The organism is Actinacidiphila bryophytorum, assembly GCF_016916835.1.
Taxonomy (GTDB): Bacteria; Actinomycetota; Actinomycetes; order Streptomycetales; family Streptomycetaceae; genus Actinacidiphila; species Actinacidiphila bryophytorum.
In genome coordinates this window covers 1-57671 of the sequence record NZ_JAFFIX010000028.1, presented here as the reverse complement: position 1 = coordinate 57671, position 57671 = coordinate 1, and the positions used below count along the sequence as shown (strand labels likewise).

General features: G+C 71.0%; 44 protein-coding genes and 4 pseudogenes (1 of these 48 running past the window's edge). 27 read left to right on the top strand and 21 right to left on the bottom strand.

Features of this window, described 5'->3' with window-relative positions; translation table 11 throughout:
• Window positions 1-113: the 5' end (the start) of a nuclear transport factor 2 family protein gene (locus JT723_RS29995; protein WP_205047988.1), read on the bottom strand. 307 nt of this gene lie to the left of the window's left edge; the window shows 113 of its 420 coding nt (coding positions 1-113); it begins with the start codon at window positions 111-113; its stop codon lies off the left edge, out of view.
• Between the two features lie 223 nt (window positions 114-336).
• On the opposite strand from JT723_RS29995, the gene JT723_RS29990 reads away from it, so the two are divergent.
• Window positions 337-747: a hypothetical protein gene (locus JT723_RS29990; protein ID WP_205047987.1), complete on the top strand. Its 411-nt coding sequence runs from the start codon at window positions 337-339 to the stop codon at window positions 745-747.
• Between the two features lie 9 nt (window positions 748-756).
• On the opposite strand, the gene JT723_RS29985 is transcribed toward JT723_RS29990, so the two are convergent.
• Window positions 757-1662 carry a LysR family transcriptional regulator gene (locus JT723_RS29985; protein WP_205047986.1) on the bottom strand — a complete coding sequence of 302 codons (906 nt, stop codon included), beginning with the start codon at window positions 1660-1662 and terminating at the stop codon, window positions 757-759.
• 99 nt (window positions 1663-1761) lie between these two features.
• On the opposite strand from JT723_RS29985, the gene JT723_RS29980 reads away from it, so the two are divergent.
• Window positions 1762-2589, top strand: a complete 828-nt coding sequence (locus JT723_RS29980) for an oxidoreductase (RefSeq protein WP_205047985.1) — start codon at window positions 1762-1764, stop codon at window positions 2587-2589.
• 194 nt (window positions 2590-2783) lie between these two features.
• On the opposite strand, the gene JT723_RS29975 is transcribed toward JT723_RS29980, so the two are convergent.
• On the bottom strand, window positions 2784-4136 hold the full coding sequence (locus JT723_RS29975; RefSeq protein WP_205047984.1) for a glycoside hydrolase family 18 protein: 1353 nt from the start codon (window positions 4134-4136) through the stop codon (window positions 2784-2786).
• Window positions 4137-4290: 154 nt separating this feature from the next.
• On the opposite strand from JT723_RS29975, the gene JT723_RS29970 reads away from it, so the two are divergent.
• From JT723_RS29970 to JT723_RS29945, 6 genes and pseudogenes are all read left to right on the top strand, one after another.
• Window positions 4291-5280: a DUF4190 domain-containing protein gene (locus JT723_RS29970; RefSeq protein ID WP_205047983.1), complete on the top strand. Its 990-nt coding sequence runs from the start codon at window positions 4291-4293 to the stop codon at window positions 5278-5280.
• 112 nt (window positions 5281-5392) lie between these two features.
• The gene (locus tag JT723_RS29965; protein ID WP_205047982.1) at window positions 5393-6145 is read left to right on the top strand and encodes a GntR family transcriptional regulator; all 753 of its coding nucleotides are present in this window, start codon (window positions 5393-5395) and stop codon (window positions 6143-6145) included.
• Between the two features lie 101 nt (window positions 6146-6246).
• Window positions 6247-6687, top strand: a pseudogene (locus tag JT723_RS29960) (RpiB/LacA/LacB family sugar-phosphate isomerase); the annotation flags it as partial.
• Between the two features lie 109 nt (window positions 6688-6796).
• Complete coding sequence (locus tag JT723_RS29955) at window positions 6797-7003, top strand: SPOR domain-containing protein (protein ID WP_205047980.1); 207 nt, start codon at window positions 6797-6799, stop codon at window positions 7001-7003.
• A 14-nt stretch (window positions 7004-7017) separates the two neighbouring features.
• Window positions 7018-7110: pseudogene (locus JT723_RS29950) on the top strand (DNA mismatch repair protein MutT); the annotation flags it as partial.
• A 127-nt stretch (window positions 7111-7237) separates the two neighbouring features.
• Window positions 7238-7642: an NUDIX hydrolase gene (locus JT723_RS29945; RefSeq protein WP_205047979.1), complete on the top strand. Its 405-nt coding sequence runs from the start codon at window positions 7238-7240 to the stop codon at window positions 7640-7642.
• Between the two features lie 72 nt (window positions 7643-7714).
• On the opposite strand, the gene JT723_RS29940 is transcribed toward JT723_RS29945, so the two are convergent.
• The 5 genes from JT723_RS29940 to JT723_RS29920 all read right to left on the bottom strand — a co-directional run bounded on the left by JT723_RS29940 (window position 7715) and on the right by JT723_RS29920 (window position 14046).
• A complete protein-coding gene (locus tag JT723_RS29940) occupies window positions 7715-8131 on the bottom strand; it encodes a hypothetical protein (protein ID WP_205048041.1) in 417 nt (138 codons plus the stop codon).
• Between the two features lie 113 nt (window positions 8132-8244).
• On the bottom strand, window positions 8245-8679 hold the full coding sequence (locus tag JT723_RS29935) for a hypothetical protein (protein WP_205047978.1): 435 nt from the start codon (window positions 8677-8679) through the stop codon (window positions 8245-8247).
• Window positions 8676-10754: a site-specific integrase gene (locus tag JT723_RS29930; RefSeq protein WP_251512398.1), complete on the bottom strand. Its 2079-nt coding sequence runs from the start codon at window positions 10752-10754 to the stop codon at window positions 8676-8678. The genes JT723_RS29935 and JT723_RS29930 overlap by 4 nt, the downstream gene beginning before the upstream one ends.
• 41 nt (window positions 10755-10795) lie before the next feature.
• Window positions 10796-12571 (bottom strand): hypothetical protein, encoded by a 1776-nt coding sequence (locus JT723_RS29925; protein ID WP_251512400.1) that lies wholly within the window; start codon window positions 12569-12571, stop codon window positions 10796-10798.
• A 77-nt stretch (window positions 12572-12648) separates the two neighbouring features.
• Window positions 12649-14046, bottom strand: a complete 1398-nt coding sequence (locus tag JT723_RS29920) for a site-specific integrase (RefSeq protein WP_240166395.1) — start codon at window positions 14044-14046, stop codon at window positions 12649-12651.
• Between the two features lie 260 nt (window positions 14047-14306).
• On the opposite strand from JT723_RS29920, the pseudogene JT723_RS29915 reads away from it, so the two are divergent.
• The 3 genes and pseudogenes from JT723_RS29915 to JT723_RS29905 form a co-directional block, all read left to right on the top strand.
• A pseudogene (locus tag JT723_RS29915) lies at window positions 14307-14600 on the top strand (NUDIX domain-containing protein); the annotation flags it as partial.
• Window positions 14601-14788: 188 nt separating this feature from the next.
• Window positions 14789-17350, top strand: a complete 2562-nt coding sequence (locus JT723_RS29910) for a SpoIIE family protein phosphatase (protein ID WP_205047975.1) — start codon at window positions 14789-14791, stop codon at window positions 17348-17350.
• Between the two features lie 239 nt (window positions 17351-17589).
• Window positions 17590-20145: a SpoIIE family protein phosphatase gene (locus JT723_RS29905; RefSeq protein ID WP_205048038.1), complete on the top strand. Its 2556-nt coding sequence runs from the start codon at window positions 17590-17592 to the stop codon at window positions 20143-20145.
• 114 nt (window positions 20146-20259) lie between these two features.
• On the opposite strand, the gene JT723_RS29900 is transcribed toward JT723_RS29905, so the two are convergent.
• The 6 genes from JT723_RS29900 to JT723_RS29875 all read right to left on the bottom strand — a co-directional run bounded on the left by JT723_RS29900 (window position 20260) and on the right by JT723_RS29875 (window position 28024).
• The gene (locus JT723_RS29900; RefSeq protein WP_205047974.1) at window positions 20260-20979 is read right to left on the bottom strand and encodes a PspA/IM30 family protein; all 720 of its coding nucleotides are present in this window, start codon (window positions 20977-20979) and stop codon (window positions 20260-20262) included.
• Between the two features lie 235 nt (window positions 20980-21214).
• On the bottom strand, window positions 21215-23845 hold the full coding sequence (locus JT723_RS29895; protein WP_205047973.1) for a TPM domain-containing protein: 2631 nt from the start codon (window positions 23843-23845) through the stop codon (window positions 21215-21217).
• A 227-nt stretch (window positions 23846-24072) separates the two neighbouring features.
• Window positions 24073-24840, bottom strand: coding sequence for a succinate dehydrogenase/fumarate reductase iron-sulfur subunit (locus JT723_RS29890; protein ID WP_205047972.1), 768 nt, complete (start codon window positions 24838-24840; stop codon window positions 24073-24075).
• Complete coding sequence (locus tag JT723_RS29885; RefSeq protein ID WP_205047971.1) at window positions 24837-26828, bottom strand: fumarate reductase/succinate dehydrogenase flavoprotein subunit; 1992 nt, start codon at window positions 26826-26828, stop codon at window positions 24837-24839. Before JT723_RS29885 ends, JT723_RS29890 begins: the two co-directional genes overlap by 4 nt.
• 1 nt (window position 26829) lies before the next feature.
• On the bottom strand, window positions 26830-27654 hold the full coding sequence (gene sdhC, locus JT723_RS29880) for a succinate dehydrogenase subunit SdhC (RefSeq protein ID WP_205047970.1): 825 nt from the start codon (window positions 27652-27654) through the stop codon (window positions 26830-26832).
• Window positions 27655-27736: 82 nt separating this feature from the next.
• Window positions 27737-28024 carry an Rv0250c family protein gene (locus tag JT723_RS29875; protein WP_205047969.1) on the bottom strand — a complete coding sequence of 96 codons (288 nt, stop codon included), beginning with the start codon at window positions 28022-28024 and terminating at the stop codon, window positions 27737-27739.
• Between the two features lie 347 nt (window positions 28025-28371).
• Between JT723_RS29875 and JT723_RS29870 the strand changes: the two genes are divergently transcribed.
• The gene (locus JT723_RS29870; protein WP_205047968.1) at window positions 28372-30162 is read left to right on the top strand and encodes an ABC transporter family substrate-binding protein; all 1791 of its coding nucleotides are present in this window, start codon (window positions 28372-28374) and stop codon (window positions 30160-30162) included.
• Window positions 30163-30566: 404 nt separating this feature from the next.
• On the opposite strand, the gene JT723_RS29865 is transcribed toward JT723_RS29870, so the two are convergent.
• Window positions 30567-31781 carry a hypothetical protein gene (locus tag JT723_RS29865; RefSeq protein WP_205047967.1) on the bottom strand — a complete coding sequence of 405 codons (1215 nt, stop codon included), beginning with the start codon at window positions 31779-31781 and terminating at the stop codon, window positions 30567-30569.
• 187 nt (window positions 31782-31968) lie between these two features.
• Here JT723_RS29865 and typA point away from each other — a divergent pair, with 187 nt between their 5' ends.
• From typA to JT723_RS29810, 11 genes are all read left to right on the top strand, one after another.
• A complete protein-coding gene (gene typA, locus JT723_RS29860) occupies window positions 31969-33834 on the top strand; it encodes a translational GTPase TypA (protein WP_205047966.1) in 1866 nt (621 codons plus the stop codon).
• A 384-nt stretch (window positions 33835-34218) separates the two neighbouring features.
• Window positions 34219-35874 carry a peptide ABC transporter substrate-binding protein gene (locus tag JT723_RS29855; protein ID WP_205047965.1) on the top strand — a complete coding sequence of 552 codons (1656 nt, stop codon included), beginning with the start codon at window positions 34219-34221 and terminating at the stop codon, window positions 35872-35874.
• A 151-nt stretch (window positions 35875-36025) separates the two neighbouring features.
• Window positions 36026-36949 carry an ABC transporter permease gene (locus JT723_RS29850; RefSeq protein WP_205047964.1) on the top strand — a complete coding sequence of 308 codons (924 nt, stop codon included), beginning with the start codon at window positions 36026-36028 and terminating at the stop codon, window positions 36947-36949.
• Window positions 36942-37880: an ABC transporter permease gene (locus tag JT723_RS29845; RefSeq protein ID WP_205047963.1), complete on the top strand. Its 939-nt coding sequence runs from the start codon at window positions 36942-36944 to the stop codon at window positions 37878-37880. Before JT723_RS29850 ends, JT723_RS29845 begins: the two co-directional genes overlap by 8 nt.
• Window positions 37881-37891: 11 nt before the next feature.
• On the top strand, window positions 37892-38920 hold the full coding sequence (locus JT723_RS29840) for an ABC transporter ATP-binding protein (RefSeq protein ID WP_205047962.1): 1029 nt from the start codon (window positions 37892-37894) through the stop codon (window positions 38918-38920).
• 49 nt (window positions 38921-38969) lie between these two features.
• Window positions 38970-40034 (top strand): ABC transporter ATP-binding protein, encoded by a 1065-nt coding sequence (locus JT723_RS29835; protein ID WP_307794041.1) that lies wholly within the window; start codon window positions 38970-38972, stop codon window positions 40032-40034.
• A gap of 215 nt (window positions 40035-40249) precedes the next feature.
• Window positions 40250-41902, top strand: a complete 1653-nt coding sequence (locus JT723_RS29830; protein ID WP_205047961.1) for a peptide ABC transporter substrate-binding protein — start codon at window positions 40250-40252, stop codon at window positions 41900-41902.
• Between the two features lie 94 nt (window positions 41903-41996).
• A complete protein-coding gene (locus JT723_RS29825) occupies window positions 41997-42920 on the top strand; it encodes an ABC transporter permease (RefSeq protein WP_205047960.1) in 924 nt (307 codons plus the stop codon).
• Entirely contained in the window at window positions 42913-43905 is a 993-nt protein-coding gene (locus tag JT723_RS29820; RefSeq protein WP_205047959.1) for an ABC transporter permease, read from the top strand. Before JT723_RS29825 ends, JT723_RS29820 begins: the two co-directional genes overlap by 8 nt.
• Before the next feature lie 13 nt (window positions 43906-43918).
• Window positions 43919-44968 (top strand): ABC transporter ATP-binding protein, encoded by a 1050-nt coding sequence (locus JT723_RS29815; RefSeq protein WP_205047958.1) that lies wholly within the window; start codon window positions 43919-43921, stop codon window positions 44966-44968.
• Window positions 44937-46022 (top strand): ABC transporter ATP-binding protein, encoded by a 1086-nt coding sequence (locus tag JT723_RS29810; RefSeq protein WP_205047957.1) that lies wholly within the window; start codon window positions 44937-44939, stop codon window positions 46020-46022. The genes JT723_RS29815 and JT723_RS29810 overlap by 32 nt, the downstream gene beginning before the upstream one ends.
• 65 nt (window positions 46023-46087) lie before the next feature.
• Here the strand turns inward: JT723_RS29810 and JT723_RS29805 are convergent, their stop codons facing one another.
• The 6 genes from JT723_RS29805 to JT723_RS29780 all read right to left on the bottom strand — a co-directional run bounded on the left by JT723_RS29805 (window position 46088) and on the right by JT723_RS29780 (window position 54810).
• Entirely contained in the window at window positions 46088-47218 is a 1131-nt protein-coding gene (locus JT723_RS29805) for an ABC transporter ATP-binding protein (protein WP_205047956.1), read from the bottom strand.
• A gap of 35 nt (window positions 47219-47253) precedes the next feature.
• Window positions 47254-48315: an ABC transporter ATP-binding protein gene (locus tag JT723_RS29800; RefSeq protein ID WP_205047955.1), complete on the bottom strand. Its 1062-nt coding sequence runs from the start codon at window positions 48313-48315 to the stop codon at window positions 47254-47256.
• A 10-nt stretch (window positions 48316-48325) separates the two neighbouring features.
• On the bottom strand, window positions 48326-49303 hold the full coding sequence (locus tag JT723_RS29795) for an ABC transporter permease (RefSeq protein WP_205047954.1): 978 nt from the start codon (window positions 49301-49303) through the stop codon (window positions 48326-48328).
• Between the two features lie 99 nt (window positions 49304-49402).
• Complete coding sequence (locus JT723_RS29790) at window positions 49403-51205, bottom strand: ABC transporter substrate-binding protein (protein WP_307864028.1); 1803 nt, start codon at window positions 51203-51205, stop codon at window positions 49403-49405.
• A gap of 98 nt (window positions 51206-51303) precedes the next feature.
• The gene (locus tag JT723_RS29785) at window positions 51304-52329 is read right to left on the bottom strand and encodes an ABC transporter permease (protein ID WP_205047952.1); all 1026 of its coding nucleotides are present in this window, start codon (window positions 52327-52329) and stop codon (window positions 51304-51306) included.
• A gap of 306 nt (window positions 52330-52635) precedes the next feature.
• The gene (locus JT723_RS29780) at window positions 52636-54810 is read right to left on the bottom strand and encodes a S9 family peptidase (RefSeq protein ID WP_205047951.1); all 2175 of its coding nucleotides are present in this window, start codon (window positions 54808-54810) and stop codon (window positions 52636-52638) included.
• Window positions 54811-55069: 259 nt separating this feature from the next.
• On the opposite strand from JT723_RS29780, the gene JT723_RS29775 reads away from it, so the two are divergent.
• From JT723_RS29775 to JT723_RS29760, 4 genes and pseudogenes are all read left to right on the top strand, one after another.
• Window positions 55070-55264, top strand: a complete 195-nt coding sequence (locus JT723_RS29775) for a DUF2304 family protein (protein ID WP_205047950.1) — start codon at window positions 55070-55072, stop codon at window positions 55262-55264.
• A gap of 31 nt (window positions 55265-55295) precedes the next feature.
• Window positions 55296-56243, top strand: coding sequence for an N-acetyl-1-D-myo-inositol-2-amino-2-deoxy-alpha-D-glucopyranoside deacetylase (gene mshB / locus JT723_RS29770; RefSeq protein WP_205047949.1), 948 nt, complete (start codon window positions 55296-55298; stop codon window positions 56241-56243).
• A complete protein-coding gene (locus JT723_RS29765) occupies window positions 56240-56608 on the top strand; it encodes a DUF6113 family protein (protein WP_205047948.1) in 369 nt (122 codons plus the stop codon). Before mshB ends, JT723_RS29765 begins: the two co-directional genes overlap by 4 nt.
• Before the next feature lie 152 nt (window positions 56609-56760).
• Window positions 56761-57671 (top strand): annotated as a pseudogene (locus JT723_RS29760) (hypothetical protein); the annotation flags it as partial.

The window sequence follows — 57671 nt, the reverse complement described above, 5'->3', positions numbered from 1 at the left end:
TCCCAGGTCGCGTCGGGCGCGAAACTGGCGCGGACCACGTCGAGGTCGCCGTCGCGCACGGCCTCCACGTAGCGGACGACGACGGCCTTCGGATCGAGCGGTGCGGTGCTCACTGCGGTGCTCCCCTGAACGGTGGCGGACGGCCCTGCGGCCCTTGCGACCAGCCAATACCGCGGCCCGCGGCCCGTCCAACAGCTTGTCGGGCGCCGGCGACAACCACGGGTTGTCGCCGCCCGTCGGCCCGGCCGCCCGCCCGGGAACCACACCCGGGCCTGCCCTCGTCGTCACCTGGGGGACCACCGGCGGCGCAGGCGACGGACGCAAGGGGAGGACCGGATGACCGGGGAGGCAGCGGACGGGGAGGCGCGGGTCGTGCGGTGGGGGCTGTTCGTCGAGGAGACGACGGTGATGCACAACCGCTACGAGCCGCGCGAGCTCTCGGAGTTCACCGGGACCCGGCAGGAGGCGCTGGCCCGGCTGGAGGAGCACCTGCGGGAATTCCTGGCGTACAACCCGCAGGACACCGCCAGGATCAGGATCTACCGCACTGCCGACGGCTTCTTCTCCATGCGCGACCGCGGCGGCCTGCGCGCCCGCGGCGCCCGCTTCTCCGTCGGCGAGCTGATCAGCGACACCGACGACGCGAAGAAGGCCGCCGCGGCGCGGAAGCAGGCGGCGAAGGAGGCGAAGGCCGCCGAGCGCAGGGCCAGGCGGGAGCGGCGCCGCATGCCCGTCGAGGACGACTGAGCGGGCCTGCTACGCCCGCGCGTCGCGGGCCTCCCGGCAGGCGGCCGCATAGCCGCGCACCAGCGGGTCCGCGCTGCCGCGCGGCCAGGCCAGCGCGAAACGGCTCGGGCTGATGCCGCGAACCGGCCGGGTCGTGACACCGCCCAGCATGATCAGCGGGGCGTTGCCCGCCGCGACCACGACCACCCCGAGCCCGGCGACCAGCGCCTCGTACGTCTCCTCCGTGCTCGCGACCTCCGCGCCGACCCGGGCCGGGCGGCCCGCCCTGGCGTCGGTGGCCAGCCAGTAGTCCCGCAGCGGCCCCGCGGCGGCGGGCAGTGCGAGGAAGGGCTCGTCCAGCAGTTCCGCGAAGTCGACGCTGTCGCGGGCCGCGAGCCGGTGGCCGTCGGGCATCGCTACCAGTCGCGGCTCCTCCGCGACCACCAGCAGGTCGTAGCGGTCCTGGTCGGGCAGCGGCAGCCATACGTACGCCACACCGCTCGTGCCGTCCGCGAGCCCCGCCGTCGGGTCCTCCCAGCTCACCTGCCGCAGCCGCAGCGCCGCCTCCGGGTGGGCGGCGGTGAAGCGCGAGCGGACCGCGGGCAGCAGCCCGCCGCGGCCCGGGCTGGTGCTCATTCCCACCACCAGGGTGCTGCCCTGCGCGGCCTTGGCGCTGCCGACCGCCGCCCAGGCCGCGTCCCACTCGGCCAGCACCCGCTGGGCGTGCGGCAGCAGGGCCGCGCCGACCGCGGTCAGCGCGACGCCCTGCCGGTCCCGGTCGAAGAGCGGCGCCCCCAACTGCCGCTCCAGCGCCCTGATCTGCTTGCTCAGCGCGGGCTGCGAGACGAAGAGCCGCTCGGCGGCCCGGGTGAAGTGCAGCTCCTCGGCGACCGCGGCGAAGTAGCGCAGGTCCCGGCAGTGGACGTCCATAACCATCGGCTATCACGAAGGGTCTTGGACGGGCAAGCCGCCCCGGCCGCAAGGTTGGTGATGCGGGCGGGAGACACCGCCGCAAGTGAGCATGAGGAGCGGGCAATGAACAAGGTGTGGCTGGTCACCGGTGCGAACAGCGGGTTCGGGCGGGCCATCGCCGAGGCCGCGGTGGCCGCGGGCGACGTGGTGGTCGGCGCCGCACGCCGGGTCGCGGCACTCGACGACCTCGTCGCCGCGCACCCCGACCAGGTCGAGGCGCTGGCGCTGGACGTCACCGACACCGCGGCCGTCGACGCGGCCGTCGCCGACGTGCTCGCCCGGCACGGCAGGATCGACGTCCTGGTCAACAACGCGGGCCGCAGCCACATCGGGGCCTTCGAGGAGACCGGCGACGCCGAGCTGCGCGACCTCTTCGACGTCCACGTCTTCGGGCCCGCGGCACTGGTACGCGCCGTCCTGCCGTCGATGCGGGCGCGCAGGTCGGGGGCCATCGTCCAGATGAGCAGCATGGGCGGCCAGATGTCCTTCGCGGGCTTCTCCGCCTACAGCGGCACGAAGTTCGCCCTTGAAGGCATGACGGAGGCGCTGGCGCAGGAGGTCGGCCCGCTGGGCATCAAGACGCTGATCGTCGAGCCGGGGGCCTTCCGGACGTCGTTGCTGGCCAATCTGACGGCCAGCCCGGAGATCGCCGACTACGACTCGACCGTCGGGGGGACGCGTGCCATGGCCGCGAGCAGTGAGGGCTCGGCGCCCGGTGACCCCGCCAAGGCCGCGGCCCTCATCCTTGAGGCCGTCGCCTCCCCGGACGCGCCGCTCCGCCTCCCCCTCGGCGACGACGGCGTCACCGCCGTCCTGACGCACCTCGACCAGGTCCGCGACGACGTCGCCCCTTGGGAGAAGCGAGCCCGTTCCACGGGGTTCGACGCCTGAACAGCCACCTGCGGTGAGCTGTCGACTCTCCCGCCGTCGTGGCTGGTCGCGCAGTTCCCCGCGCCCCTAAAAACGGTCACCCTCCTCCGAGAGGGCACCCCCAGGGGCGCGGGGAACTGCGCGCTCAGCCACGGCGGTGGGGAGAAGGCGACGCCACCGCAAGGGGCAATCGCCTTCTCCCCTGAGCCAGGCGGCTAGCTCAAGCCGTGGTGGAGGGTGGAGATGAGTTCGCCGTCGGGGGTGTCGCCGTCCAGGGACCAGGCCATCGCACCGCCGAGGTGCGCGGACCTGATGTACGCGGCCTTGGCGGCAAGGACCTGCGGATCGTCGTAGGTCCAGAAGTTCGTACCGTCGTACAGCCACGCGAAACCGTTCCTGGTGTCGCGGTGGACCGCGTACGTCCCGGACTCGGCGAGAGCCTTGAGCGCGTGGTAGTCCTCGTTGCCGGCCTGCCAGGTGGCGGGGGCCGGCCCGGTGGAGGGCTGGAAGAGGCCCGCCGTGCCGCCGTCGGGGACGCCGGTCCAGCCCTGGCCGTAGAAGGGCACGCCGAGGACGAGCCGGCGCGCGGGGGCGCCGCGGTGCAGCCAGTCCCCGATGGCCTGCGTGTCGCTGAAGTCGTTCGGCACCGGCGAGTTGCGCGGCGCGCGCAGCGCGGACTGCTGGTTGGTGCCGGTCTCGTAGGGGCCGTGGAAGTCGTAGCCCTGGACGGTGCCGAAGTCCAGGTACTTGAAGATCTTCTTCACCTCGAACCCGGCGTCGATCTTCGCCGGCGCGGCCGGCAGGAAGGCGGTGAGGTCGTAGTGCTTGCGGGTGTGCCGCCCGTAGGCGTCCAGCTGCTTGCGGAACTCGGCCGCCAGCGCGGTGAAGTTCTGCTTGTCCTCGGGCCGGTAGACGGTGTCGGTGTCGCCGGAGGAGCCGGGCCACTCCCAGTCGATGTCGACGCCGTCGAAGATCCCGGCGGCGGAGCCGGGGCCGCCCTTGCCGTCGAGCAGCGGGAGGTCGCCCTTGATGAAGATGTCCAGGCAGGAGGAGACAAATGCCTGGCGGGAGGCGGGGGTTCTGGCGGCGTCGGAGAAGTGCGTGGACCAGCCCCAGCCGCCGATCGAGATCAGCACCTTCAACTTGGGGTTCTTGGCCTTGAGTTCGCGCAGCTGGTTGAAGTTGCCTGCCAGCGGCTGGTCCGCGGTGTCGGCGGTGCCGTCGACGGAGGTGGCGGCGTCGACCGGGTGCTGGTAGTCGGCCCAGGCGTCGCCCTCGCCCGCGACGTTCGCCTCGAAGCACTTGCCGTCGGCGCCGATGTTGGCGAACGCGTAGTTGAGGTGGGTGAGTTTGCCTGCGGTGCCGGAGGTCTGGACGTTCTTCACCTGGTAGTTGCGGGCGTAGATGCCCCACTGGGTGAAGTAACCGACGCTCTTGTAGGAGGGTTTGGCGGGGGAGTGCCCGCCGTGGGCCTGCGCGGTGCTGCCGCCGGTGACGGCGGGCAGGACGGCGACCAGCGAGAGTGTGGCGGCCGTGGCGGCCATACGGCCGAGAATTCGTCGACGCATGGCGCAGAAAGTATTGGTCTGGACCAATAACGGTCAAGGGGAACGACGGAACGCTTTCCGCCGGTTGTGCGCCTGCGGGACCGTTGCAGGGTCGTGGCGGAACCGTCGCCGGTCCCGCCCTCCGGCTGTCACCTGCGGACCGTAAACTCCCCGGGTGGACATACCCCCGCCGCCTCCGCCGCCGCCGTCGCCCGACGGTGTGCCGCCGCCCGGCCAGCCGTCGTACCAGGACACCCCGCCGTACCAGCCGCCGCCGTATCCGCAGCCCGGGTACCAGCAGCCGGCGAACCCGTACGCGCAAGCGGAGCCGGCCCAGAACCCGTACGCGGCGCAGAACCCGTACGCGACCCCCTACCCCGGCGCGCAGCCGCAGCAGCCGGCGTACGGCTACCCGCCCGCCGGTCCCGCGATGTACCCGGGGCAGCAGGGCTGGTACGCGCAGGAGCGCTCGACCAACGGCATGTCGATCGCCGCGCTGGTCGTCGGCATCCTGCCCTGCATCCCCTTCCTCGGGCTGATCTTCGGCCTGGTCGGGCTCAAGCAGGTCAAACGGCGCGGCGAGCGCGGCAAGGGCATGGCGGTCGCCGGCATCACGCTGTCCAGCCTGTGGACTGCGGGGCTCGCCACGATCATCGTGCTGGCCGCGGTCGGCGTGATCGGCGACGGCAACACCCGGGTCGTGGACGTCAAGGCCGGCCAGTGCTTCAACACGGTCGACGCGAGCCTGTCGGACTTCGGCACCGACAACGACACCCGCTCCTCCACGGTGGACGTCGTGGACTGCACCGAGGCGCACGACGCCGAGGCCTTCGCGGTCTACGAGATCCAGTCGGGTTCCGACGACCCCTACCCCGGGGTCGACGGGGTCAGCCGGGACGCGGAGAGCAACTGCACCAAGTACGCCCGCACGTACCTGGACGGCAAGCCGACGACCGACGACCGGCTCTACCTCTACCTGCCCTCGCCCGACAACTGGGCGCACCACGAGCGCTCGGTGACCTGCTTCTTCGGCTGGCCCGACGGCAAGGTGACCGGCTCGGTGAAGGGCGGCCACAGCCCGTCGGCCGGCGACTCCGGCGGCAGCGACGGCTCGGACGACGGCTCCGACGGCGGGGACTCGGGCGGCTCGGGCGTCGGGGTCTGAGCCGGCGCCGGGGCCGGCGTGCGCGGAGTGTGACGCTCGGGGCAGGGCTTGCGGTCGAGTACTAAGGGTTGCGAAGCTGTCGCGGACAGTCAACCCCTTGGGAGGGGCGCCCGTGGCATTCGGTGAGCAGCCCGCGTACCTGCGCGTCGCCGACGATCTGCGCCGCAAGATCCTCGACGGCACGCTTCCCCCGCACGCCCGGCTCCCGTCGCAGGCGAGAATCCGCACCGAGTACGGCGTCTCGGACACCGTCGCGCTCGAAGCGCGCAAGGTGCTGATGGCCGAGGGCTTCGTCGAGGGCCGCTCGGGGTCCGGCACGTACGTGCGCGAGCGCCCGCGGCCCCGCCGTGTCGTCCGCAGCGGCTACCGGCCGGCGGGGCCGTCCACGCCCTACCGGCAGGAGCAGGCGGACGAGGGCAGCAAGGGCAGCTGGGAGTCGCGCAGCGTGCAGGACACGGCGACGCTCGACGTCGCCGAGCGGCTGCGGATCGAACCGGGCGAGCGGGTGATGCGCACCCACTACCTCTTCCGCACCGAGGGCGAGCCCGCGCTGCTGTCGACCTCGTGGGAGCCGCTGGCGCTCACCGGCCGCACCCCGGTGCTGCTGCCCGAGGAGGGGCCGGTCGGCGGGCAGGGCGTGGTGGCCAGGATGGCGGCCATCGACGTGACGGTGGACCACATGGCCGAGGAGGTCGGCGCGCGGCCGGGCCTGGCGGCCGAGACCGCGGCGCTCGGCGGGGTGCCGGGGCACCTGGTCATCGAGATCCGGCGCACGTACTACGCCTCGGGGCTGCCGGTGGAGACCGCCGACGTGATCATCCCGGCGGAGAAGTACCGGGCGGTCTACCACCTGCCCGTACGGTGAGTTGACGGGGCGTCGACTTCTGGTCGAACGGATGGCCTGATCGGTTCCTCTTCGTGTCAATGCGTACCCGCGCTGTGAACCTCGGGCGTAGGGTCGGGCATATGCGCATCGCCGTTTCCTCGGACATGGATGAGCCGATCGCCCGGCAGGCCGTCGAAGAGCTGCGCCGCCGCGGCCACGCGGTGGAGGTCTTCGGCGCGCTCCGCGACGGCGACCGGGCCGACTGGGCCTGGAGCGCCGAGGCCGCGGCGCGCGCCGTCGCGTCCGGAGCGGCCGACCAGGCGGTCGTGTGCTGCTGGACGGGCGCCGGCGCGTCGATGGCGGCCAACAAGGTGCCCGGCGTCCGCGCGGCGCTGTGCGGCGACGCCTACTCGGCGCGCGGGGCGCGCGTGTGGAGCGACGCCAACGCGCTGGCGCTCAGCCTGCGCCTGCTGTCCGGCGGACTCCTGGGCGAGATCCTCGACGCCTGGTTCGACGCGGCGGCCGACGGGGACCGCGACGCCCAGGACCGCGCGAACATCGCGCACCTCGGCGCGATCGAGTCCGCCCCCTCCGCGCCGGGCGCCCCCGATGCGCCGCCCGCCCCCACCGTGAAGAGCGCCCCCGCCGCCGGCCCGTCCGCCGGCGGCGCAAGTGAAAGGTCATGAGCCGATGACGTCCGACCTCGTGTGGGTCCTCATACGCCAGGACGACGGGGCCAACCGCTACCGCGTCGGCCGGTACGCGACCCGGGCCGAGGCCGAGCGGATCGCCGACCAGCTCGACGGCCGCACCCGGCAGCGCGGCCAGGAGCAGGGCGCCGACCGGGAGCGGCGCTACGTCATCGAGCGCATCGCCCCGCGGATGGCCCAGGCGTGAGCCAGGCCCCGCTGGTGGTGGGCGGCGCCGTGCTGTCCGCCGGGCGGCTGCTGGCCGCCCGCCGCACCGCCCCCGCGGCGCTCGCCGGGCGCTGGGAGCTGCCCGGCGTTCATTAGGCAAGTCGGTTGTCGGGATGCGTGTTGTCGCCAGGACATCCGGGTTGCTGGTCGACCTTCTGCCGCCAGATAGGGTCTCTTGCGGCGGTGCTGAGCGAGAGGGAAATGGGGCGTTCCCGTGCTGATCGACACGGTGGCCTGGGTGCGGATCGAGAACGGCCACATCTTGTGCGCCCGCCCGCGCGGGAAGGACGTCTTTTTCATCCCGGGCGGCAAGCGTGAGGGTGCCGAGACCGACCTGGAGACCTTGGTGCGAGAGATCGAGGAGGAGCTGACGGTGTTCCTCGACCCAGGGACAGCCGTCCATGTGGGCACGTACGAGGCGCAGGTGCCGGGGCTGTCAGAGGCCACGGTGGTGCGTATGGCCTGCTACACCGCCGACTACCAGGGGGAGTTGGTCCCGAGTAGCGAGATCGCAGAGGTCGCCTGGTACTCCTACGCGGCTCGGGATCTTGTGCCCCCCGTCGACCAGCTGCTCTTCGATGATCTGAGGGCCGCGGGCCACCTGGTGGCGCCTTCCTGAAGTGCCGGGCCGCGCTCCGGCGAACTCGCCTGCCACGGTGGGGTTGGGGAGCCCGACAGGGGCAGGCGGCACTTAGGAATCCGTCCTCAGGCCGAGAGCGCTGTGCTGCACGACCCCGGCGGGAACGTCCGCGTTTCCCGACCTCTTGCGAGCCAGGTCCACGAATTGCGAGCGGAGTTCTGGCGAAGGTTCTCCGAGAACGATCGTACTGAGCACCAGTTCGAGCATGAGGCAGTCGTACTCATCGTCCTGATTGCGGTAGCGCTCCGGGTCACGTTCCACCATGGCCTCGGCGATCCGCCAGCCACCGCCGTCGGCCGGGGAAAAGATCGCTTCGAAGATCCCACGGCCTGTCCAGCTCCGATGCAGGAAGACAACAGCGCCCTCGGCGAAGACGTCCCACTTCTCGTCCATGCCCCGAGAGCGGTAACCGATCTGGATGCGGCCCCAGTTCTCGTCTGACCAGATACGGCGCGGGAGGAGCGGCATCGGATGAGGGGCGACGATTGCCTGGAGGCGATCGGCAAAAGTAGCTCGGGTAACGCTTTCGTCAGCTGGCATGCCCGCGATCCTACGGAGGATGCTGCCCTCGGCGAGGCGGCTCAGGCACGCGGCCCGGGACGCCTGCGGGGCGGCAGGGCTGTGACCCGAGAGGGCCCGGGTTCTTCGCGAGCCGCGTACAGTTCCAGGTCCAGTTCGGCAACGAGACGGCGGAGGGCCGCGGTGATCTCGCGTTCCCTGGCGAGTGCGGACAGGGCTGCCGTGAGTCTCTCCTTCAGCCCGGCGTTCTCATCGGCCAACGACTGGGCGAGGGCAGGTGTGTGCTGCCGGGCTCGCGCGCGTGCCTGGAACTCCTCGACGAGGTCCTTGTGGTCGCTGTAGGCGACGTCTCGCCGCAGGCCGGATTCACGCAGTAGCTCGGTGACGGTGAGACGGCCGGACTCCGAGTGCAGTGGGGTGCCTTCCAGAAGGCGGTCGGCGGCAGCTCGGAGCGTGGAGCGTTCGGCGCTTAGGTCGCGGGGGCGGCGGGCGGTCATGCCGGAGCTCCTTCGGTGCGGTCTTGCTCGTGATGGCGGATGAGCGAGGTGATGCGTTCGGCCTGTGCCGTGGCCCGGTCACGCAGGGGCCGGGGTGTCAGCGGGTCGGATGCTGCCGCCTCCCAGTCGCGGAGATCCTGCTTGCGGTGGGCGATGTCCCGGTCGGTGAAGGCGAGATTGGTGCAGCTGGACCGGCACTCGCTCTCCTCGGGGCCTGCCGGTTCTGGCAGCCCCTGGGCCAGGCGCGAGGCGCGGCAGGCGGCCGTCTCGGGCCGCCAGACGCAGGTCATGCCCTCGCCGTGGTGCACCTGGGGATCCGTGCCTGCCAGGAGGCGCGCGGCGCTGCGAGGGCTGATGACTGTGCGGCCGGGGAATTCGGCTGCGCAGGTGACCCTGCGGCGGTACTCGTCGGCAGACGGTCCACTGACGTGCTCGCCTGCCGCAAGTCTCTGGGCGTCCTCGCTGATCTGCTCCAGGATGAGTTCGAGTTTCTCGACAGCGACATCCTGCAGCCACTCGGTGTCGGGGGCGCCCGCGTAGTTGAGCGTCACCTTGGTGTCGACGTGGCCGTATTGGAGCGCCGCCGCAATGAGGCCGCGCGGGCGGCGCACGATGAACCGAGCCAGAGTGCGGCGGAAGCGGCTGGCGTTGAGCTTTCCAGCCGGATCGTCGGGGATGGGCGCGCTTCCGTCGGCACGGCGGAAGGACTGATTCACCCAGGCGGCGAAGTCAGCGATGTCCCGATTGACTGCGCTGCAGGTGCGAGCATGCGTCGCGGAGGGGCGGAAGCTGCCCGCACGAAGCTGCGCCGGGAAGAGATAGGGCTGGTCGTGTAGCGACTCCAGCAACGCGATGGCGTCGTGCACGGCATCGACGACTACCCAGGGGCGCGCGGGTTCGACCCGATCGGGGGTGTCGGGCGCGCGGTCGTAGCCCTTGCCGCGGTGACCGTGGACGACGAGTTGCCCAGTCGCCTCGTCCGTGCCGCGGCACCCGCGGCGCAATGACAGCACCTCTCCGGGGCGCATCCCGGACAAGTAGCAGACGACGGTGAACAGCGCCCCGTTCAGCCGACGCCATAGTCCGGGCAGCTCCCCGACAGTGAGGGGAGCGTCACGCCATGGGCGTCCCTGGATCTGCCCGGTGACAGCGCCCACCGAGCTGCGCTCGGCGACGACCAGACCCTGTCGGGCCAGCCAGCGCTTTTGGGTCGGGCTGAACTGGCTTTTGTCGTCCAGGCCGATGAGCCGCAGCACGTGGCCGTAGTTGATCTGGGGTCCCTCGGGGCCGGGCGTTCCCGGCAGCGGTGTGCCGGTGCGGCGGCAGAAGTCCACGTAGGTGTGCAGGCGGGGACCCGCGGTCCCGGAGTAGATCGCTTGGGAAGGGTGTTCTCCCCGGCACAGCTGGGTGTACTCGTGCCAGGCATCGCGGACGTCCGGGCCGATCTGCTCCACCATGAGCAGCGACCAGGCGAGCAGGGCCTCCATGGTGGCGTCATGGATACGGGGACGCTTGTTCTCACCGCCTGCCGACCGCAGGCCGACGAGTTCGTTGGCGCTCCGCCCCGGCCACGGGAATTGCGCATTGAGGCGGCATGCGATGGGCAACACGTCGCGGAAGAGCCAGAGGGTCCGCACCGCGCCAAGGACGTCCGCCTTCCGTCCGAGCGACATGGTCGTCCCGAGGACGTGGCTCAGGTACGTGTCGAGGTCGTGGTCGGTGATGTTGCTGATGTGCCTGAAGCCCCGGCTGTGCATCCAGCGGGCGAACAGTTGCAGGTCGCGGAGGAGTCCTGGCATCGAGCCGATCCCGATGTATTCGGCGGACCGTTGAAGGCCAGTCGGCTCCACCGGCTGCGGATGGTCGAGCGCGGCCAGGAGGACGGTGCGGAACTGGCGGCGGAGCGGTTTCGGGAAGACGAGGAGGTTGAGGCTGCTGATGCCGGTGTGGGCGTCACGGTGAGCGGGGCGGATGTTCCATACGTCGTCGCCGAAGCGGGACAAGCCGGCGGTGTCCGTGCCGAGCCTGACGGGCCGATTGCGCAGTACGGGAACGTCGTCGTCGGGCCAGGGCACGGGAGAGTCCGCAGCCGGGACCTGGAGGTGAGCGGGGATGGTCATCGCACGTCGGTCCGTCCGTCCAGCAGGGAGGTGATCAGCGTGTGGTGCCGGTCGGTGGCCGAGCCGCGTGCGTGCTCGCGTTCGGCCGCGCTGTAGTGGCCGAGGATGTCGCTCAGCCGGGCCAGGGGAGTCGCGTAGCGCATGTCCCACAGTGCCGGGTCCATGTTGGGCCGCAGCGCCTCCAGCCGATCGTGCAATGCGACCTGGATCGGCAACTGGTGCGGCAGAGCCCGTGCGTTCGGGCAGTTCAGGCAGGAGTGCAGGAACGATGCCGGGCACGCGACGCCGGGCGGAGCATGCGGGCTGTCGCGATGATCCCTGCAGGAGACGACGGCTGTGTCCAGCTCGCCCGACAGCATGTTCTTCAAAGTGGTTGGTTCGAGCCCGGCCTCGGCTGCTGCGGTATCCAGCTCTTCGGCTGCCAGGTCGAGCAGACGGGAAGGGAGTACGACGACTTTCGCGGCCTCCCGCGCCTTGCCGACCTCCTCGTGCAGTGCCTCGGCGACCACGTGCTTGCTCTGGTCACGGACCGTCCGGCTACGTCGCAGGTAGTGGTCGCGCAGTGTCCTCGTCGCGTGCGACACGGGGCGGCGCTGGATCTCCAGGGCGGTCTGGCGGATGCGGCGCACGTCGATGCCGGGCGGACCGTCTTCGCGGGCCAGCTTGGCCGGCGGGAAGCCGCGGGTCCTGGCCCAGCGCTCTACGCGGATCTCGTCCGACCACAGAGCGTCCGACTTCGTCGGATTGGCGAGCCGGCGGTGGACGAATGCCCCAGTCAGCCCACTGATCAGGCGTGCGGGCGAGGTCAGTTCCAAGAGGAGTTCGTAGATTTGCAGTGGTGAGTGGAACAGGGGCTCGTCTTCCTGTACCCGCTCCAGCACCGTCCGCAGAGACACGGGAAGGTCCTCGACCGCTGCCACCCGCTGCTCACGATCCGGCCCGCGCCGCGGCTTCCGCTGCTCGACCAGAGCCACCGCCACGGCCCCATCGCCGCTGCCGTCGGGTCGCGCGTGTGCCGCAGGCCACTTCGCGACCGTTCCGATGTTCTCCGCCGTCAGGATGGACAGCAGCAGGGCGAAGGCGGTGGCCTCTTGCTGGGACAGCGTCAGCATGCGCACCAGCGCGGTCACGCCGCCGCATCGCTGGACTGCAGGCGTGCCTCCGCCATCACTCTGGCGGGGCAGATCGCCGGTTCGCGCGAACAGGTCCAGCAGGCGCGCTGGCTCGGCGTTAGGACTGTCCCCACCCAGGTCGCCGGCACGCAGCCGCTCAAGCAGGTGGATTCCGTTCCGGATCCGGTCCCGGCACAGCCGGACATCCCGCCGCAGCGCAGTCATGATCTGCTGCCAGTCGTCCTCGGAGTATGCCGTGACCTGCTCGGACACCTGCTTGACAGGCAGCCGGGTCTCGAACAGCTCGCGTCGCGCAGCTTCGGGGAGCTCCGTGCAGCCGCGCAACACGATCCGCAGACGGGCCACGCAGGTACGGCGGGTCTGCGGGTCCTCGTAGCGGGCCTTGAAAGCCTTGATGTGCCCGGCCGTGATGTCCGCCGGGCGCCCAGGTGACGGTTCGCAGTGAGCGAGTACACGGGCGAAGTCCCGCACGACCTGGTAGCCGGTGCGGAAGGATGTCGCTCGCTTCACGCCGCTGCGGGCACCCGCCCGCTCGGCCAGCCGCCGGACCAGCCAGTCCCGTACCGGTGGCGAGACCGGCAGGTCCGAGCAGTCGAACCGGACGGTCCGGCCCGTATTCTCCTCGCGGAACAGCACCACTGCCCCCGACACCCCGTCGGGCAGCCGTTCGGGGGGCGACCACCCGGACGGCGGGAGCGCCGCCCGGCGTCCGCCTCTCATCGGTCCGCCCCCGCTGCGACAACAGGACCCACGACCGAGCCGCCGTGCCGGGCGAAGATCCGCACGAGAGTGTCCACCCCCGACTTCTCATCGTCGTCAAGAAGCGCCATCAGGTAGCACACCTGCAAGCCGGTGAAGGGCTCCAGATAGTGGTCACGCGTGGTGTCGGGATGCTTGTGACCGAGCAGAACCGCCAACTGGAGCCAGATGTCGCCCAACTGGTCGCGGAAGTCCTCGATCTCGTCGGGGGAGAAACCCTCCAGGCGGCGTTCCTCCAGCAGCGACAGGATTGAGAACCACTTCAAGGCGAAGGAATGGCGGCACATGTGCGGCGTCGCCCACAGAGGGCACTCGCGCCGCACCTGCTCCCGCTGTTCCTCGCCCAGCCGCCCGTCAGGATCGGTCTTGCGCAGCCACGCCTCGGCCACCCGCCGGTTCGCGGCGTCGAAGGTGTCCTCCCAGCTGTGCGGCTTCTTCGGCAGCCCGTTGACCGACAGCCACACCCACAGCGGCTCCAGCCCCTGCTCGGTCCGGCGGAACAACAGGCGGCGGTCGTCAGGCGTCAGCTCGTCCAGGGCCACGATCTCCGAGCCGTCCGCGGTGATCATGTGCAGGCTCCGGGCGCGGGGGACGTGACCGGTGACGACACGCACGCCCGGCAGCCGCTCGTAGCGCCCCTGCCGCTGCGCGCGGCGGATCACCTCGGCCCGGGATCCCTCCAGCGGATCCAGGTAGCCCTCGACGGACTGCAGCACCCTCCGGGGAATCCAGTACGTGCGTCCGTCGCGGCCGCCCTTGGCGCACTTGGCCGCGAGCCACGCTGTGCCCATCCGCTCGCCGCCCGAGGCCGGAAGCTCCACATCGAGGATGCTGGCCCACTCGCGAAGCCGCAGCCCCGTCCCGTATAAGCCGTCTACGAAGGCGGTGTCCCGGTCCTCGTTGAAGCCGCCGGTCCGTCGGCCGGTTCGCCGCAGACCGTCGAAGCCGTAGCCGCGAAGCCCGATGTCCCGCCACTGCTCCAGCGCACCCCGCAGGAGCCACTTCACCTGGCGGCTCGACGATCCGGCCGGACGCAGCGGGTCACGTCGCCCGCGTCCGTACGCCTGCCGCGTAGCAGCCTCGTCGTCGGCACGCACGGTCGCCACCGGGTTCGTCGTGCCGAACCGGGAACTCGCCCAGGTGTAGAAGCTGTTGAGGCCGGCCCGATCTGTGTCGAACGAGGTGGCCCGTACCCGCTCGGAGTTTCGGGTGTCGGTGATGCGCCAGTCCTTGAACGCCTCGACGTCGTGGACCGTGGCCCGGTCCCAGGTCGTGCCGACGGCGTCCAGGAAGTCCAGCCACACCACGAGGGCGTAGGCGTAGCGCCGCCAGGTGCCGGGCTGGGAGGTGGCCATACGCCCCTCCCGGAAGAAGAGGTTGATCCGGGAATCCGGGCGGCCGGACGGCGGAAGGATCACAGGGGTGCCGTGGCGGGCACCGTTCCGGGCGGCTCGGGTGTGCAGATCCCTGAGAGCGGGAAGCTGAGGATCTGCGGTGACAGAGGGTGGGGCAGAGAAGTCGTAGAAGTCGACGGTCCAGCGTTCCAGGGTGTTCACGTGCGCAGCTCCGAGAGTGATGCGTAAGGAACCGACAGATGAGAATAGCCTAGAGAACCGGCGGCAAGCTGGAGCCCGGCGAGAGCGCACAGGGCGCGCTGGTGCGCGAGCTGCGTGAGGAGCTGGGCGTCGAGGTGGAGCCGCTGGAGCGGGTGCCGGGGCAGTGGCCGGTGGCCGGGGGTGCACTGGTCCTGCAGGTGTGGACGGCCCGGCTGCTGTCGGGCGACCCGCGGCCGCTGCAGGACCACGACGAGCTGCGCTGGCTGGGCCGGGCCGAACTCGACAGCGTCGACTGGCTGCCCCAGGACCGCCCGGCGGTCCACTGGGTGGCCTCCCGGCTGGGCGGGGCCTGAGGCGCGCTCTGCGGGCCGGGGGAGCCCCCTCCCGCCGGATCCGCGGCCGGTCAGCCGTGTGCTGCCTCCTCCTTGCGGCGGATGTGCGGACGCGTCGGGCGGGCGTATGGGGGAATATCGGGTGAGAAGGGGTAAATCCCTGGAAGAGGCCGGGTGGACCCGGCCCGACCCGGTCGGGGGTGCGACGCATGAGCGACAGCGGCGACACCCCGCCTGCCGCGCAGCCGCCCGCCGACCACCACCCCCCGCCCGGCCCGCCCGAGCCGTCCGAGCCGTCCGAGCCGCCGGAGTCGGAACCGGACATCGGCGGGACCGGCGCCGGCACCCTGATGGACACCCTGCGGGTGGCCGTGGTCATGCTCGACACCTCGGGGCGGGTGCTGCTGTGGAGCCCGCTGGCCGAGGAGGTGCTCGGCTGGGCGGGTGAGCACATCGTCGGGCGCCGCGTCGGCGGTCTGTTCGGGCCGGGCGGGCAGCCCGCCGCCGGGTCGCGGCCGGAACCGTCGCCGGGGCAGGCCGAGCAGATCCTCGGGGAACTGCTGCGCGGCGGGCGCTGGGACGGCATCCTGTCGCTGCGGCACCGCGACGGCCACACCGTGCAGGTCGAGGCGCGGGCCTCGCTGCTGGTGGACGGGGACGGCCGGCCGTTCGTGCTGGCCTCGATGGTGGAGACCAGCCGGCTGCGCACCCTCGAACACGACCTGGCCGCGCTCGACTCGCTCTTCGACGCCTCACCGCTGGGCGTGGCGATCTTCGACAAGGAGCTGCGCTACGTCCGCGTCAACGAGGCGCTGGCCCGGATGAACGGCCGGACGGTGGCCGACCACATCGGCAGGACCGTCGCCGACGTGCTCGACGTCAGGGACGCCGAGTCGCTGACCGCACTCCAGCGGGACGTCCTGGTCACCGGGCGCCCGGTGATCGACCTGGTCTCGCCCGCGCCCGGCGGGCACGGGCACAGGTCGCTGTCCTACCACCGGCTCGCCGACCGGGCGGGCCGGGTGCTGGGCATCAGCGCGACGGTGATCGACGTGACCGAGCGGGTCGAGGCCGCGTCCAAGGCCGAACGGGCAAGGCGCAGGCTCGCGCTGCTCAACGACGTCGGCGGGCGGATCGCGGGGCAGCTGGACGTGCGGCGCAATGCCGAGGAGCTGGCCGCGTCCCTGGTGCCGACCTTCTGCGACTACTCCGGCGTCGTCCTGCACTCCCAGCTGGCCGACGGCGGCGAGCTGCCCACGGCGCCGTACAGCGCCAGCACCCCGATGCGGCAGACCGGTGTCGGGGCGATCACCTGGAGCCCCGACGTCGTGCGGATGATCAGGCCGGGGCAGGCGATGTCCTTCGACCGCAAGTCGCCCTTCGGCGAGGTGCTGGCCACCGGCCGGCCCAAACTGCTCGCCTCGCGCGACGAGTTGGCCGACATGACCTTCCCCGACGACCCCAAGGTGCGTGCGACCCTCGCGGTGGGCATCCGGTCGCTGCTGGTGCTGCCGCTGCGCGCGCACGGGGTGGTGCTGGGCCTGCTGGTGGTCAGCCGGGCCGACGGCCGCGAGCCGTTCGACCACGAGGACGTGGCGCTCGGCATGGAGCTGGCCGACCGCGGCGGCGCCTCGCTGGACAACGCGCGGCTGTACGTTCGCGAGCGCGAGGGCGCCCTGATGCTCCAGCGCTCCCTGCTGCCGCGATCCACTCCCGCAGCCCCCGGTGTGGACGTCGCCTACCGCTACGTGCCCGGCAGCAGCGCGGCCGAGGTCGGCGGCGACTGGTTCGACGTGCTGCCGCTGGCCGGCGGCCGGGTCGGCTTCGTGGTCGGCGACGTCATGGGCCACGGCCTGTCCGCGGCGGCGACCATGGGCCGGCTGCGTACCGCCGTACGCACCCTGGCGGGCCTGGACATGGCGCCGGACGAACTGCTGCGCCGGGTCAGCGAACTGGGCGACGACCTGGCGCAGAACCAGGCCGAGGGCTGGATGGCCACCGCCGTCTACGCCGTCTACGACCCCGCCACGCGCCGCTGCACCATCGCCCAGGCCGGCCACCCGCCGCCGGTGCTCGTCGAGCCGGGCGAGCGGCCCGGCACGATCGAGGCGCGGCTGCTCGACTTCCTGCCGCCCGGGGTGCCGCTCGGCGTCGGCGGCGTCCGCTTCGAGACGACCGAGCTGGACGTGCCCGACGGCACCGTCCTGGTGCTCTACACCGACGGGCTGGTCGAGTCCCGCCGGCACGACATCAGCACCGGCCTGGAACGGCTCCGCTCCACCTTGTGCCGCCCGCTGGACTCGCTGGAGGACGCCTGTGACGAACTGCTCGCCACCATGGAACCCGGGCGCGAGCCCGACGACGTGGCCCTGCTGATGGCACGCCTGGGCACACTGCCGAGCGGTTCGACCACGGCGTGGACCTTCCCCGCGGAGGCCAGCGCGGTCAGGCTGGCCCGCCGCCGGGTGCGGGACGCGCTGGCCGAGTGGGAGCTGCCCGAGCTGACCGACGTCACGGTGCTGCTGGTCAGCGAGCTGGTGACCAATTCGCTGCGCTATGCCCACGGACCCATCGGGGTGCGGATGGTGCGCGGCGCCTCGCTGCTGGTCGAGGTGTCCGACCCGCTGCCCGACCCGCCGCGCGAGCGGGTCGCCACCGCGGAGGACGAGGGCGGCCGCGGACTGCAGCTGGTGGCTGGTGCGTCGCGCCGCTGGGGGACCAGACACGGGCCGCTGGGCAAGACCGTGTGGTTCGAACTGGCACTGCCGTGACGCCTGTGACGGGCGCCCGCGCCGTGATCACCGAAATGGTTCGCAGGGCGTGTGCCGGGTATCCCGAAGAGACGAGAGCGAAAGGTGCGACCGAGGTGTCCAGGGGACGGCCCCCGTACCCCGCGAGCCGAGATGATGCTGTGATCGACAAGACCGTGTGCTGGACGGTCCGCATGCTGAATACTCAGCTCCAACCGGTCCATGTGTGCTGAGCTGGAGGGGTCGGGCGAGTGAGCGACATGCCAGCAGGGGCGGTTCCGCCAGGAGACGATGCGGACGCGGCTGCCCAGACCGCCGTCTGGCAGTCCAGTCCGCCCGGCTCCATCTACGACTACATACGAGTCGCCTCCTTCTCGCTCGGCCCCGACGGACGCATCGAGCAGTGGAGCGAGCGCGCCGCCGAGTTCTTCGGCGTCTCCGCCGACGACGCGGTGGGCCGCGACCCCGTCGCCGCCTTCGCGCCCGCGCACGTCCAGACCCGCGCCCACGAGCGGCTCGCCGACATCCTCAACGGCCGCGAGTGGACCGGGCTCGTGCCGTACAACGACGCGTCAGGCGGCGAGGGCCTGGCCGAGGTGTACGTCATGCCCGCCGACCGCGGCGCCCTGTGCATCGCCGTCGACGTGGCCACGCTGCGCCAGATCGAGACCGACCTCGCCGCCTCCCAGGCGGTCTTCGGGCAGTCCCCGATGGGCTTCGTGCTCTTCGACAACCAGCTGCGGCTGATCCGGGTCAACGACCGCTTCGCCACCGTCTTCGGCCGCCCCGCGGAGGAGCACCGCGGCCGCGGCCCCCACGACTTCCTGTCCCGGGTCGAGGCCGACCGGCTGTCCGCCGCGCTGCGCCAGGTGCTGGAGACCGGCGACCCGGTGCTGGACATGCCGCTGGTCGGCACCGTGCCCGGCGACCCCGGGCGGCGCCGCTGGTCGATCTCGCTCTACCGGCTGCACAGCTCCTCGGGGCGCCCCATCGGCGTCGCGGGCCTGGCCATGGACGTCACCGGGCGGCAGCGCGCCGAGCGGGAGGCCGCACACGCCCGGCGCAACCTGGCGCTGCTCAACGAGGCGGGCGCCCGTATCGGCACCTCGCTCGACCTGGAGACCACCGCACGTGAACTGCTCGACGTGGCGGTGCCGCACTTCTGCGACCTGGCCTCCGTCGACCTCTACCAGGCGCTGCTGTCCGGCGCCGAGGAGCTGTCGGGCACCACCGACGGCAGCGGCGAGCTGCGCAGGGTCGCCTTCGCCAGCTCCGTGTCCGACGCGCCCGTGGCGATGGCCGGCGACGACGACGACGTCTCCGCCGACGCGGGGCCGGTCTCGGTCGGCTCCGTCCACCGCTACCGCTTCAGCTCCGCCAGCGCCCGCGCCCTGCGCACCGCGCAGCCGCAGGTGCTCGACGGCGACGGCGGGCAGGACCTGGGCGGCGCCCTGGTGCAGTCCACCCTGGTGGTGCCGATGGTCGCCCGCGACACCGTGCTCGGCCTGGTGCAGTTCTCCCGCGCCAAGGGCAGCGAGCCCTTCACCGAGCGGGACCGGATGCTCGCCGAGGAACTGGCCGCGCGCGCCGCCATCTTCATCGACAACGCCCGCCTCTACCGCCGCGAGCACGAGCGCGCCCTGATCCTCCAGCGCAGCCTGCTGCCGCCCGACGACCCGGAGGCCGCGGGCCTGGACATCGCCTGCCGCTACCTGCCCGGCAGCATGGAGACCGAGGTCGGCGGCGACTGGTTCGACGTCATCGAACTGCCGGGGCACCGCACCGCCCTGGTCGTCGGCGACGTCATGGGCCGCGGCCTGCGCGCCGCCGTCGCGATGGGCGAACTGCGCACCGCCGTCCGCACGCTGGCGATGCTCGACCTGGAGCCGGGCGAGGTGCTCAGCGCCCTGGACGAGGTCGTACGGGGCCTGGGCGCGCCCACCCCTGGCCGCACCCGCAGGACCAAGGAGCGCGGCGACTCCGACCTCACCGAGGTCTACCTCGCCACCTGCGTCTACGTCGTCTACGACGCCGTCACCCGCCGCTGCACCATCGCCAACGCGGGCCACCTGCCGCCGGTCGTCGTTGAGCCCGGCGAATCGCCGCTGCTGCTGGAACTCCCCAGGGGAGTGCCGCTGGGCGTCGGCGGCGAGCCGTTCGAGGAGAGCGAGGTCGAACTGCCCGAGGGCGCACTGCTCGCCCTCTACACCGACGGCCTCGTCGAGTCCCGCAGCCTCCCGCTGGACGAGGGCCTCGACGCCTTCCGGCAGTCGCTCGACGGCCCCGAGCGGCCCCTGGAGGACATCTGCGACCACGTGCTCGCGACCGTCGACACCGCACACGGCGAGGACGACATCGCGCTGCTGATGGCCCGTATCCGCGGCCTGCCCGCCGACCAGGTCGGCGACTGGACGCTCAAGCCGCAGCCCACCTCGGTCGCCAGGGCGCGCGAACTGGCCCGCGACCAGCTGCTCGCCTGGGACCTCGGCGACCTGGTCGACACCACGGAGCTGCTGGTCAGCGAGCTGGTCACCAACGCGCTGCGGCACGGCTACGGCGACATCAGGCTGCGGCTGCTGCTGGACCGCACCCTGGTGTGCGAGGTGTGGGACAGCGCCCTGGTCCAGCCGCGGCGCCGCCGCGCCCGCGACACCGACGAGGGCGGGCGCGGGCTGCAGCTGGTCACCATGCTCAGCGAGAGCTGGGGCAGCAGGCGCACCCACCGCGGCAAGACCGTGTGGTTCGAACTCGCCCTGCCGGGGCGGCAGTCCCATGTGGCGACGCCGACCGTGGACGAGCTGCTGAGCATGTTCTGACCCGGGTCCCGGGTACGCGGGTCCCGTGTCCCGGGTCCCGGGTCCCGGGTCCCGGGTCCCGGGTACGCGGGTCCCGGTTCTCGGGTACCGCCTGCGCGCTCGGGCCTGCGCTTCTCAGGCCGCCCCGGCCTTGAGGCGGGCGAGCCTGGCGTCGATCTCGGCGCCGTCGCCGAGGGCGTCCAGCGCCTCGAACTGCGCGTCGAGGGAGGAGGCCGCCAGCTCCTCCTTGCCCCTGGCCCGCGCCTCCTCGCGGCGCACCTTGTCCTCGAAGCGGCCCAGTTCGCTGGTGGGGTCGAGCACGTCGACGCTCTTGACCGCGTCCGTCATCCGGTTCTGCGCCTGCGCGGACTTGGCGCGGGCGACCAGGGAGTCACGTTTGGCCTGCAGGTCGGAGAGCTTGGCCTTCATCTGGTCAAGGCCCGTCCTGAGCTTGGCGACCACCTCGGTCTGCGAGGCGATGGCCGGGGCGGCGGCGGCCGCCTCGCGCTCGGACTGCAGCTGGCGCCCGAGGGCGATCTTCGCGAGGTTGTCGAAGCGGTCCGCTTCCGCGGTGGAGGCAGCGGTCCGCAGCTCGTCGGCCTTGCGGCTGGCGGCCAGCGCCTTGTCGCCCCACTCCTTGGCGGCGGCCAGGTCCTCGGCGTGGTCCTGCTCCATCAGGCGCAGGTTGCCGATGGTGGTGGCGACCGCCTCCTCGGCATCGCCGATGTTGTTGCTGTAGTCCCTGATCAGCTGGTCGATCATCTTCTGCGGGTCCTCGGCCTGGTCGATCAGCGCGTTGATGTTCGCCTTCGCGAGCTGCGCCACCCGGCCGAGGACGGTCTGCTTGCTGGTCATCGCCGGCTCCCTGGTGATTGGTTGTGCTGCGGGTGAGAGGGTCTCGCGGCCGTGAGGGCTAGGCCGTGTTTTGGAAGTCCCGCCTGCCCCGCGGCGTCTGGCACGCACGCTCGCTGCGTTGTCGGAGTCGTCCGAGTAGGCCCACTACGAGGACGACCCTCCGCCTTGCGATCGCACGTACCAGACGCCGCGGGGCCCGCCCTGTGGGCGGACGGCGCTACTTCCAAAACACGGCCTAGAAGCGTCCGCCGCCGCCCATGCGGCCGCGCGTCTGGCCGCCGCCGAAGCTGCCGGGACCCGCGCCGCCGAAGCCGCCGCCCCCGCCCAGGCTGCGCCTGCCGCCCAGGCTTCCGAAGCCGCCGCGGCCCATGCGCCCGCCGCCGAACAGCTCGCCGAGGATGATCCCGCCGAGCACCGCCCCGCCCATGCCGGGGCGGCCGTAGGAGGGGCTGCGCCCGAAACCGCCGACGTCCTGCTGGGCCAGCCGCTGGGCGTCGCGCGCCAGCCGGTCGGCGTCCTGGGCGTGCGCCAGGGCGGCGGAGGCGTCGCCGGGCGCCGCGGCCTGCGCCTGCTGCAGCCTGCGCTCGGCCTCGGCGAGGCGGGTACGCGCCTGGCTGCCGATCGCGCCCCGGTGGGTGGTGATCAGGTCACGGGCCGCGGCGACCTCGCTGCGGGCCGCCAGCAGCGCCTGGTCGAGCAGCCCGCGGGCCCGCTGCTCGCCCACCTCCTGCTCCCGCACCCCGGTCAGCGCCTCGTCCAGCCCCGCGTCCGCCTCCTCCACCCGCCGCAGCGCCGCGATCGGGTCGTAGCGCCCCCCGGCCAGCTCCCCCCGCACATCCGCGACCACCGCCTCCGCCCGCGCCACCCGCCCCCGCAGCTCCGCATACCCCCCGCCAAGACCCGCGCGGGTCCCGCCCGACCCCGCGCCGGTGCCGCCGGGACCCGCGCCGGTACTGCCCGCGCCCGTAACGCCGCCGCCCGGCCCCGCGCTGCCGACGCCCGTAGGGCCACCGCTTGGACCCGCGCCGGTACTGCCCGCGTCGGCAGCGCCGCCGCCCGGCCCCGCGCTGCCCGCGCCCGCAGGGCCACCGCCGGGACTCCTGCCGGTGCTGCCAGCACCCGCAGCCCCGCCGGGATCCGCTGCGTTACCGTCCGGACCCCCGTCAGTGCTGCCCGCGTCGGTCCCGCGTGGAACCGCGCTGCCCGCGCCCGTAACGCCGCCGCCCGGCCCCGCGCTGCCGACACCCGTAGGGCCACCGCTTGGACCCGCGCCGGTCCCGTCCGGCCCCGCGCTGCCCGCGCCCGTAGGGCCGCCGCCTGGACCCGTGCCGGTGCTGCCCGCGCCCGCAGCACCGGCGGGACCCGCGCCGGTGCCGCCGGGATCCGCGCTGATCGCGCCCGTCGCGCCGCCGTCCGGGCGCGTGCCCGGGGCGGCGTTCGTGCTCAGGAGGGCGTGGGCCTCCGCGAGGTCGGCGGCGGTCTCGGTCAGGGCGGTGCGCAGTGCCTCCTCCGCCGTGCGCAGTTCGTCGGCGCGGCGGGTGACGGAGTCGGCCAGTGTGGTGGCCTGGTCGAGTGCGCCCTCGGCCGCGCGGACGAAGACCGCGGCCCTGCCGTGGTCCGTGCCGATCGCCGCCCTGGCCTGGTCGAGGCTGGACCGGGCGAACTCCAGCCGGTCCCTGGCCTCGGCCGGGTGCCCGGCGACCGGCTGCACGGCCGAGTCGGCGTAGGCGGCGGCCAGCGGTGCGAGCGTGGTCTCGGCGGCGGCGATCCGGCCGGGCAGGGCGGCGGCCTTCGCCTCGGCCTGCTCCAGTACCTGGGGGGCGTTGGCCTCCATCGCGCGCAGCCGGTCGAAGGCCTCGGACTCCGCGTCGAGGCGCCGGTTGGCCTGGGTGCAGCGGGAGAGGATCTCGTCCAGCATCTGCCGCCTGGTCGCGTCGTCCTCGGGGAAGGCGTCGTCCAGCTGCTGGCGCAGCCGGAAGGCGGCAGTCAGCTCGCCGTGGGCGTAGTCGACAGCTTCGGCGAAGGGCTTGGCGGCCTCGTCGCCGAACTGCGCCGCCGCGAAGCCGACGTCCTCCCGGCTGGTGCGCACCGCGTCGTCGGTGGCCACCAGCAGCTGCCTGGCCTGCGAGTCCAGCTCGGGCAGCGGTGTCGGCCTGGGCGCGTACCTGCGGGGGCGCCCGCCGGGACCCGGTCCCGGCCCCGCGGGCTGCGCGGCCCCGTCAGCGGCGGCGGCGCGGCGGCGGCGTACCGCGTACAGCACGACCAGGCCCGCCGCGGCGACGACGCCGACCGGGATCCACAGGTCGGCGGCACCGTTGGAGGCGGCGGTGCCGCCGCCGGGGTCCGCGGTGCCCGGGGTGATGGCGGGCGCGGTGACCGGGCGCCCGCCGAGCACCGCGTCGTAGCCGTTGGCGGCGCCCACCGCGGCCCCGGCCCAGTCGTTCTGCCGGAGCGCGGGTTCGATCGCCGTGGAGCTGACCTCGTCCAGCTGGGCCTGGGTGAGACCGGAGTCCTGGTCGGCGGAGACCGCGTACTGCCGGTCGTGGGTGGCGACGGCCAGCAGGATGTCCTGCCGGCCGAGACCGCTCCTGGTCGCCGTGGCATTGGCCCAGTCCTGCGGGCTGCGCCCGGAGAAGCCGTTGACGTAGGCGACGAAGAGCTGGAGGTGCCGGGCGTCGTCGAGGCGGTTCAGCGCGGTGGTGACCTCGGCGGTGCGGCCCTGGAGCGCGCCGACCCGGTCGGTGATCGGGCCGTCGGTGCTCAGCGTGATCGGGTCGTCGGCCGCCGCCTGGCCCGGCTGCGGGAGCAGCACCGCGAGGGCGAGCGCACCCAGCGCCGCGCACCACCGTGGGACTCGCCGCCTCATGCGCCCGCGCCCTTCGCCCGCGCCACGTCTCCACCGCGTGGCTGTGATCGGAGGCTATGTGCGGGATGTGCGGTACGCGACTTATGTGCGGCGCCCGGTCGTACGCGGCCGGGCACCGTGCGGGCCTGCCCAGCGGTACGGCCCGGGAGTGGCGGCCCCCGGGCCGTACCGCCGCCGTGCGGCACCGCGAACCGGCTCCGGTGACGACCGGGGCCGGTCCCCCGGTCCTAGTCCTGGCGGCGCCTGATCTTGCTGCCCAGCCACACCAGCGGGTCGTACTTACGGTCGATGGCCCGCTCCTTGAGCGGGATCAGCGCGTTGTCGGTGATCTGGATGTGCTCGGGGCAGATCTCGGTGCAGCACTTGGTGATGTTGCAGTAGCCCAGGCCGTGGTCCTCCTGCGCGGACGCGGACCGCACCAGGCCCTGGTCGGCCGCCGCGTCCAGCGGGTGCATGTCCAGCTCGGCGATCCGCATCAGGAAGCGCGGGCCCGCGAAGGATGTCTTGTTCTCCTCGTGGTCGCGGACCACGTGGCAGGTGTCCTGGCACAGGAAGCACTCGATGCACTTGCGGAACTCCTGCGAGCGCTCCACGTCGACCTGCTGCATGCGGTACTCGCCGGCCGGCACGCCCTTCGGCGGGACGAAGGCCGGCACCTGGCGGGCCTTGTCGTAGTTGAAGGACACGTCGGTGACCAGGTCGCGGATCACCGGGAAGGTCCGCAGCGGGGTGACGGTGACCGTCTCGTCCGGCTCGAAGACCGACATCCGGGTCATGCACATCAGCCGCGGCCGCCCGTTGACCTCCGCGCTGCACGACCCGCACTTGCCGGCCTTGCAGTTCCAGCGGACCGCCAGGTCGGCGACCTGGGTGGCCTGCAGCCTGTGGATGATGTCGAGGACGACCTCGCCGTCGTTCACCTCGACCTCGTAGTCCTGCAGGTCACCGCCGTCGGTGTCGCCCCGCCAGACCTTGAAGTGCGCTGTGTGGGTCACCGGTCAAGCTCCTCGTCCGTCAGGTATTTCAGCAGCTCTTCCCGCTCGAAGAGGGCCAGCAGGTCGGCCCGTATCGGGTCCATCGGACGCTGCCGCAGCCCGATCAGCGCCTGCTTGCCGCCGTCCGCGCCCCCGCCCTGCGCCTCGTCGGTCAGTTCGCACACCAGGTTGACCTTGCGCCAGTCGCGGTCCATGCCCGGGTGGTCGTCGCGGGTGTGGCCGCCGCGGCTCTCGGTGCGCTCCAGGGCCGCGCGGGCCACGCACTCGCTGACCAGCAGCATGTTGCGCAGGTCCACGGCCAGGTGCCAGCCCGGGTTGAACTGCCGGTGCCCCTCCACCGCCACCCGCCGCGACCGCTCCCGCAGCACGCCGAGCCGCTCCAGCGCCTGCTCCATCTCCGGGCCGCGCCTGATGATGCCGACCAGGTCGTTCATCACCTGCTGCAGCTCCTGGTGCAGGGTGTACGGGTTCTCCGCGGCGCCCTCCTGCGCGGACTCCGCCGACTCCGCCGGCTCCTCGGCCCCGAAGGGGCGCAGCGCCTCGGCCGCCGCCGCGTCGATCTGCTCCTCGGACGCCGCGGGCCGCTGCTCGCCGAGCCCGGCGGCGTACTCGGCCGCGAAGAGCCCCGCCCTGCGGCCGAAGACCAGCAGGTCGGACAGCGAGTTGCCGCCGAGCCGGTTGGAGCCGTGCATGCCGCCGGCCACCTCGCCGGCCGCGAACAGCCCCGGCACCCCGCGGGCCGCCGCGGTGTCCGGCTCCACGTCGACGCCGCCCATCATGTAGTGGCAGGTCGGGCCGACCTCCATCGCCTCGGCGGTGATGTCGACGTCGGCCAGCTCCTTGAACTGGTGGTGCATCGACGGCAGCCGGCGCCTGATCTCCTCGGCGGGCAGCCGGGTCGACACGTCCAGGTAGACCCCGCCGTGCGGGGTGCCGCGGCCGGCCTTGACCTCGGAGTTGATCGCCCGGGCCACCTCGTCCCGGGGCAGCAGCTCGGGGGGCCTGCGGTGGTTGTCCGGGTCGGTGTACCAGCCGTCGGCTTCCTCCTCGCTCTGCGCGTACTTCTCCTTGAAGACGTCGGGGACGTAGCCGAACATGAACCGCTCGCCGTCGCTGTTGCGCAGCACACCGCCGTCGCCGCGCACCGACTCGGTCACCAGGATGCCCTTGACCGACGGCGGCCAGACCATGCCCGTGGGGTGGAACTGGATGAACTCCATGTTGATCAGCGGCGCCCCGGCCAGCAGCGCCAGCGCGTGCCCGTCGCCGGTGTACTCCCAGGAGTTCGACGTCACCTTGAACGACTTGCCGATGCCGCCGGTGGCCAGCACCACGGCGGGCGCGTCGATCACGAACAGCCGGCCCGACTCGCGGACGTACCCGAAGACCCCGGCCACCTTCCCCCCGGACCTTCGGTCGGGGGGTGCCCCCATCTCGCTTCGCTCGTCGTCCTTGAGCACCCGGGTGACCGTGCACTCCTGGAAGACCTTCAGCCTGGCCTCGTAGTCGCCGGTCTCGGCGTGGTCCTCCTGCTGCAGCGAGACGATCTTCTGCTGCAGGGTGCGGATCAGTTCGAGGCCGGTGCGGTCGCCGACGTGCGCGAGCCGCGGGTACTCGTGGCCGCCGAAGTTGCGCTGCGATATGCGGCCGTCGGCGGTGCGGTCGAACAGCGCGCCCCAGGTCTCCAGCTCCCACACCCGGTCGGGGGCCTCCTTGGCGTGCAGCTCGGCCATCCGCCACTGGTTGAGGAACTTCCCGCCGCGCATGGTGTCGCGGAAGTGCACCTGCCAGTTGTCGTGCGAGTTGACGTTGCCCATGCTCGCCGCGATGCCGCCCTCGGCCATCACCGTGTGCGCCTTGCCGAAGAGCGACTTGCAGATCACGGCGGTGCGCATGCCGCGCTCCCTGGCCTCGATCGCCGCCCGCAGCCCCGCGCCGCCCGCGCCGACCACGACCACGTCGTACGCGTGCCGTTCCACTTGTGTCATCTCAGAAGAACCTCGGATCGTCGAATGCGCCGCTGGCCACCAGGTACACATAGAGGTCGGCGACCCCGACGCTGATCAGCGAGGACCAGGCCAGCAGCATGTGGCGGCCGTTGAGCGCGCCCACCCAGCCCCACAGCCGGTAGCGCACCGGGTGGGCGGAGAAGTGCCGGAGCTTGCCGCCGATGATGTGCCGGCAGGAGTGGCAGGACAGGGTGTACGCCCAGATCAGCACGATGTTCAGCAGCAGGACCAGGGTGCCGAGGCCCGCGTGGCCCCAGGCGCCGCTCTCGTCGCGGAAGGCGAGCACCACGTCGTAGGTCAGGATCCCGGCGACCGGCAGGGCCAGGTAGAAGAAGTACCGGTGGACGTTCTGCATCACCAGCGGGAAGCGGGTCTCGCCGGTGTACTTCGCGTGCGGCTCGGCGACCGCGCAGGCCGGCGGCGACGCCCAGAAGCCGCGGTAGTAGGCCTTGCGGTAGTAGTAGCAGGTCAGCCGGAAGCCCAGCGGGAAGACCAGCACCAGCAGCGCGGGCGACAGCCCCCACCACGAGCCGAACAGGTGCCAGTCGGCGCCGCCGTCCATCGGCGTGCAGTTCGAGGCGAGGCACGGCGAGTACAGCGGCGACACGTAGGGCGTGGAGTAGTAGTCGCCGTTGGCGAAGGCACGCCAGGTCGCGTAGATGATGAAGATCGTCAGGGCGACCGCGGTGACCAGCGGTGAGAGCCACCACCGGTCGGTCCGCAGGTGCCGGGCGGAGATCGCGGCCCGCCCGGGTGTCATGACACCGCGGGCGGCAGGGGTGGTGGGAGTGGTTCCGGTGGCCAAGGAGGACTCCGTACGGGAAAGGACCGGGGGGCGCGCGACGGGTCCGCCGCGCACCAGGGGTGCGCGGCGGGGCGGCGCGCGGTTACGGCGCGTGCCGGTGCGGCGAGCCGAGCCCCTCGTCCTCGGCGTCCGCCCACAGCCCGCGGTCGTAGGGCGCGTCGGGGACGGTGACCATCTCGACCGGCCGCTTCCCCGCGTCCGCGGGCGCCGAGTCCTGCAGCAGCGCGAGGCTGTCCCGCAGGTGGGCCGCGGCGCTGCGCACCCGGCGCATGTCGAGGGTGTCGCCGCTGTGCTCGTCGAGGCGGGCCACGCAGCGCATCAGGTCGTCGAGCCGGCGCTGGACCGACGTCAGGTCGTCGTGCAGGGACATGGGGAGTCCTCACCATCTGCCGCCGTGGAACGCAGTACGGGGCGGTGCTGCGGATGCGAGTGTTGCGCGTCACACCGCGGCTTGTGAAGACGGCTGCACGGAATACCGCGGGCGGGGTATAGGACGGCGCCCCCGGGCCGCGCCCCGGCGCGGGTACGGCAGTGGGCCGGACGGGTGGAGTGCGCCGGGCACCTCGGCGGGTCGGGACCGCACCGCCCGCGGTGTCGTCTGGAGTGGGGGTGCGATTAACCGGACCACCGGTAAAACGGCCCATCCGACCAGATGAGTATGTCCCCGGCGTATGCCGAGCCTCCGGCCGGCCGCCCGGGCCGCGGAGGAGCGACCACATGAACCGCAGTGCGTACCCGACCGCTGTCACCCCGGCGCCCCGGGCGCGCGCGGTGCGTATCGCCGTGGCGCTCACCGCCGGCGCCACCCTCACCCTCACCGCCTGCTCCTCCGGCGGCGGCAACCACGCCGCCGGCACCGCGGGCACCGACATCGCCACCGTCGCCAGGGCGGGCGTCAAGGACGGCGGCACCCTGCACTGGGCCACCGACGAGGTGCCGCGCACCCTCAACGCCTTCCAGGCCGACGCGGACGTTGACACCGCCACCGTCGCCGGCGCCACACTGCCCGCCATGTTCCGGCTCGACGGCCACGGCAAACCGCACGCCGACACCGACTTCCTCAAGAAAGCCGAGGTCAGCGAGACGGAGCCGCGCCAGGTCGTCACCTACGAGCTGAACCCGCAGGCCAAGTGGAGCGACGGGCGGGCCGTCGGCGCCGCCGACTTCGCCGCCCAGTGGAACGCGCTCAGCGGCAAGAACTCCGCCTTCTGGACCTCGCGCAACGCCGGGTACGACCGGATCGCCTCCGTCAAGCAGGGCGCCGACGCGCAGCACGTCGAGGTCACCTTCAGCACCCCCTACGCCGACTGGCGCTCGCTGTTCAGCCCGCTCTACCCCAAGTCCGTCACCGGCACCCCCGACGCCTTCAACGACGGCGCCCGCACCGCACTGCCCGTCGTCGCGGGACCCTTCGCCGTCAAGGGCGTCGACACCAAGGCCGGTACGGTCACGCTGGTGCGCAACCCCACCTGGTGGGGGCAGCCCGCCAAACTCGACCAGCTCGTCCTGACCGCGGTACCCCGCACCAAACGGGCCGCCGCGCTCGCCGCCGGCACCCTCGACCTCGCCGACATCGACCCGGACGCGCTCGCCACCGTCAAGAAGACCAGGGGCCTGGCCGTACGCAAGGCCCCCGACGCCGCCTACGCGCAACTCGCCCTCAACGGCAGCGCCGGGCCGCTCGCCGACGAACGGGTACGGCACGCCGTCGCCCGCGCCATCGACCGCAAGGCCATTGCCACCGCGGTGCTCAAACCGCTCGGCCTGCCCGCCGTGGCGCTCGGCAACCACCTCGTCCTCCCCTCGCAGGACGGTTACGCCGACCACAGCTCCGCGCTCGGCGCCACCGACCTCCAGCAGGCGCAGGCGCTGCTCGCCGACGCCGGCTGGAAGCAGTCCACCGCCAAGGCCGGGGACCAGGCGGCGGGACCCGGCCGCAGTGCCGCCTCAGGCGCGCTCACCGTCGTCGAGCCCAGCCGGGCCGTGACCAAGAGCAACAAGCAGCTCAGCCTGCGCTTCGTGCTCCCCGCGGACTCGCCCACCCTGGACGACGTCGGCACGCGCATCGCCAAGATGCTCTCCGCGATCGGCATCCGCACGGAGATCACCAAGGTCGACGGGGCCAGCTACTTCCAGGACCACATCGCCGCCGGCGACTTCGACCTGGCGCTCTACTCCTGGCCCGGCACCGCCTACCCGGCCACCGACGACACGCCGATCTACGCCAAGCCCGTGCCGGCGCCCGACGGTTCGCTGACCGTCGCGCAGAACTACACGCGGGTCGGGACCGACCAGATCGACCAGCTGCTCGACCGCGCGGGCAGTGAGCTGGACGCGTCCACCGCGCGCTCACTGACGGCCCAGGCCGACGCCCGCATCTGGGCTGCCGCCGGCTCGATCCCCCTCTACCAGCGCCCGGCCGTCGTCGCCCTCCGCACCACGGTCGCCAACGCCGGCGCATTCGGCTTCCAGACTCCGTCCTACGCCGACCTCGGCTTCCGCAAGTAGCCCTCCGGGGGCGCGCAGGTACCCCCGGGCTGCTGCCCCTTGCGGTGCATCCCGTGCCTGCGGCTTCGTCGTGGCTGGTCGCGCAGTTCCCCGCGCCCCTGAGGTGGTTGCCACTTGCTGTGGCGTTGCTTCTATCCCGCTCCTCGGGCTGGGCGCGCAGTTCCCCGCGCCCCTGGGGGTGCCCCCTCCCGCAGAGCCGACGCCGTCAGGCGGCGCCCTCTGCGCAAGAGGGTGAGCGTTTTTCAGGGGCGCGGGGAACTGCGCGCCCAATCACGATGCACCGGAAGGTGCGAGCTCACCGCAAGGGGCAGTCACCTGGGGGCGCGGGGAACTGCGCGACCAGCCACGACGGCGGGAAAGCCGACCGCCCGGCGCAAGGGGCACCCCCCCAACCCCCCGCGGGGCTAGCGGGTGGTGTGCAAGGTGGGGGACAGGGCGGCAGCCCGGGCGCGGGGGGCGCGGGACAGCTCGGGGTGGCCCGCGGCGGTGTGGGCCGCAGCGAGCGTGAGAAGGGCGCGGGCACGAACGTGCACGGTAGCGGCGTTGGCGGCGGCAAGAGTGGCGAGCTTGACGGCCTGCTGAGGCCGCCCCCGGAACAGCGCCTCCATCGCGGCGAGGTCAGTACCTCGCAAGGCCGCGGCCTTCGACTCGGCCCGCAGCGCGGCGAGCGCCGCGTCGAAGTACGGCATCGCGTCGGCCGCACGCCAGTGCCCGGCGGCGATCCCGTCGGCGACCGCGCACGCGTACAGCTGGAGCGCCCCCCGCCGCAGCTCCGGCGCATGCGACCGTTCGCGCAGCTCGGCCGCGGTGCGCGCGGCCGCGTCGCAGCGGCCCTCGCAGAGGGCGAGGGACGCCTCCATGGCCAGCCGACGGGGCGAGGCGTCGCCCGGGGCGGCCGGTGCCGCGTCGAGGGCGGCGCGGGCCAGGTCGATGCGGCCGGCGCAGGCGGCCCGGGCGGCGGCCAGGGTGGCCGGGTCGTGGACCCATTCGGCGAGTGCCTGGTCGTTGTCGCCGAAGGGGAGGCGGAAGAGGCGCCAGGCGGGCGAGGTGACCCGGCCGGGCTGGGCGGCAAGCACGAGGAGGGTGACCGCGGCGAGGCCCCAGCCGACGGAGGCGGCCGGCCCGCCCGCGGCGACGAGGGCGGCGGAGGCGACCGCCTCGGCCAGGAGCGTGGCGGCGGCGCATGCCCACATGCGGCGGCGCAGCCCCGGCCGCCCGACGATGACCTGGCAGGCGATGAAGGGGATCAGCGGAAGCAGCCGGAAGACGACGAGCCGCCCGCGGCGGGTGGTGTGGCCGAGCCAGCGGCCGACGCCGAGGGACGTCCAGACGGTGGCGACGCCGGAGAGGGGGCCGAGCAGCCAGTAGGCGACGATGTGGAGGTTCAGGCCGACGACCATGCCGAGGGCGAAGCGCAGGAGGCCGTTGCGGTCCAGGGGTATGGCACCGGTGCCGCCGAGCACTCCCACGGCCAGGGCGACGGCGATGATCAGCAGGTTCGGCAGGGCGCGCCGCCCGGCGGTGTGCGCGGCGGCGGGGGAGCCGGCGGGGTGGAGCGGGATGCCGGCCGGCAGCGGCGGCACTGACTCGTCCTGCGGGACGACGGGTGGCGTGGACACGGCCAGATCCTGCCACCGGGCCGAGGTCGGGGCGTACGCGGGGCGCCGGTGGGGCTCGTGCGGGCGCAGCCCGGGGTGCTGGCACGTACCATGGGAAACGGCCGCGGCGTGACTTTCTGCCCGGCACGGGCGAGCGCGTCGAAGAGGAACGCGACGCCATCCACGATTCCGGGAGAAGCGCCGCCGCATGTCCACGCGCCACGATATCCGTAACGTCGCCATCGTCGCCCACGTCGACCACGGCAAGACGACCCTCGTCGACGCCATGCTCAAGCAGGCCGGGGCCTTCGCCGCACACCAGCATCTGGACGACCGGATGATGGACTCCAACGACCTGGAGCGCGAGAAGGGCATCACCATTCTCGCGAAGAACACCGCGGTGAAGTACCACCCCAAGGACGGCGGGGACCCGGTCACCATCAACATCATCGACACCCCCGGCCACGCCGACTTCGGCGGTGAGGTCGAGCGCGGCCTGTCGATGGTGGACGCGGTGGTGCTGCTGGTGGACGCCTCAGAGGGTCCGCTGCCGCAGACCCGGTTCGTGCTGCGCAAGGCGCTGTCGGCCCGGCTGCCGGTGATCCTGTGCATCAACAAGACCGACCGCCCGGACTCCAGGATCGACGAGGTCGTCAACGAGACCTACGACCTCTTCCTGGACCTGGACGCGGACGAGGACCAGATCGAGTTCCCGATCGTCTACGCGTGCGCCCGCGACGGCGTCGCGTCGCTGACCAAGCCGGAGAACGGCACGGTCCCGGCCGACAGCGACAGCCTTGAGCCGTTCTTCTCGACGATCCTGTCGACCGTCCCGGCGCCGACCTTCGACGAGGACGCCCCGCTGCAGGCGCACGTCACCAACCTGGACGCGGACAACTTCCTCGGCCGTATCGCGCTGCTGCGGGTCGAGCAGGGCCACCTGAAGAAGGGGCAGACCGTCGCCTGGATCAAGCGCGACGGCACCATCTCCAGCGTCCGCATCAGCGAGCTGATGATGACCGAGGCGCTGACCCGCAAGCCCGCCGAGAGCGCGGGTCCCGGTGACATCTGCGCGGTGGCCGGCATCCCGGAGATCATGATCGGCGAGACGCTGGCCGACCCGGAGAACCCGATCGCGCTGCCGCTGATCACGGTGGACGAGCCGGCCATCTCGATGACCATCGGTACGAACACCTCGCCGCTGGTCGGCAAGGGCGGCAAGGGCCACAAGGTCACCGCCCGGCTGGTGCAGACCCGGCTGGAGCGCGAGCTGGTCGGCAACGTGAGCCTGCGGGTGCTGCCGACCGAGCGCCCGGACGCCTGGGAGGTGCAGGGCCGCGGTGAGCTGGCGCTGGCCATCCTGGTGGAGACGATGCGCCGGGAGGGCTTCGAGCTGACCGTCGGCAAGCCCGAGGTGGTCACCAAGGAGATCAACGGCAAGGTCCACGAGCCGATCGAGCGGATGACCATCGACTCGCCCGAGGAGCACCTGGGGGCGATCACCCAGCTGATGGCGAGCCGCAAGGGCCGGATGGAGACGATGACCAACCACGGGTCCGGCTGGATCCGCATGGAGTGGATCGTGCCGTCCCGCGGTCTGATCGGCTTCCGCACCGAGTTCCTGACGCAGACCCGCGGCACGGGTATCGCGCACTCCATCTTCGAGGGCCACGAGCCCTGGTTCGGCGAGCTGCGCACCCGCAACAACGGCTCGCTGGTGGCGGACCGGGCGGGTGTGGTGACCGCGTTCGCGATGACCAACCTGCAGGAGCGCGGCGTGCTGTTCGTCTCGCCGACCACCGAGGTCTACGAGGGCATGATCGTCGGTGAGAACTCCAGGTCGGACGACATGGACGTGAACATCACCAAGGAGAAGAAGCTCACGAACATGCGGTCCTCGACCGCGGACGTGACCGAGTCCCTGGTGCCGCCGCGGATGCTCTCCCTTGAACAGTCCTTGGAGTTCTGCAGGGACGATGAATGCATCGAAGTCACTCCGGAGACGGTCAGGATCCGTAAGGTGGTCCTCGACCAGAAGGAGCGGGGCCGTGCCGCGTCCCGCGCCAAGCGCTGACGCCCACTGACCGCCAACGGAACGGTGAGGGGTCCAGGCTTCCTGGGCCCCTCTTTGCGTGGTCTCGCGCTGTCCGCTTTCCGGACAGCAATCACCGTTAGATAGGTCACACTGCCCATTTCGCCGGTGTCTGTCTACGTTCCATAATGTCCGGATTCTGGAACAAGATCGACGTCGATGTGACCAAAGCGAGACCAACCCTGTGTCGATCCGACTTCAAACGTGCCCGATAGTGGGACGAAGTTGAGCTCGGGTCAATGGGTCACGCGCTGATGGGGAGCGCCGACTCACGAGCACAGGAAGGCCGTAGTCGCTGTCAGGGGTGTCAGTGGGCGTCCGGCCTTCCTTTCACGTATCGATAGTGACTCCTGAGGAGGCAAACCCATGCGCGGTGCCAAGAGCGCCAAGTGGGTCGTAGGTGCGGCCGTGATCGCCCTCGCAGCGACCGCCTGCAGTTCGAGCGACGACTCGGGCAGCAAGGACAAGGCCAAGTCGAGCAGCGGATCGAGCGACGGGATCGTCCGAGCGTGGTGGGGCGACCCCCAGAACCCGCTCGAGCCCGCCAACACCAATGAGGTGCAGGGCGGCAAGGTCCTTGACATGATCTTCATGAACCTCAAGGAGTACGACGCAACGGGCAAGGCCCAGCTTGAGGCCGCTGACTCGATCACCACGACCGACCAGCAGAACTTCACCATCAAGATCAAGCCGGACCTGAAGTTCTCCGACGGTACCCCGGTCACCTCCAGCTCCTTCGTGGACGCCTGGAACTACGGTGCCCTGGTCACCAACAAGCAGCTGAACTCGTACTTCTTCGCGGACATCGACGGCTACAAGGCCGTCCACCCGGACGACGAGACCGCCGCGCCGACCGCCAAGACCATGAGCGGTCTGAAGGTCGTCGACGACCACACCTTCACGGTGAAGCTGTCGCAGAAGTTCTCCACGTGGCCGGACCGCCTGGGCTACAAGGCGTTCGCGCCGCTGCCCAAGGAGTTCTTCGACAACCACGACGCGTACCTGAAGAAGCCGATCGGCGACGGCCCCTACATGATCGAGTCCTACACCAAGGGCGCGAGCATGAAGCTGGTCCCGAACCCGAACTACACGGGTCCGAGCAAGCCGAAGAACAAGGGCGTCCTGCTGAAGGTCTACACCAGCAGCGAGACCGCCTACGCCGACCTGCAGTCCGGCCAGCTGGACGTCCTCGACGACATCCCGGCCGCCGACCTGCCGCACGTCAAGAACGACCTGAGCGGCCGCTACCTCAACCAGCCGGCCGGCATCATCCAGACGTTCTCCTTCCCGATGTACAAGCCCGAGTGGTCCAAGCCGGGCATGGACAAGGTCCGCCTGGGCATCTCGATGGCGATCGACCGCAAGACGATCACCGACAAGATCTTCGGTGGCACCCGCACCCCGGCCCAGGACCTCACGTCCCCGGTGCTGGGCGCGGCCGGCGGTTACAGCACCTCGGTGTGCGGTGAGGCCTGCACGTACGACCCGGTCAAGGCCAAGCAGCTCATCACCGAGGGCGGCGGCATCCCCGGCGGCCAGATGAAGCTCGGCTACAACGCCGACTCCGGCTCGCACAAGGAATGGGTCGACGCGGTCTGCAACAGCATCAACAACGTGCTGGGCAACAACAAGGCCTGCGTCGGCGCCCCCACCGGCACCTTCGCGGACTTCCGCAACCAGATCACCAAGGGCCAGATGACCCAGCCGTTCCGTTCCGGCTGGCAGATGGACTACCCGCTGATCGACGACTTCATCACGCCGCTGTACGCCACCGGCGGCAGCTCGAACGACTCGAAGTACACCAACAAGACGGTCGACAAGCTGATCAACCAGGCGAACGCCGAGCCGGACACGGCGAAGTCGATCGCTCTGTACCAGCAGGCCGAGAAGCAGGTCCTCACCGACATGCCGATCGTCCCGCTGTGGTACCAGAACGGTCAGGCGGGTTGGTCCTCGAAGGTCTCCAACGTCAAGGAGAACGCCTTCAGCTACCCGATCTTCACCGACATCACGGTCAACTGACCCTGACCACGCACTACCTGCAGTAGGCGGGTCCGTACAGGGGAGACGTTCGGGCACGCCTGCGGGGGAACTGACAAACAACCGCTCGCGGTGTGGATGTCGGCCGGGGCCACAAGCCCCGGCCGACGTCTGCCCGATCCCTGGAGGGCAGATGGGGCGCTACGTCATCAGGCGACTGCTCCAGATGGTTCCGGTCTTCATCGGAACCACATTGTTGATCTTCGTGATGGTATGGGGTCTCGGTGATCCCGTGGCCGCCATGTTCGGCGACCGCACCCCGGACCCGGCGACCGCCGCGCAGATCAGACTTGAGTTCCATCTCAACGACCCCTTGATCCAGCAGTACTGGATCTACATGTCGCACGTCTTCGAAGGCGACTTCGGCAAGGCGTGGAACCAGCAGCCGGTCACCGAACTGCTGAAGACGGCCTACCCCGTGACGCTGCGGCTGACCATCGTGGCCTTCGTCATCGAGGCGGTCATCGGTGTCGCGCTCGGCGTCTTCGCCGGCCTGCGCCGCGGGCGGTTCTTCGACACCGGTGTGCTGGCCATGACGCTGATCGTGGTCTCGATCCCGACCTTCGTCACCGGCTACGTGCTGCAGTACTTCTTCGGCGTCAAGTGGTCGATCGTGCACCCCTCGGTGGGTGAGGGTGCGCCCTTCAAGGACCTGCTCATGCCCGGCCTCGTGCTGGCCGGCGTCTCCCTCGCGTACGTGGCGCGGCTGACCCGTACCTCGGTCGCGGAGAACACCCGCGCCGACTACCTCCGCACGGCGGTCGCCAAGGGCCTGCCGCGGCGCCGGGTCATCGTCAACCACATGCTGCGCAACTCGCTCATACCCGTGGTGACCTTCCTGGGTACCGACATCGGCAACCTGATGGCGGGCGCCCTGGTCACCGAGCGGATCTTCAACATCCACGGCGTGGGCTACCAGATCTACCAGGGGATCGTGCACACCAGCCCCGCGACCGTGGTCGGCTTCGTGACGATCCTGGTGATCATCTTCCTGCTCGCCAACCTGCTCGTCGACCTGCTCTACGCGGTCCTGGACCCGAGGATCCGGTATGCCTGAGAACACCGACGCCCTGATCCTCGACGCCGGCGGCGCCCCGGCCACCACGCCGGACGGCACGGCCGTCCCCATGGACAAGCGCGACAAGCCGCGCAGCCTGTGGAACGACGCCTGGCACGACCTGAGCCGCAAGCCGATCTTCTACATATCGGCGCTGGTCATCCTGTTCCTGATCGTCATCTCGTTCTGGCCCAGTCTGATCGCCAGCCAGGACCCGCTGCAGTGCAACCTGATCAACTCGCAGAACGGCCCCAGCTCGGGCCACTGGTTCGGCTACGACCAGCAGGGCTGCGACGTCTACACCCGCACCGTGTACGGTGCCCGCGCCTCGGTCGAGGTCGGCATCTTCTCGACGCTCGGCGTCGCGGTGCTGGGCGCGCTGCTCGGCGGCCTGTCGGGCTACTTCGGCGGCTGGCTGGACGCGATCATCTCGCGCGTCAGCGACATCTTCTTCGGCATCCCGATCCTGCTCGGCGGTGTCGTCTTCCTCTCGGCGGTCAAGGGCGGCTCGGTGCTCACCGTGTCGACCTTCATCATCCTGCTGGGCTGGCCGCAGCTGGCCCGTATCGCCCGCGGTGCCGTGATCACCGCGAAGGAGCAGGACTACGTGCTGGCCGCCAAGGCGCTCGGCGCGGGCCACGGCAGGATCATGCTGCGGCACATCGCCCCGAACGCGCTGGCTCCGGTCATCGTATGGTCCACCATCGCACTGGGCACCTTCATTTCGCTGGAGGCGACACTGTCCTTCCTCGGCGTCGGCCTCAAGCCGCCGGCCGTGTCGTGGGGCATCGACATCTCCGCGGCGGCCGACCAGATCCGCAACGCGCCGCACATGCTGCTGTGGCCCGCGGGCGCGCTCAGCGTGACGGTGCTGGCCTTCATCCTGCTCGGCGACGCGGTCCGCGACGCCCTCGACCCCAAGCTGCGCTAGGAGGGCGTACGTTGACTGTCATCGACGATATATCGGACGTTCCTGCACCTGACGCGCCGCTGGCGCCGCTGCTGGAAGTACGCGACCTGCACGTGGAGTTCCACACCCGTGACGGTGTCGCCAAGGCCGTGAACGGCGTCAACTACTCGGTGAACGCCGGTGAGACGCTCGCGGTGCTCGGCGAGTCCGGATCGGGCAAGTCGGTCTCCGCGCAGGCCGTCATGGGCATCCTCGACATGCCGCCGGCCCGCATCCCCAAGGGCGAGATCCTCTTCCAGGGCCGCGACATGCTCAAGATGTCCGGGGAGGAGCGGCGGAAGATCCGCGGCCGGAAGATCGCGATGATCTTCCAGGACGCGCTGTCCTCGCTCAACCCGGTACTGAGCGTGGGCTACCAGCTCGGCGAGATGTACCGGGTGCACCAGGGCCTGTCCCGCAAGGACGCCAAGGCCAAGGCCATCGAGCTGATGGACCGGGTGCGCATCCCGGCCGCCAAGGAGCGGGTGGGCGACTACCCGCACCAGTTCTCCGGCGGTATGCGCCAGCGCATCATGATCGCCATGGCGCTCGCCCTGGAGCCCGAGCTGATCATCGCCGACGAGCCCACCACGGCTCTCGACGTGACGGTCCAGGCGCAGGTCATGGACCTGCTCGCGGAGCTGCAGCGCGAGTACAACATGGGCCTGATCCTGATCACCCACGACCTCGGCGTGGTCGCCGACGTCGCCGACAAGATCGCCGTGATGTACGCCGGCCGGATCGTCGAGGACGCCCCCGTCCACGACATCTACGCCAAGCCGGCGCACCCGTACACCAAGGGCCTGCTCCAGTCGATCCCGCGGCTGGACCAGAAGGGCCAGGAGCTGTACGCGATCAAGGGCCTGCCGCCCAACCTGACGCGTATCCCGTCGGGCTGCGCCTTCAACCCGCGCTGCCCGATGGCGCAGGACGTCTGCCGCACCGACGTGCCGGCGCTGCACCCGGTCGGCACCGCGCGCGGCAGCGCCTGCCACTTCTGGAAGGAGACCCTCGGTGAGTGAATCCAGCCTCCCCAAGGACCCCGGGGCCGCCGCGGCCGACGCGCCCGTCGTGGAGGTGGCCGAGGCCGCCGCCGCCAAGCTCGCCGACCGTGAGCCGATCCTGCAGGTGCGCAACCTGGTCAAGCACTTCCCGCTGACCCAGGGCATCGTCGTCAAGCGGCAGATCGGTGCGGTCAAGGCCGTCGACGGCGTCTCCTTCGACCTGCACGCGGGCGAGACGCTGGGCATCGTCGGCGAGTCCGGCTGCGGCAAGTCCACCGTGGCCAAGCTGCTGATGAGCCTGGAGCAGGCCACCGCGGGCGAGGTCTTCTACAAGGGCCAGGACATCACCAAGCTGTCGGGGCGGGCGCTCAAGGCCGTCCGCCGCAACATCCAGATGGTGTTCCAGGACCCCTACACCTCGCTCAACCCGCGCATGACGGTCGGCGACATCATCGGCGAGCCCTTCGACATCCACCCGGAGGTGGCGCCCAAGGGCGACCGCCGCAAGCGGGTCGAGGAGCTGCTCGACGTCGTCGGGCTCAACCCGGAGTACATCAACCGCTACCCGCACCAGTTCTCCGGCGGCCAGCGCCAGCGCATCGGCATCGCCCGCGGCCTCGCGCTCAACCCGGAGATCATCATCTGCGACGAGCCGGTCTCCGCGCTCGACGTGTCGGTGCAGGCGCAGGTCATCAACCTGATGGAGAAGCTGCAGGACGAGTTCAACCTGTCCTACATCTTCATCGCGCACGACCTGTCGATCGTCCGGCACATCTCCGACCGCGTCGGCGTGATGTACCTGGGCAAGATGGCGGAGATCGGCACGGACGCCGAGATCTACGAGCACCCGACCCACCCGTACACCCAGGCGCTGCTGTCCGCGGTGCCGGTGCCGGACCCCGAGGCGCGCGAGCACCGCGAGCGCATCATCCTGTCGGGCGACGTGCCCTCGCCGGCGAACCCGCCGTCCGGGTGCCGTTTCCGCACCCGCTGCTGGAAGGCGGAGGCGCGCTGCGCGGAGGAGGAGCCGCTGCTGGCGATCCCGACCCGGTTCGCCGAGGTCGACACCCCGGCCCGGCACGAGTCCGCGTGCCACTTCGCCGAGGAGAAGGACGTGGTGGGCGCGGCCTGACCGGTCCGTCCGCAGCAGTCCCACCAGGGGCGCCCCCGCCGGGGGCGCCCCTTCGGCGTTCCGCGCCCGCGGCGGCCGCACCGCGGGCGGCGCTGTGCGTCGCGCTCTGGCCAACGCATTGGGTACGCGACACGCAGGAGTAGAAGTGCGGCTTTGCCGCAATTGCTGTGTCATGGGTAACGAAGTGTCATTTGTGACCCATGAGGAGGCACGCGATGCGCGGAGCCACGCGCGTGAAGTGGGCCGTCGGCGTGACAGTCGTCGCCCTGACGGCCGCCGCCTGCGGCAGCAGCAGTGACAGCGGCGGGAGCGGCAGCTCGACGGGCGGCAGCGGCGGCGGCATCGTACGGGCCTCCTGGGGCGACCCGCAGAACCCGCTGGAGCCGGCCAACACCAACGAGGTGCAGGGCGGCAAGGTGCTCGACATGATCTTCCGCGGGCTGAAGATCTACAACCCGAAGACCGCCAAGGCCGAGAACATGATCGCCCAGTCGATCACCTCCTCGGACTCGCAGAACTTCGACATCAAGCTCAAGTCCGGCTGGACCTTCAGCAACGGCGAGCCGGTCAACTCCGACTCCTTCATCAACGCCTGGAACTACGACACCCAGCTGAAGAACGCCCAGCTCAACGCCAGCTTCTTCAGCTACATCGACGGCTACGACAAGGTGCACCCCGACACCCCGGGGGCCAAGCCCAGCGCCACCACGCTGTCGGGTCTGACGAAGGTGTCCGACACCGAGTTCAAGGTCAAGCTGAACCAGAAGTTCGCGCTCTTCCCCGACACCCTGGGCTACGCGGCCTTCTACCCGCTGCCGCAGGCCTTCTTCAGCAACCGCCAGTCGTGGCTGGCCAAGCCGATCGGCAACGGGCCGTACGAGATCTCCTCGTACACCAAGGGCTCCAAGATGGAGCTGAAGAAGTGGGACGGCTACAAGGGTCCCGACCCCGCGCAGAACGGCGGGGTCGAGCTGCGGGTCTACACCGACAACAACACCGCCTACACCGACCTGCAGGCCGGCAACATCGACCTGGTCGACGACGTGCCGGTCTCCCAGCTGCAGAACGTCAAGAGCGACCTGGGCAGCCGGTACATCAACGTGCCGGCCGGCATCATCCAGACCATCGCCTTCCCGCTGTACAGCTCGCGCTGGTCGTCTCCGAACGCCGCCAAGGTCAGGCAGGGCCTGTCGATGGCGATCAACCGCGAGCAGATCACCCAGCAGATCTTCCAGAACACCCGCACCCCGGCCAGCGACTGGACCTCACCGGTGCTCGGTGACGCGGGCGGCTTCAAGAAGGGGCTGTGCGGCGAGGAGTGCACGTACAACCCCGACAAGGCCAAGCAGCTGATCTCCGAGGGCGGCGGCCTGCCCGGCGGCAAGATCACCATCTCCTACAACGCGGACACCGGCTCCCACAAGGAGTGGGTCGACGCGCTCTGCAACAGCATCAACAACGCGTTGGGCAACAACAAGGCGTGCGTCGGCGCCCCCATCGGCACCTTCGCCGACTTCCGCAACCGCATCACCAGCAAGCAGATGAACGACCCCTTCCGGGCCGGCTGGCAGATGGACTACCCGCTGATCCAGGACTTCCTGCAGCCGCAGTACTACACCGGCGCCTCGTCGAACGACTCGCACTACAGCAACGCCAACTTCGACAAGCTGGTCAACGAGGCCAACGCCGCCTCCTCCACCTCCGACTCGGTGAGCAAGTTCCAGGACGCCGAGAAGCAGCTGGTCACCGACATGCCCGCGATCCCGCTGTGGTACCAGAACGGCAGCGCCGGCTATTCCTCCAACCTCTCGAACGTCGCGCTGAACCCCTTCAGCGTGCCGGTCTACAACGAGATCAAGGTCAAGTGACACCGCGGCCGGGGGCCGCCGCACCGGACGGAGCAGCACCGGCAGCGGCGGCCCCCGGCCCCCACATTCCCCGGAACTCCCCGGAAGGCTCCGCATGGGACGCTATGTGATCCGGCGGCTGCTCCAGATGATCCCGGTGTTCATCGGCAGCACGTTCCTGATCTTCTTCATGGTCTACGCGCTCGGCGACCCGGTCGCCGCGCTCTTCGGCGACCGTGCGCCCGACCCGGCGACCGCCGCCCAGATCCGGAACGACCTGCACCTCAACGACCCGTTGTGGAAGCAGTACCTGATCTACATGAAGAACATCTTCACCGGTGACTTCGGCACCGCCTTCAACGGGGAGTCCGTCACCAGCCTGATGGGCAGCGCCTTCCCTGTCACGATCCGGCTGACCATCGTGGCGATCCTCTTCGAGATCGTCATCGGCATCTCGCTGGGGGTGCTCACCGGCATGCGGCGCGGCAAGCCCGACGACACCGGGGTGCTGCTGCTGACCCTGATCGTGATCTCGGTGCCGACCTTCGTCACCGGCTACGTACTGCAGTACCTGTTCGGCGTGCAGTGGGGGTGGGTCAGCCCGTCGGTCTCGCCCGAGGCGCCCTTCAACGAGCTGATCCTGCCAGGACTCGTGCTCGCCCTGGTCTCGCTGGCCTACGTCACCCGGCTGACCAGGACCTCGATCGCGGAGAACACCCGCGCCGACTACCTGCGCACCGCGGTCGCCAAGGGCCTGCCCCGGCACCGGATCATCATCAGGCACCTGCTGCGCAACTCGCTGATCCCGGTGGTCACCTTCATCGGCACCGACGTCGGCTTCCTGATGGGCGGCGCCATCGTCACCGAGCGGATCTTCAACATCCACGGTGTCGGCTACCAGCTCTACCAGGGCATCCTGCGCAACAACGCGCCGACCGTGGTCGGCTTCGTCACCATCCTGGTGCTGGTCTTCCTGATCGCGAACCTGCTGGTCGACCTGCTCTACGCGGTCCTGGACCCGAGGATCCGTTATGCCTGAACGCAATCCGCTGGACCCCGAGCAGGGGCCCATCGCCCCAGGCGGCGGCTACGGCGCCGGGATGGACCTGGCGGCGTCCGACGCCGACACCCTGGAGTACCCCGAGAGCCACGGCCAGGAGCCGGGCGGCCCCGCGGGCAAGCCGCGCAGCCTGTGGTCCGACGCGTGGCGCGACCTGCGGCGCAACCCCGTCTTCATCATCTCGGTGCTGATCATCCTCTTCCTGGTCTTCATCTCGCTGTGGCCCGGCACCATCGCCACCCAGGACCCGCTGCAGGCCAACCTGCAGAAGGCGCAGGCCGGCCCGGAGGCGGGTCACCCGTTCGGCTTCGACCAGCAGGGCCGCGACGTCTACACCCGGGTGGTCTACGGAGCCCGCGCCTCGGTGACCGTCGGCGTGTGCGCGACGCTGGGCGTGGTGCTGCTCGGCAGTGTGCTGGGCGGTCTTGCCGGCTTCTTCGGCGGCTGGTGGGACGCGATCCTGTCCCGGATCAGCGACGTCTTCTTCGGCATCCCGGTGGTGCTCGGCGGCCTGGTCTTCCTCTCGGTGGTCACCAACAGCACGGTGTGGCCGGTGGTCGGCTTCATGGTGCTGCTGGGCTGGCCGCAGATCGCCCGTATCGCCCGCGGCTCGGTCATCACCGCCCGGCAGAACGACTACGTCCAGGCCGCCCGGGCGCTGGGAGCCGGCAACTCCCGGATGCTGCTGCGGCACATCGCACCCAACGCGGTCGCGCCGGTCATCGTCGTCGGCACCATCGCGCTGGGCACCTACATCGCCCTCGAAGCCACGCTGTCCTACCTCGGCGTCGGCCTCAAACCGCCCACCGTCTCCTGGGGGATCGACATCTCCGACGCGTCCAACCAGATCCGCAACGCCCCGCACATGCTGCTGTGGCCCGCAGGGGCGCTGAGCCTGACCGTCCTGGCGTTCATCATGCTCGGCGACGCGGTGCGCGACGCCCTCGACCCCAAGCTGCGCTGAGGAGCCCGCCGATATGGCCACAAGTGTCGAGCTGAGCACGGAAGAAGGCGGCACCGAGGGCGGACCGCTGCTCGACGTGCGCAACCTGCACGTGGAGTTCCGCACCAGGGAGGGGGTCGCCAGGGCCGTCAACGGCGTGGACTACTCCGTCGACGCGGGGGAGACCCTCGCGGTGCTGGGCGAGTCCGGCTCCGGCAAGTCGGTGACCGCCCAGGCGATCATGGGCATCCTGGACTCGCCGCCGGGCTTCGTGACCCAGGGGAAGATCATCTTCCAGGGCCGGGACATGCTCAAGCTGAGCGGCGAGGAGCGCCGCAAGGTGCGCGGCGCCCGGATGGCGATGATCTTCCAGGACGCGCTGTCCTCGCTCAACCCGGTGCTCAACGTCGGCGAGCAGCTGGGCGAGATGTTCACCGTGCACCGCGGACTGTCGCGCAAACAGGCCCGGGCCAAGGCGGTCGAGCTGATGGAGCGGGTGCGCATCCCGGCCGCCAAGGAGCGGGTGCGCAGCTACCCCCACCAGTTCTCCGGCGGTATGCGGCAGCGCGTGATGATCGCCATGGCGATGGCGCTGGAGCCCGAGCTGATCATCGCCGACGAGCCCACCACCGCGCTCGACGTCACCGTGCAGGCCCAGGTCATGGACCTGCTGGCGGACCTGCAGCGCGAGTACAACATGGGCCTGATCCTGATCACCCACGACCTCGGCGTGGTCGCCGACGTCGCCGACAAGATCGCCGTGATGTACGCGGGCCGGATCGTGGAGACCTCGCCGGTCCACGACATCTACGCCAAGCCCGCCCACCCGTACACCAAGGGCCTGCTCGACTCGATCCCGCGGCTGGACCAGAAGGGCCAGGAGCTGTACGCGATCAAGGGCCTGCCGCCGAACCTGCTGCACATCCCGCCGGGCTGCGCCTTCAACCCGCGCTGCCCGCTGGCGCAGGACGTGTGCCGCACCGAGGTGCCCCCGCTCTACCGGGTCAGCCGGGACCGGGCCAGCGCCTGCCACTTCTGGAAGGAGGTCGTCGGTGACGACAGCGCCCCAGCCGACAAGGCCTGAGCCGTCAGACGGGCAGCCCGCGGACCGCGAGCCGATCCTCCAGGTGCGGGGCCTGGTCAAGCACTTCCCGCTGACCCAGGGCATCATCTTCAAACGGCAGGTCGGCGCGGTCCAGGCGGTCGACGGCGTCTCCTTCGACCTCTTCCCCGGCGAGACGCTGGGCATCGTCGGCGAGTCAGGCTGCGGCAAGTCCACCGTGGCCAAGCTGCTGATGAACCTGGAGCAGCCCACCGCGGGGGAGATCATCTACCGCGGCGAGGACATCACCAAGCTGTCGGGGCGGGCGCTCAAGGCCGTCCGGCGCAACATCCAGATGGTCTTCCAGGACCCCTACACCTCGCTGAACCCGCGCATGACGGTCGGCGACATCATCGGGGAGCCGTACGAGATCCACCCGGACGTCGCCCCCAAGGGCGACCGGCGCAAGCGGGTGCAGGACCTGCTGGACGTGGTCGGTCTGAACCCGGAGTACATCAACCGCTACCCGCACCAGTTCTCCGGCGGCCAGCGGCAGCGCATCGGCATCGCCCGGGGCCTGGCGCTGCGCCCCGAGGTCATCGTGGCCGACGAGCCGGTCTCGGCGCTGGACGTGTCGGTGCAGGCGCAGGTGGTCAACCTGATGGAGCGGCTGCAGGACGAGTTCAACCTGTCGTACATGTTCATCGCGCACGACCTGTCGATCGTGCGGCACATCTCCGACCGGGTCGGGGTGATGTACCTGGGCAAGATCGTGGAGATCGGCGCCGACGAGGAGATCTACTCCCACCCCACCCACCCGTACACCCAGGCGCTGCTGTCGGCGGTGCCGGTGCCGGACCCCGAGGCGCGCGAGTACAGGGAGCGCATCATCCTGCAGGGCGACGTGCCCTCGCCGGCCGACCCGCCGTCAGGGTGCCGTTTCCGCACCCGCTGCTGGAAGGCGCAGGAGCGCTGCGTGGTCGAGGAGCCGCTGCTGGCGGTGCCGGAGGTCTTCCGCGGCACCGCGGGTCCCGCCGAGCACGACTCGGCGTGCCACTTCGCGGAGGAGAAGCAGGTCGTGCGGCCCGAGGACTGACCGCAGGTGCGGACCGCGAGCCGTACGGACCGCGCCGGGGCCGTTCGGCGCGGTCCGTACGGCGGCTACTCCGGACGTTCTGCGACGTCCTCGATCGCGGCCAGCGCCGGGTCCAACACGATGTCCTCGCCGCGGGCGGCGATCGTCGGCTCCTCGGGGAAGTGGCACGCGGTCAGGTGCCCCTCGTCCGGGCCGCCCAGGTGGATCAGCGGCGGCTCCTCGGCCGCGCACTTGTCCTGCGCCTTCCAGCACCGGGTGCGGAAGCGGCACCCGGACGGCGGGTTGATCGGCGAGGGCACGTCACCGGCCAGCCGGATACGCTCCCGCTCGCGCTCCTCGCCCTCCAGTTCCACCTCGGGCACCGCGGACAGCAGCGCGTGGGTGTACGGGTGGCGCGGGCGCTGGTAGATCGAGTCGCGGTCGCCGACCTCGACGATCTTGCCCAGGTACATCACCGCGACCCGTTGCGAGAAGTGCCGCACGATCGCCAGGTCGTGGGCGATGAAGAGGAAGGCGATACCCAGCTCGCGCTGCACCTGCTGGAGCAGGTTGACCACCTGCGCCTGGATCGACACGTCGAGTGCGGAGACCGGCTCGTCGGCCACGATCAGCTTGGGTTCCAGCGCCAGCGCCCTGGCCACCCCGATGCGCTGCCGCTGGCCGCCGGAGAACTCGTGCGGGAAGCGGTTGTAGTGCTCGGGGTTGAGGCCCACGGTCTCCAGCAGCTCGCGGACCCGCTTCTCCCGGCCGCCCGGCGGGTTGATCCCGTTGATCTCCATCGGGCCGCCGATGATCGTGCCCACCGTCTGCCGCGGGTTCAGCGACGAGTACGGGTCCTGGAAGATCATCTGGATCTCGGACCTGATCGGCGCGAGCGCCTTGCGGTCGGCGTGCGAGATGTCCTGTCCGCGGTAGCTGATGGTGCCCGCGGTGGGCTCCATCAGCCGGGTGATCAGCCGCCCGGTGGTGGACTTGCCGCAGCCGGACTCGCCGACCAGGCCGAAGCTCTCGCCCGCGCGTACCGCCAGGTCGATGCCGTCCACCGCCTGCACCGAGCCGACCTGCCGCTTGAACGGGAAACCGCCCATCACGGGGAAGTACTTGGTGAGCCCGCTGACCTCCAGCAGGGTCTCGCCGGCCGGCTCCGCGGCGGCGGCCCCGGCCGGCGCCTTGGACAGTGAGATGTCGTTGCTCATGTGGATGCCTGCCACTTTTCTCTCGGGCCGACCGCTCAGCCGAGCCGGGGCTGAATCGTCTCGATGAACACGGACCGCTTCTGCTCGTCCGTCAGATGGCACGCGGAGCCGCGGCCCTCCGGCAGCACCGGCCGCTCGGCCGAGCAGCGCCCGCCGCCGACCAGGTCGGTGAAGCCGCAGCGGGTGTGGAAGGAGCAGCCCGGCGGCGGGGCGAGCAGACTCGGCGGCGCCCCGGGGATCGGGGTCAGCTGCTCGGTGACGTCCGACATCAGCCGCGGCATCGACCCCAGCAGGCCCCAGGTGTACGGGTGCTGGGGCTCGTTGATCAGCTGCCGCACCGAACCGCGCTCGACGGCCTTGCCCGCGTACATCACCAGCAGGTCGTCGGCGATGTTGGACACCACGCCCAGGTCGTGGGTGATCAGGATGATCGCCGAGCCGAACTCCTGCTGCAGGTCCTTGAGCAGGTCGAGGATCTGCGCCTGCACGGTCACGTCGAGCGCGGTGGTCGGCTCGTCGGCGATCAGCAGGTCGGGGTTGCACACCAGGGCCATCGCGATCATCGCGCGCTGCCGCATACCGCCGGAGAACTGGTGCGGGTAGTCGTCGACCCGCAGCTTCGGCTGCGGGATGCCGACCTTCTCCAGCATCTCGATGGCCCGCGCCCGGCCCTCGCGCTTGCTGACCCCGCGGTGCTTCACATACGGCTCGGCGATCTGCCGGCCGACCGTGTAGTACGGCGACAGCGCGGTCAGCGAGTCCTGGAAGATCATCGCCATCTTGTCGCCGCGCAGCTTCTCCAGGGTGCGGTTGCTCGCCCCCGTCAGCTCCTGGCCGTCCAGCACGATCTCGCCGGCGACCTCGGTCGTGCGCGGATTGTGCAGCCCGAGCACGGTCAGGTTGGTCACCGACTTGCCGGAGCCCGACTCGCCGACGATGCCCAGCGTCTTGCCGCGCTCCAGGTCGAACGACAGCCCGTCGACGGCCTTGACGATGCCGTCCTCGGTGGAGAAGCGCACGTACAGGTCGCGTACGGACAAGAAGGCGCCGGATGCGGCGGGGGCGGCGTCCTCCACCGGTTTGGTCAAGGTGGTCACTGACGGTCTCCTAGGACAGCCGCACGCGCGGGTCGATGAACGCGTAGGCGGCGTCCACGATGATGTTGAAAAGGACGATCATGGTGGCGCTGAACAGCATCACGCCCATCAGCATGGGCAGGTCGGCGTGCAGCACCGAGTCCAGCGCGAGCCGCCCGAGCCCGGCGAGCTGGAAGGTCCACTCGGTGATCATCGCGCCGCCGAGCAGCGAGCCGAGGTCGATGCCGAGGATGGTGACGATGGGGATCAGCGAGCCCCGCCAGGCGTAGCGGAAGAAGACGTAGCGTCCCGACATGCCCTTGGCCACGGCGGTGCGCACATGCTCTTCCTGCAGCTGCTCGATCATCGTGGAGCGCGCCATACGGGTGTAGTTGGCGGTGAAGATGATCGACAGCACGCACCACGGCAGCAGCAGTCCGTTGAACCACGCCACCGGGTTGTCGGTGATCGGCACGTACTTGGGCTGGTCGAGGATCTGGTTGTTGTAGACCAGCAGGGCCAGGGCGAGCGGGCCGATGAAGTAGATCTGCATCGAGCTGAGCACCAGCGACGCGGAGCTGAAGACCTTGTCGACCATCGTGCCGCGCTTCCAGGCGGCGAGCATGCCCGTGGCCAGGCCGATCAGCAGGAAGACGGCCATACCACCGGCGGCCAGCGACAGCGTGGTGGGCAGCCGGTCCATCAGGGTCGGCCAGACCAGCTCGCTGTTGGCGAAGGAGTAACCGAAGCAGGGTGCCGGGCAGTTGCCCGCGCTGTAGTGGTAACCGGTGAAGATCCGGACCATGAAGTTGTAGTACTGCACCGGCACCGGGTGGTCGAGGCCCAGGTTGTGGTGGATGATCTTGAGGTTGTCCGGTGTGCAGTTCTTGCCGCAGGACAGCAGCGCCGGGTCATGGGGTATCGCGAAGAAGAGAAAGAACGTGAAGGCGCTGATGAACAACAGGATGACCACAGCGCCGAGCGTCCGGCGGACGAGGAATCGAAGCATGGCGGTCGCAGCTCTCTTGGGACGGCGGCGGTGGTGGACGGTGGTGCGCCCCGGTGGGGCCGGACGGTGTCCGGCCCCACCGGGACTGCGCGCCGACGGCTACGGCTTGAGGTAGAGCTTGGTGGCGTCGATGCCGGCGGACATGTTGTTGTACACGGCACCGCCGATCTTGGAGCCGAACAGCTGCAGCTCCTTGTAGTAGACGGTCGGAACACCCGGGATGACCTTGGTCAGCAGGTAGGTGTTCAGGTCGAACCAGGCCTTCGCGGCGGCCGCCGGGTCGGTGAGCCCCTCGATCCGGTCGATCTCGCTGTTGACGTGGGCGTCGTTGACGTGGCCGTAGTTCGGCGCCTGGTCGGAGATGGTCCGGCCGTCGAAGACCGGCGGGATCACGGTCAGGGCGCTGGGCCAGTCGGCACCCCACGCGGAGGCGTAGATGTCGTACGGGTTGTCGACCTTGCCGATCAGGTCGTAGTACGTGTCGGCGGGCAGTTCCTTGCGCTGCACGTCGAAGCCCGCGGCCTTCAGGGCGGCGGCGATGGTGACCGAGTACTGCTGGCCCGCCGAGCTGTTGGCGTACGCGTAGGTGATCTTGGTGTTCAGCTTGCCCGCGTCGGTGAGGATCTTCTTGGCCGCGACCACGTCACCGTTGGGGTTGGCGATCTTGCCCAGCGGGTCGGCCTTCTGGTAGCCGGACAGGGCCGGGCTGATGAAGCCGCCCGCGTACTCGGCACCGTAGGACGCACCGAGCGCCTGGTAGACCGACTTGGTCGGGATCGCCAGCGCGAGCGCCTTGCGGACGTTGAAGTCGGTGAGCTTCTTCATGTTGAAGGCGACCTGGCCGACGAAGGGCTGGTAGCCGGCCACCGTCCGCTTGTAGATCGCCGGGTTGCCCACCACGGCCGGGGTGTTGTCGGTGTCGACGGTGTTGTCGAAGCTCACCGAGGTCTGGTTCTCACCCGAGTCGGACATCAGCCGCTTGGTGGAGTCCTCGTTCTGGTGGTTGAACGTGATCGCGAAGGTGTCCACGTACTGGTGCCGGGCTGAGTCGGTCGCCGGGTCCCAGTTGGGGTTCTTCACCAGGGTCATCGACTTGCCCGGGTCGAAGCTCTTGATCATGTAAGGGCCGCTGCACACCGGCGCCTTGTCGTACTTCTGCTGGGTGTCCTTCGCCGAGTCGACCACCGAGTAGCCGGGCATCGCGAACAGGTAGGGCACGTCGGTCTGCGGCTTCGGGAAGTGGAAGACGACGGTCTTCGCGTCCGGCGTGGCCAGCAGGGTGTCCGGCAGGTGCTGGCCCTTGTACGGGCCGTCCGGCAGCAGCTTGCGGTAGTCGGTGCCGCTGACGTTGGCCAGCCACTGCTGCAGGTAGGCCGGGCCGTTGGTGATGAACGGGGCGAACATCCGCTCCACCGACCACCGGATGTCCTTGGACGTGATCGGCGTACCGTCGGAGAACTTGATGCCGTCCTTGAGGTGGAACGTCCAGGTCTTGCCGCCGTCCGACTCCTCGCCGCTGTTGGTCGCGAGGTCGCCGACCACGGTGTACTTGCCGGCGTTGTCCAGCTTGTACGACGTCAGGCCGCGGTGGATCAGCGTCGCCAGCTGGCCCTCGTTGGACACGTAGATCTGTCCCGGGTCCAGGTGGGTGTAGCTGTCGCGCTCCAGCACGTTCATCGTGCCGCCGCTCACCGCGCCCGGTACGGGCTCGGCCGGACCCTTCGATGCGGCGTCGTCACCGAAGGTGATCTGCGACGCCAGCTGCTGGGCGCTCTTGCTCTGCTTCGCCCTGGCGTCCTTGTTCTCGGTGGTCTTGCTGTTACCGCCCCCGCCACTGCTGCATGCGGTGAGGACCAGCGCGCCGGCGGCGACCGCCACGAGCGCGGCCCGGGTTCTACGCACGTAGAGTCTCATATCGGTTGTTGCACCCCTGTCCGTTGATGCTGTGAGCTGCCTGAATCGGTCCGGTGCGGGGCGACGCCGCCCCCACAACGGTGTCGTTAACGCGCGGCCTTCGGGTCGAATGCGTCCCGGACCGAGTCCCCGAGCAGGTTGAAGGCGACGATGAAGATCACCATCGCGATACCCGGGAAGAACATGTACGTGATGTCGTTCTGGTAGACCTCGGCGCCGCGGGCGAACATCCGGCCCCAGTCCGGCGTCGGCTCCACGAGCCCGACACCGAGGAAGGACAGTCCGGCTTCCGCGGTCACGAAGGTCGGCAGCATCAACGTGCTCTGCACAAGGATCGGCGTCACCAGGTTCGGCAGCAGCTCCCGGCGCACGATCCGCCACGAGGACGCGCCGGTCACCCGGGCCGCCTCGATGAACTCCCGCTCGCGCAGGCTCAGTACCTGGCCGCGCAGCAGACGGGCCAGGCCCATCCAGCCGAGGAACCACTGCACGGTGATCAGCGCCACGACCCGCAGGTACGTCGGCGTCTCGTCCACCGGGCTCACGAAGACCGCGGTGACCACCGGCATGACGGCGACGAAGAACAGCTGCGCGGGGAAGGCCATCAGCAGGTCGGTGATCCGGCCGATGAAGTAGTCCACCTTGCCGCCGAGGTAGCCGGCCGAGATGCCCAGCAGGATCGCGGTGATCGTCACCGCGATCGTCACCGCGAGCGCGATGCCCAGTGACGTGCGGATGCCGTAGATCAGCTGCGTGAACACATCACGCCCGAGGTTCGGCTCGATGCCGAACCAGAACCGCCCGCTCATCCCGCCGTTCGGCGCGATCGGATAGCCGAAGTCGTCCAGCAGGCCCGGTTCGTTGGTCCCGTACAGGGTGTACGGGTTCTTGCCGTAGAGCTTCGCAATCAACGGCGCGAGGATCGCGACCACGAAGAAGAAGCCGACCACGTAGGCCGATATGACCCCGGTGCGGTCCCGTTTGAACCGCAGCCACATCAACTGGCCGGGCGAACGTCCGACCAGCTCGGCCGCCGCTTCGGGTGCGGCGGTGGTGATCTCGTCCGGCTCACCGGGCGGACCGGAGACCGTGGTCTCGGTGGAACTCGTCATCGCGATTGCCCCCGCAACTCGATTGGGACGCCGCGACGGGCTGACGCGTCGCGAGTTGCCCGGACTGTCGCAATGAAAGCAACTTCCAGTCAAGAGGGTGCGGAAGGAAGAAAGCGTGATCGACTGCTTCTTGAGCGAACATTGAGCAGATCGTCTTCCGGATGTGCTTGACAGCTTCCGGGTGAGGTGGGCTTGTCGGACTTGTCCGGACCAAACGCGTTAACACGGGGGCAACTTGGCGGACGTATGCCCGATATACGGACCGCGGGTCTTGCTGGTCGTACGCCCGGCGGTACGCGCCGGCGGTCAGGTCGAGGGGGTGAGGGTGCGCCGGAGGAAGGCGACCTGGAGCAGGAGGAGGTTTTCCGCCACCTGCTCCTGGGGAGTCATGTGCGTGATGCCGCCCGAGAGCGGCAGAACCTCGTGCGGCCGGCCCGCGGCGAGCAGTGCCGTCGACAGGCGCAGCGTATTCGCCACCAGAACATTGTCGTCGGCGAAACCGTGAACGATCATCAAAGGCCGTGCGGGCTCCGCGAGTTCGGGAATCCCGTCGGCGGTGACCACCGAATTGCGGTCGTAAGCCGCGGCCTGCTCCGCCGGGTGCCCGAGATAGCGCTCGGTGTAATGCGTGTCGTACAGCCGCTGGTCGGTGAGCGGGGCGCCGGCCACCCCCGCGTGGAAGACGTCGGGCCGCCGCAGCACCGCGAGCGCGGCCAGGGTGCCGCCGAAGGACCAGCCGCGGATCGCGACCCGGCCGAGGTCGAGCGGGAAGGCCCCGGCGAGCGCGTGCAGCGCGTCGATCTGGTCCTCCAGGACCACCTCGGCGAGCCGCCCGCCGGCGATGCCCTTCTCCCACTCCGGGGAGCGCCCCGGTGTGCCGCGGCCGTCGGCGACGACCACCGCGAAGCCCTGGTCGGCGAACCACTGCGAGACCAGGTGCGCATTGTGCGCGGCCAGCACGCGCTGGCCGTGCGGACCGCCGTAGGGGTCCATCAGCACCGGCAGCGGGCCGTCGCCCTCCGCGTAACCGGTGGGCAGCAGGACCGCGCACGGGATGCCCCGCTTGCCGGCCTCCGTGAACGTCACCCGCGCCGTCAGCGACGGCTTTTCCGCATACGAGGCGATCCGCGCGACCTCGCGCCCCGAGCGCAGCACCCGGGCCGTCGCGCCGGGGGAGTCGGGCGCCGTGGAGACCAGCACGGTGACCTCGCCCGCGCGCACCGCGACGTGCACGCCGGGCTCCTGTGTGACCCGGACCGTGCCGTCCGCGGTCACCCGGTGGACGTGGATCTGCCCGGTCTCCGGGTCGGCCGCCTCCGGTCCCGCCGAGGCGCTGACCAGGACGTCGTCACCGCCCGCGTCCAGCACCGCGCGGATGTGCAACTCGCCGCCGGTGAGCGCCTTCTCACCGGCCGTCAGCACCCGGGCGCCGCCGGTGTCGGTGATCCGCAGCAGCGTCCCGTCGGGCCGCAGGGCGGGCACCCCGGGGAAAAGATCAAGCCAAATTCGATCTTCCTCGACCACCGCGGTGCTGGTCGCACCGGTCGCGAGGTCCACCGTCAGGTAGTGCTGGGTGCGCTGGTCGCGCGCCTGGACCAGCAGCACCGGCGGCCCCGCCGCCGTCCAGTGCACCGCCGCCAGATACGGGAAGCGCTCCCGGTCCCACTCGATGTCCAGGCGGCTGCCGTCCAGGCCGAGCAGCGCGAGCGAGACGTCCGCGTTGGGTGTGCCCGCCGCCGGGTAGGCGACCTCGACCGGCGCCTGCTCGGGGCGCGAGGGCTCGCTGATCCAGCGCCGCTGGACCGCCGACTCGTCCACTCTGGCGGCCAGCAGCGCGGAGCTGTCCGGCGCCCACCAGAAGCCGCGGTCGCGGCCCATCTCCTCGGCGGCGACGAACTCCGCCAGGCCCCACGTCACCTGCTCGCCGTCCGGCTCGGCCAGCGCCCTCCCCCGGACTCCGTCCAGGGGGATTCGCTCGCCGCTGCCGTCGGCCGCCGCCACCACCCGCAGCGCGCCGCCCGCCGCGTAGGCCACCCAGCGCCCGTCGGGCGAGGGCCGCGGGTCCACCACGGGGCCTGGCACCGCCAGTTCGCGCGCCCCGCCCCCGCCGGGCAGCAGCGAGGCGGTGAACAGCCGCCCCGACAGCGCGAAGGCGGCCGTCTCCGCGGCGCCGTCCACCGCGTAGGCCACCACGCCCGCCGAGCCCTCGCGGCTGCGCTCCCTGCGCGCCTTCTCCGCGGCCGGCAGGTCCTCCTGCGAACCGCCCAGCAGCTCCGCCGGGTCGGCCGCGATCCGCTCGCTCGGCGTCCCCCCGTCCGCCGGCAGGTCCAGCACCCACAGCAGGTGGGCGGTGTCCGTACCCGACCGCGAGCGCAGGAAGGCGACCCGCTCACCGCCCGGCGCGACGGCGAAGGACCGCGGTGCGCCGAGGGTGAACCGCTGAGTTCGCGCGTGCTGCCGCGGGAATGAGAGGTACGTCATACCTGGCACAGTAGGGGCTGCCACCGACAACCGCCTCCGAATAACCGCCCGGCCGCGCCGCGAGCCCTCCGACCAGCACCGCAGCACCCGGCGTCGAATTCAGGCCCGGGCCTGCCGGTGGCCGGATCTGGTCATGCGCCCCCGCGTGCTTCCGTGCTCCGACATATGCGGTGGCACGGAAAGTTATGATCCGTTGCCGTGGGTGGGTATAAGCATGTGGCAACTGACATGAACCCTGCGTACCTGGAGGTGAGCCGCTGTGGCACTCTCGATTTCGGCGGTGCTGCTGCTGCTGATCATCGTGGTCCTGCTGATCCGCAAGTCCGGCCTGAAGACCGGCCATGCCGTCGCCTGTACGCTTCTGGGCTTCTACCTGGCGAGTTCGTCATGGGCGCCACAGATCACCGACCTCACCAACAACGTCGCGGGAATGATCTCCGACATCAAGTTCTGAGCGTCCCCGGCGGGGGCCGTAGGCTTCCGTCATGACCGACCGACCCACCCCGCCCGCACCACCCGAGCGCCGCCTGCTGCTCGTCCACGCCCACCCGGACGACGAGACGATCAACAACGGCGCCACCATGGCGAAGTACGCGGCGGAAGGTGCCCTCGTCACCCTCGTCACCTGCACCCTCGGCGAGGAGGGCGAGGTCATCCCGCCGGAGCTGGCGCACCTGGCCTCCGACCGGGACGACACCCTGGGCGAGTACCGGATCGGCGAACTGGCCGCGGCGATGGCCGAACTGGGCGTCACCGACCACCGCTTCCTCGGCGGCGCGGGCCGCTACCGCGACTCCGGGATGATGGGCGTCGCGGAGAACGAGGTGCCGGGCTGCTTCTGGCAGGCCGACGTGGACGAGGCGGCGGGCCACCTGGCCGAGGTCATCATGGACGTACGCCCGCAGGCCCTGGTCACCTACGACGACAACGGCGGCTACGGCCACCCCGACCACATCCAGGCCCACCGGGTCGCCCTGCGCGGCTACGAACTGGCCGCCGACCAGGGCCACCGGATCGACAGGGTCTTCGAGATCTGCACCCCGCGCTCGGTGGTCGAGGAGGGCTTCGCGCGGCTCGCGGCAGCCGGCCGGGACTTCCCCTTCGAGGGCGTCGCCACCCCCGACGACGTCCCCGGCGTGATCGACGACGACCTCGTCAGCGTCGCGGTCGACGGCAGCGCCTACGCCGAGCGGAAGACCGCCGCGATGCGCGCGCACGCCACCCAGATCGCCGTCGACGGCCCCTTCTTCGCGCTGTCGAACGACCTCGGGCAGCCCTTCTTCGCAACCGAGTGCTACCGGCAGGTGCGCGGCGCGGCACTGCCGGGCGAGGGCCGCGCGACCGACCTGTTCGCCAGCGGCCTGTTCGCCGCCGACCTCCCGGACGGCGCCGCCCCGGGAGAGCACCCCGGCGCCGAAGGGAGCGCGTCATGACCACCCCGATCACCCTCGGCCGCATCCTCGGCTACCTGGGCCTCGCCGTCCTCGGCGCCCTCGTGGCGCTCGCCGGCGCGCTCATCCAGGCCGGCCTCTTCCCCGGCGGGCTGCTGCTGGCCCTCGCGGGCTGCGCCGCCCTCTTCTACGGCGGGCTCAAGGCCACCGGGAGCCGGGTCGGGGTCGCGGTGCCCGCGGCCTTCTGGCTCATCTCGGTGCTGTTGCTCAGCTCCACCAGGCCCGAGGGCGACTTCCTCTTCGCGGCGGGCGCCGGCGCCTACCTCTACCTCCTCGGCGGCGCACTGGCGGCGGTGATCTGCGCCACTCTGCCCCAACTCACGTCTTCGGGGGCGAATACCGCCTGACTTGGCGGGCAGGGGCGGGCACATGGTTGGCTGAGCGCGAGCGTTCCGACCGACCAGGGTCGCGGTCACCGGCAGGTCGGTATGGTGGGGCCGCCGGCGAGCCGCAAGCGGAGAACAGTGTCGGGCGGCGAAGCTAACCGGGAGAGCCTGCTTTGACTCGTGAAACAGACAGTTCGTCCTCCGGCCCCCAGGGCCGCGGCGGTGCCGCGTACCCCTCGGGGACCCCGCCGTACGGCAGCCGCCCCTTCCCCTCCCTGCACCCGCAGGAGCGGACGCGGCCGCCAGGGGCGCCGGACGACGGGGCGCAGGAGGCGGCGGAGGCCGCCGCGCCCCCGGCCGACGAGCCCAGGACCGAGACGACGCTGACCACCCGGATCCGCATCAACATCCCCGGCTCCCGCCCGATCCCGCCGGTCGTCGTGCGCACCACCGTCGACGACGGCGCCGCCGCCGCCGAGTCCGCCGCGCAAGCCCCGGCGGAACCCGAGCCGGAGGCTCCGGCGGAGCCGGAGCCGGAGAAGACCAGCGACTGGTTCGCGCCCCGCAAGTCCGCGCCGACGCCGCCCCCCGCCGCGCCGCCGGCCGCCCCGCCCTACGGGCGCGAGCAGTCCACCGGCGGGATGCCGCTGCCGCCGTTCGGCGACGGGGGCGCGCCCGCCGGGCCCCCCGCGACGCCCTTCGGCGACGGCGGCCCCGGCTTCGGCCCCGAGGAGGCGGCGGGGACCGCCCCGCTGCCGGTGCGCAACCCCGGCGGCAGCAGGGCAGGGGCAACGGGCGGCACGTCCACGCCCGGGTCGCTCTTCGGCGTCGCGCCTGGCGAGCAGCAGGGCGCCACGGCGCCGTACCTGCCGCCGCCGGTCGGCTCCGCGCCCGGGGACGGCGAGGCCGCGCGCGGCCCGCACGACACCCCGGCGGGCGGCTTCGCCGTGCCCTTCGCGAACGAGGCCCCGCCCTTCGGCGCCGGCTCCCCCTTCGACACCGGCTCCACCCCCCAGGTCGCCGCGGACGCCCCGCCCTTCGGCGCGGGCTCGCCCTTCGACACCGCGGCGATGCCCGCGGTGGA

Excerpts from the sequence above, each read along its gene's own strand:
- JT723_RS29895 (WP_205047973.1), bottom strand. The coding sequence starts at position 23,845 with ATGAGGCGGCGAGTCCCACGGTGGTGCGCGGCGCTGGGTGCGCTCGCC.
- JT723_RS29815 (WP_205047958.1), top strand. The coding sequence starts at position 43,919 with ATGGCCACAAGTGTCGAGCTGAGCACGGAAGAAGGCGGCACCGAGGGC.
- JT723_RS29935 (WP_205047978.1), bottom strand. The coding sequence starts at position 8,679 with ATGACCGCCCGCCGCCCCCGCGACCTAAGCGCCGAACGCTCCACGCTC.
- typA (WP_205047966.1), top strand. The coding sequence starts at position 31,969 with ATGTCCACGCGCCACGATATCCGTAACGTCGCCATCGTCGCCCACGTC.
- JT723_RS29830 (WP_205047961.1), top strand. The coding sequence starts at position 40,250 with ATGCGCGGAGCCACGCGCGTGAAGTGGGCCGTCGGCGTGACAGTCGTC.
- JT723_RS29785 (WP_205047952.1), bottom strand. The coding sequence starts at position 52,329 with ATGACGAGTTCCACCGAGACCACGGTCTCCGGTCCGCCCGGTGAGCCG.
- JT723_RS29905 (WP_205048038.1), top strand. The coding sequence starts at position 17,590 with ATGCCAGCAGGGGCGGTTCCGCCAGGAGACGATGCGGACGCGGCTGCC.
- JT723_RS29825 (WP_205047960.1), top strand. The coding sequence starts at position 41,997 with ATGGGACGCTATGTGATCCGGCGGCTGCTCCAGATGATCCCGGTGTTC.
- JT723_RS29975 (WP_205047984.1), bottom strand. The coding sequence starts at position 4,136 with ATGCGTCGACGAATTCTCGGCCGTATGGCCGCCACGGCCGCCACACTC.
- JT723_RS29780 (WP_205047951.1), bottom strand. The coding sequence starts at position 54,810 with ATGACGTACCTCTCATTCCCGCGGCAGCACGCGCGAACTCAGCGGTTC.
- JT723_RS29850 (WP_205047964.1), top strand. The coding sequence starts at position 36,026 with ATGGGGCGCTACGTCATCAGGCGACTGCTCCAGATGGTTCCGGTCTTC.
- JT723_RS29955 (WP_205047980.1), top strand. The coding sequence starts at position 6,797 with ATGACGTCCGACCTCGTGTGGGTCCTCATACGCCAGGACGACGGGGCC.
- JT723_RS29875 (WP_205047969.1), bottom strand. The coding sequence starts at position 28,024 with ATGTCCCTGCACGACGACCTGACGTCGGTCCAGCGCCGGCTCGACGAC.
- JT723_RS29805 (WP_205047956.1), bottom strand. The coding sequence starts at position 47,218 with ATGAGCAACGACATCTCACTGTCCAAGGCGCCGGCCGGGGCCGCCGCC.
- JT723_RS29885 (WP_205047971.1), bottom strand. The coding sequence starts at position 26,828 with ATGACACAAGTGGAACGGCACGCGTACGACGTGGTCGTGGTCGGCGCG.
- JT723_RS29985 (WP_205047986.1), bottom strand. The coding sequence starts at position 1,662 with ATGGTTATGGACGTCCACTGCCGGGACCTGCGCTACTTCGCCGCGGTC.
- JT723_RS29765 (WP_205047948.1), top strand. The coding sequence starts at position 56,240 with ATGACCACCCCGATCACCCTCGGCCGCATCCTCGGCTACCTGGGCCTC.
- mshB (WP_205047949.1), top strand. The coding sequence starts at position 55,296 with ATGACCGACCGACCCACCCCGCCCGCACCACCCGAGCGCCGCCTGCTG.
- JT723_RS29855 (WP_205047965.1), top strand. The coding sequence starts at position 34,219 with ATGCGCGGTGCCAAGAGCGCCAAGTGGGTCGTAGGTGCGGCCGTGATC.
- JT723_RS29870 (WP_205047968.1), top strand. The coding sequence starts at position 28,372 with ATGAACCGCAGTGCGTACCCGACCGCTGTCACCCCGGCGCCCCGGGCG.
- JT723_RS29910 (WP_205047975.1), top strand. The coding sequence starts at position 14,789 with ATGAGCGACAGCGGCGACACCCCGCCTGCCGCGCAGCCGCCCGCCGAC.
- JT723_RS29990 (WP_205047987.1), top strand. The coding sequence starts at position 337 with ATGACCGGGGAGGCAGCGGACGGGGAGGCGCGGGTCGTGCGGTGGGGG.
- JT723_RS29920 (WP_240166395.1), bottom strand. The coding sequence starts at position 14,046 with ATGGCCACCTCCCAGCCCGGCACCTGGCGGCGCTACGCCTACGCCCTC.
- JT723_RS29845 (WP_205047963.1), top strand. The coding sequence starts at position 36,942 with ATGCCTGAGAACACCGACGCCCTGATCCTCGACGCCGGCGGCGCCCCG.
- JT723_RS29940 (WP_205048041.1), bottom strand. The coding sequence starts at position 8,131 with ATGCCGCTCCTCCCGCGCCGTATCTGGTCAGACGAGAACTGGGGCCGC.
- JT723_RS29820 (WP_205047959.1), top strand. The coding sequence starts at position 42,913 with ATGCCTGAACGCAATCCGCTGGACCCCGAGCAGGGGCCCATCGCCCCA.
- JT723_RS29795 (WP_205047954.1), bottom strand. The coding sequence starts at position 49,303 with ATGCTTCGATTCCTCGTCCGCCGGACGCTCGGCGCTGTGGTCATCCTG.
- JT723_RS29980 (WP_205047985.1), top strand. The coding sequence starts at position 1,762 with ATGAACAAGGTGTGGCTGGTCACCGGTGCGAACAGCGGGTTCGGGCGG.
- JT723_RS29900 (WP_205047974.1), bottom strand. The coding sequence starts at position 20,979 with ATGACCAGCAAGCAGACCGTCCTCGGCCGGGTGGCGCAGCTCGCGAAG.